The organism is Stutzerimonas stutzeri (genome assembly GCF_002909485.1).
Taxonomy (GTDB): Bacteria; Pseudomonadota; Gammaproteobacteria; order Pseudomonadales; family Pseudomonadaceae; genus Stutzerimonas; species Stutzerimonas stutzeri_AH.
Genome location: NZ_PPXG01000002.1, coordinates 562644 through 619632, shown reverse-complemented (window position 1 = coordinate 619632; position 56989 = coordinate 562644). Strand labels below are relative to the sequence as shown.

Annotated in this window: 47 protein-coding genes, 1 tRNA gene and 9 pseudogenes (1 of these 57 running past the window's edge); 18 read left to right on the top strand and 39 right to left on the bottom strand. The window is 61.3% G+C overall.

Translation table 11 applies throughout. From position 1 onward, the window contains the following. The first annotated feature begins 17 nt into the window (after positions 1 to 17). Genes CXK91_RS06660 through CXK91_RS06645 form a run of 4 tightly spaced genes read left to right on the top strand, consistent with a single transcriptional unit; the run spans position 18 to position 3883 of the window. Positions 18 to 272: a chaperone NapD gene (locus CXK91_RS06660; RefSeq protein WP_103455393.1), complete on the top strand. Its 255-nt coding sequence runs from the start codon at positions 18 to 20 to the stop codon at positions 270 to 272. Continuing rightward, the gene (gene napA / locus CXK91_RS06655) at positions 272 to 2776 is read left to right on the top strand and encodes a nitrate reductase catalytic subunit NapA (protein WP_103455392.1); all 2505 of its coding nucleotides are present in this window, start codon (positions 272 to 274) and stop codon (positions 2774 to 2776) included. The genes CXK91_RS06660 and napA overlap by 1 nt, the downstream gene beginning before the upstream one ends. 11 nt (positions 2777 to 2787) lie before the next feature. Continuing rightward, positions 2788 to 3276 (top strand): nitrate reductase cytochrome c-type subunit, encoded by a 489-nt coding sequence (locus CXK91_RS06650; RefSeq protein WP_103455391.1) that lies wholly within the window; start codon positions 2788 to 2790, stop codon positions 3274 to 3276. Positions 3277 to 3286: 10 nt separating this feature from the next. After that, on the top strand, positions 3287 to 3883 hold the full coding sequence (locus CXK91_RS06645) for a cytochrome c3 family protein (protein WP_103455390.1): 597 nt from the start codon (positions 3287 to 3289) through the stop codon (positions 3881 to 3883). A gap of 125 nt (positions 3884 to 4008) precedes the next feature. On the opposite strand, the gene dcd is transcribed toward CXK91_RS06645, so the two are convergent. Further along, positions 4009 to 4575 carry a dCTP deaminase gene (dcd, locus tag CXK91_RS06640; RefSeq protein ID WP_003282213.1) on the bottom strand — a complete coding sequence of 189 codons (567 nt, stop codon included), beginning with the start codon at positions 4573 to 4575 and terminating at the stop codon, positions 4009 to 4011. Between the two features lie 329 nt (positions 4576 to 4904). On the opposite strand from dcd, the gene CXK91_RS06635 reads away from it, so the two are divergent. Beyond that, entirely contained in the window at positions 4905 to 5114 is a 210-nt protein-coding gene (locus tag CXK91_RS06635; RefSeq protein ID WP_003282211.1) for a cold-shock protein, read from the top strand. 102 nt (positions 5115 to 5216) lie between these two features. Here the strand turns inward: CXK91_RS06635 and apbC are convergent, their stop codons facing one another. Continuing rightward, positions 5217 to 6311 carry an iron-sulfur cluster carrier protein ApbC gene (gene apbC, locus CXK91_RS06630; RefSeq protein ID WP_103455389.1) on the bottom strand — a complete coding sequence of 365 codons (1095 nt, stop codon included), beginning with the start codon at positions 6309 to 6311 and terminating at the stop codon, positions 5217 to 5219. A gap of 180 nt (positions 6312 to 6491) precedes the next feature. Here apbC and metG point away from each other — a divergent pair, with 180 nt between their 5' ends. From metG to CXK91_RS06600, 6 genes are all read left to right on the top strand, one after another. Then, complete coding sequence (metG, locus tag CXK91_RS06625) at positions 6492 to 8537, top strand: methionine--tRNA ligase (protein ID WP_103455388.1); 2046 nt, start codon at positions 6492 to 6494, stop codon at positions 8535 to 8537. A gap of 63 nt (positions 8538 to 8600) precedes the next feature. Then, a complete protein-coding gene (locus CXK91_RS06620) occupies positions 8601 to 8813 on the top strand; it encodes a cysteine-rich CWC family protein (RefSeq protein WP_103455387.1) in 213 nt (70 codons plus the stop codon). Beyond that, positions 8803 to 9495, top strand: a complete 693-nt coding sequence (locus tag CXK91_RS06615) for a pseudouridine synthase (protein ID WP_103455536.1) — start codon at positions 8803 to 8805, stop codon at positions 9493 to 9495. Before CXK91_RS06620 ends, CXK91_RS06615 begins: the two co-directional genes overlap by 11 nt. An 80-nt stretch (positions 9496 to 9575) precedes the next feature. Further along, a tRNA-Gly gene (locus tag CXK91_RS06610) sits at positions 9576 to 9649 on the top strand. Between the two features lie 238 nt (positions 9650 to 9887). Beyond that, complete coding sequence (locus CXK91_RS06605) at positions 9888 to 11741, top strand: tyrosine-type recombinase/integrase (RefSeq protein WP_064481792.1); 1854 nt, start codon at positions 9888 to 9890, stop codon at positions 11739 to 11741. A 300-nt stretch (positions 11742 to 12041) separates the two neighbouring features. Then, on the top strand, positions 12042 to 13472 hold the full coding sequence (locus tag CXK91_RS06600; RefSeq protein WP_009397186.1) for an FAD-binding oxidoreductase: 1431 nt from the start codon (positions 12042 to 12044) through the stop codon (positions 13470 to 13472). Positions 13473 to 13784: 312 nt separating this feature from the next. On the opposite strand, the pseudogene CXK91_RS06595 reads toward CXK91_RS06600, so the two are convergent. The 3 genes and pseudogenes from CXK91_RS06595 to CXK91_RS06585 form a co-directional block, all read right to left on the bottom strand. After that, positions 13785 to 14553 (bottom strand): annotated as a pseudogene (locus tag CXK91_RS06595) (IS110 family transposase); the annotation flags it as partial. A gap of 77 nt (positions 14554 to 14630) precedes the next feature. Continuing rightward, positions 14631 to 15881: pseudogene (locus CXK91_RS06590) on the bottom strand (IS256 family transposase). Positions 15882 to 16048: 167 nt separating this feature from the next. Continuing rightward, complete coding sequence (locus tag CXK91_RS06585) at positions 16049 to 17707, bottom strand: HAMP domain-containing methyl-accepting chemotaxis protein (protein ID WP_011078029.1); 1659 nt, start codon at positions 17705 to 17707, stop codon at positions 16049 to 16051. 225 nt (positions 17708 to 17932) lie between these two features. On the opposite strand from CXK91_RS06585, the gene CXK91_RS06580 reads away from it, so the two are divergent. Both CXK91_RS06580 and CXK91_RS06575 read left to right on the top strand, forming a co-directional pair. After that, a complete protein-coding gene (locus CXK91_RS06580) occupies positions 17933 to 18505 on the top strand; it encodes a recombinase family protein (protein ID WP_051497089.1) in 573 nt (190 codons plus the stop codon). A gap of 3 nt (positions 18506 to 18508) precedes the next feature. Continuing rightward, positions 18509 to 21475, top strand: coding sequence for a Tn3 family transposase (locus CXK91_RS06575; protein WP_064481791.1), 2967 nt, complete (start codon positions 18509 to 18511; stop codon positions 21473 to 21475). 5 nt (positions 21476 to 21480) lie between these two features. Here CXK91_RS06575 and CXK91_RS06570 read toward each other — a convergent pair. From CXK91_RS06570 to CXK91_RS22685, 3 genes and pseudogenes are all read right to left on the bottom strand, one after another. Then, a pseudogene (locus tag CXK91_RS06570) lies at positions 21481 to 21774 on the bottom strand (IS110 family transposase); the annotation flags it as partial. Between the two features lie 135 nt (positions 21775 to 21909). Next, positions 21910 to 22173, bottom strand: a complete 264-nt coding sequence (locus CXK91_RS06565; protein ID WP_181003919.1) for a hypothetical protein — start codon at positions 22171 to 22173, stop codon at positions 21910 to 21912. A gap of 114 nt (positions 22174 to 22287) precedes the next feature. Next, positions 22288 to 22695: a hypothetical protein gene (locus CXK91_RS22685; RefSeq protein ID WP_260990095.1), complete on the bottom strand. Its 408-nt coding sequence runs from the start codon at positions 22693 to 22695 to the stop codon at positions 22288 to 22290. Between CXK91_RS22685 and CXK91_RS23040 the strand changes: the two are divergent. Continuing rightward, positions 22669 to 22746 (top strand): annotated as a pseudogene (locus CXK91_RS23040) (hypothetical protein); the annotation flags it as partial. The gene CXK91_RS22685 and the pseudogene CXK91_RS23040 overlap by 27 nt on opposite strands. Positions 22747 to 22760: 14 nt before the next feature. Next, positions 22761 to 23066, top strand: a complete 306-nt coding sequence (locus tag CXK91_RS22680; protein WP_162830792.1) for an IS66 family transposase — start codon at positions 22761 to 22763, stop codon at positions 23064 to 23066. A gap of 400 nt (positions 23067 to 23466) precedes the next feature. Here the strand turns inward: CXK91_RS22680 and mobH are convergent, their stop codons facing one another. The 3 genes from mobH to CXK91_RS06535 form a co-directional block, all read right to left on the bottom strand. Next, a complete protein-coding gene (mobH, locus tag CXK91_RS06545; RefSeq protein WP_064481790.1) occupies positions 23467 to 25287 on the bottom strand; it encodes a MobH family relaxase in 1821 nt (606 codons plus the stop codon). Between the two features lie 206 nt (positions 25288 to 25493). Next, positions 25494 to 26414 (bottom strand): nucleotidyl transferase AbiEii/AbiGii toxin family protein, encoded by a 921-nt coding sequence (locus tag CXK91_RS06540; protein WP_014819614.1) that lies wholly within the window; start codon positions 26412 to 26414, stop codon positions 25494 to 25496. Beyond that, positions 26407 to 27165, bottom strand: a complete 759-nt coding sequence (locus CXK91_RS06535; protein WP_064481789.1) for a type IV toxin-antitoxin system AbiEi family antitoxin domain-containing protein — start codon at positions 27163 to 27165, stop codon at positions 26407 to 26409. Before CXK91_RS06535 ends, CXK91_RS06540 begins: the two co-directional genes overlap by 8 nt. A 223-nt stretch (positions 27166 to 27388) precedes the next feature. On the opposite strand from CXK91_RS06535, the gene CXK91_RS06530 reads away from it, so the two are divergent. Beyond that, positions 27389 to 27757 carry a DUF3742 family protein gene (locus tag CXK91_RS06530; protein WP_064481788.1) on the top strand — a complete coding sequence of 123 codons (369 nt, stop codon included), beginning with the start codon at positions 27389 to 27391 and terminating at the stop codon, positions 27755 to 27757. A gap of 26 nt (positions 27758 to 27783) precedes the next feature. Here the strand turns inward: CXK91_RS06530 and CXK91_RS06525 are convergent, their stop codons facing one another. The 16 genes and pseudogenes from CXK91_RS06525 to CXK91_RS06450 form a co-directional block, all read right to left on the bottom strand. Further along, positions 27784 to 29304: a conjugal transfer protein TraG N-terminal domain-containing protein gene (locus tag CXK91_RS06525; RefSeq protein WP_064481787.1), complete on the bottom strand. Its 1521-nt coding sequence runs from the start codon at positions 29302 to 29304 to the stop codon at positions 27784 to 27786. Between the two features lie 15 nt (positions 29305 to 29319). Then, positions 29320 to 29673 (bottom strand): hypothetical protein, encoded by a 354-nt coding sequence (locus CXK91_RS06520; protein WP_064481786.1) that lies wholly within the window; start codon positions 29671 to 29673, stop codon positions 29320 to 29322. After that, positions 29670 to 31076, bottom strand: coding sequence for an integrating conjugative element protein (locus CXK91_RS06515; protein WP_064481785.1), 1407 nt, complete (start codon positions 31074 to 31076; stop codon positions 29670 to 29672). The genes CXK91_RS06520 and CXK91_RS06515 overlap by 4 nt, the downstream gene beginning before the upstream one ends. Positions 31077 to 31086: 10 nt before the next feature. Beyond that, entirely contained in the window at positions 31087 to 32031 is a 945-nt protein-coding gene (locus CXK91_RS06510) for a TIGR03756 family integrating conjugative element protein (RefSeq protein ID WP_064481784.1), read from the bottom strand. Then, positions 32028 to 32477 carry a TIGR03757 family integrating conjugative element protein gene (locus CXK91_RS06505; RefSeq protein ID WP_064481783.1) on the bottom strand — a complete coding sequence of 150 codons (450 nt, stop codon included), beginning with the start codon at positions 32475 to 32477 and terminating at the stop codon, positions 32028 to 32030. Before CXK91_RS06505 ends, CXK91_RS06510 begins: the two co-directional genes overlap by 4 nt. 167 nt (positions 32478 to 32644) lie before the next feature. Then, positions 32645 to 33139 carry a RadC family protein gene (radC, locus tag CXK91_RS06500; protein WP_064481782.1) on the bottom strand — a complete coding sequence of 165 codons (495 nt, stop codon included), beginning with the start codon at positions 33137 to 33139 and terminating at the stop codon, positions 32645 to 32647. Between the two features lie 195 nt (positions 33140 to 33334). Continuing rightward, positions 33335 to 34077: pseudogene (locus tag CXK91_RS06495) on the bottom strand (DsbA family protein). 12 nt (positions 34078 to 34089) lie between these two features. Beyond that, complete coding sequence (locus CXK91_RS06490; protein ID WP_064481781.1) at positions 34090 to 36978, bottom strand: conjugative transfer ATPase; 2889 nt, start codon at positions 36976 to 36978, stop codon at positions 34090 to 34092. Next, positions 36978 to 37412: a TIGR03751 family conjugal transfer lipoprotein gene (locus CXK91_RS06485; RefSeq protein ID WP_103455386.1), complete on the bottom strand. Its 435-nt coding sequence runs from the start codon at positions 37410 to 37412 to the stop codon at positions 36978 to 36980. The genes CXK91_RS06490 and CXK91_RS06485 overlap by 1 nt, the downstream gene beginning before the upstream one ends. Further along, on the bottom strand, positions 37393 to 38823 hold the full coding sequence (locus tag CXK91_RS06480) for a TIGR03752 family integrating conjugative element protein (RefSeq protein WP_103455385.1): 1431 nt from the start codon (positions 38821 to 38823) through the stop codon (positions 37393 to 37395). The genes CXK91_RS06485 and CXK91_RS06480 overlap by 20 nt, the downstream gene beginning before the upstream one ends. Beyond that, positions 38820 to 39728, bottom strand: coding sequence for a TIGR03749 family integrating conjugative element protein (locus CXK91_RS06475; RefSeq protein ID WP_064481779.1), 909 nt, complete (start codon positions 39726 to 39728; stop codon positions 38820 to 38822). Before CXK91_RS06475 ends, CXK91_RS06480 begins: the two co-directional genes overlap by 4 nt. Then, the gene (locus tag CXK91_RS06470) at positions 39725 to 40417 is read right to left on the bottom strand and encodes a PFL_4703 family integrating conjugative element protein (protein ID WP_064481778.1); all 693 of its coding nucleotides are present in this window, start codon (positions 40415 to 40417) and stop codon (positions 39725 to 39727) included. The genes CXK91_RS06475 and CXK91_RS06470 overlap by 4 nt, the downstream gene beginning before the upstream one ends. Beyond that, complete coding sequence (locus tag CXK91_RS06465) at positions 40414 to 40824, bottom strand: TIGR03750 family conjugal transfer protein (protein WP_045633950.1); 411 nt, start codon at positions 40822 to 40824, stop codon at positions 40414 to 40416. Before CXK91_RS06465 ends, CXK91_RS06470 begins: the two co-directional genes overlap by 4 nt. 12 nt (positions 40825 to 40836) lie before the next feature. Next, entirely contained in the window at positions 40837 to 41205 is a 369-nt protein-coding gene (locus tag CXK91_RS06460) for a TIGR03745 family integrating conjugative element membrane protein (protein ID WP_045633951.1), read from the bottom strand. A 22-nt stretch (positions 41206 to 41227) separates the two neighbouring features. Further along, positions 41228 to 41467 carry a TIGR03758 family integrating conjugative element protein gene (locus tag CXK91_RS06455; RefSeq protein WP_003294214.1) on the bottom strand — a complete coding sequence of 80 codons (240 nt, stop codon included), beginning with the start codon at positions 41465 to 41467 and terminating at the stop codon, positions 41228 to 41230. Further along, positions 41464 to 41835, bottom strand: a complete 372-nt coding sequence (locus tag CXK91_RS06450) for an RAQPRD family integrative conjugative element protein (RefSeq protein WP_045633952.1) — start codon at positions 41833 to 41835, stop codon at positions 41464 to 41466. The genes CXK91_RS06455 and CXK91_RS06450 overlap by 4 nt, the downstream gene beginning before the upstream one ends. Positions 41836 to 42298: 463 nt before the next feature. On the opposite strand from CXK91_RS06450, the gene CXK91_RS06445 reads away from it, so the two are divergent. Continuing rightward, on the top strand, positions 42299 to 42634 hold the full coding sequence (locus tag CXK91_RS06445) for a transposase (protein ID WP_081262894.1): 336 nt from the start codon (positions 42299 to 42301) through the stop codon (positions 42632 to 42634). A 206-nt stretch (positions 42635 to 42840) separates the two neighbouring features. On the opposite strand, the pseudogene CXK91_RS06440 reads toward CXK91_RS06445, so the two are convergent. From CXK91_RS06440 to CXK91_RS06385, 12 genes and pseudogenes are all read right to left on the bottom strand, one after another. Then, positions 42841 to 42948 (bottom strand): annotated as a pseudogene (locus CXK91_RS06440) (IS5/IS1182 family transposase); the annotation flags it as partial. A 118-nt stretch (positions 42949 to 43066) separates the two neighbouring features. Continuing rightward, a pseudogene (locus CXK91_RS06435) lies at positions 43067 to 44070 on the bottom strand (transposase); the annotation flags it as partial. Positions 44071 to 44291: 221 nt separating this feature from the next. Continuing rightward, a complete protein-coding gene (locus CXK91_RS06430; RefSeq protein WP_011005926.1) occupies positions 44292 to 44645 on the bottom strand; it encodes a hypothetical protein in 354 nt (117 codons plus the stop codon). A gap of 404 nt (positions 44646 to 45049) precedes the next feature. Next, positions 45050 to 46447, bottom strand: coding sequence for an OmpP1/FadL family transporter (locus CXK91_RS06425; protein WP_103455384.1), 1398 nt, complete (start codon positions 46445 to 46447; stop codon positions 45050 to 45052). A 112-nt stretch (positions 46448 to 46559) separates the two neighbouring features. After that, positions 46560 to 47660, bottom strand: coding sequence for an NAD(P)-dependent alcohol dehydrogenase (locus CXK91_RS06420; RefSeq protein ID WP_045633711.1), 1101 nt, complete (start codon positions 47658 to 47660; stop codon positions 46560 to 46562). Positions 47661 to 47855: 195 nt separating this feature from the next. Next, positions 47856 to 48905 carry a 2Fe-2S iron-sulfur cluster-binding protein gene (locus tag CXK91_RS06415; protein ID WP_103455383.1) on the bottom strand — a complete coding sequence of 350 codons (1050 nt, stop codon included), beginning with the start codon at positions 48903 to 48905 and terminating at the stop codon, positions 47856 to 47858. A gap of 154 nt (positions 48906 to 49059) precedes the next feature. Next, complete coding sequence (gene xylM / locus CXK91_RS06410; RefSeq protein WP_004575906.1) at positions 49060 to 50175, bottom strand: xylene monooxygenase subunit XylM; 1116 nt, start codon at positions 50173 to 50175, stop codon at positions 49060 to 49062. A 27-nt stretch (positions 50176 to 50202) separates the two neighbouring features. Then, positions 50203 to 51666, bottom strand: coding sequence for a benzaldehyde dehydrogenase (locus tag CXK91_RS06405; RefSeq protein WP_004575907.1), 1464 nt, complete (start codon positions 51664 to 51666; stop codon positions 50203 to 50205). Between the two features lie 31 nt (positions 51667 to 51697). Continuing rightward, positions 51698 to 52306, bottom strand: a complete 609-nt coding sequence (locus CXK91_RS22885) for a zinc-binding dehydrogenase (RefSeq protein WP_234461509.1) — start codon at positions 52304 to 52306, stop codon at positions 51698 to 51700. A 39-nt stretch (positions 52307 to 52345) separates the two neighbouring features. Further along, positions 52346 to 52744: pseudogene (locus CXK91_RS23035) on the bottom strand (alcohol dehydrogenase catalytic domain-containing protein); the annotation flags it as partial. A gap of 739 nt (positions 52745 to 53483) precedes the next feature. Then, a pseudogene (locus CXK91_RS06395) lies at positions 53484 to 54702 on the bottom strand (ISL3 family transposase). A 129-nt stretch (positions 54703 to 54831) separates the two neighbouring features. Beyond that, positions 54832 to 56532 (bottom strand): sigma-54-dependent Fis family transcriptional regulator, encoded by a 1701-nt coding sequence (locus tag CXK91_RS06385; protein ID WP_004575910.1) that lies wholly within the window; start codon positions 56530 to 56532, stop codon positions 54832 to 54834. 445 nt (positions 56533 to 56977) lie between these two features. On the opposite strand from CXK91_RS06385, the gene xylS reads away from it, so the two are divergent. Then, on the top strand, positions 56978 to 56989 hold the start of the coding sequence (xylS, locus tag CXK91_RS06380; protein ID WP_045633706.1) for a XylDLEGF operon transcriptional activator XylS. The gene runs 954 nt beyond the window's last position; only the first 12 of its 966 coding nucleotides appear in the window; the start codon lies at positions 56978 to 56980; the stop codon falls past the right edge of the window.

Below are 56989 nucleotides of genomic sequence, written 5' to 3'. Positions count from 1 at the left end.
CGGAAACGGAATTACTAATGGAACACCCTCTGCATATCGCCAGCCTGCTGGTGCATTGCCGTCCCGAGTTGCTGACCGCAATCAAGGCCAACCTGCGCCTGCTGCCCGGCCTTGAACTGCATCAAGAAAACGCCAATGGCAAGGTGGTTGTGGTGCTGGAGGCCGAGCATGAGTCTCGGATCCTCTCTGCCATCAATCACATCCAACAATTGCCTGGCGTGCTTAATGCCGCGTTGATCTACCACGAAGAACTCCTCGAAGGAGACGCCTGATGAGCCTTACCCGACGTCAATTTGCCAAGGCCAACGCTGCGGCCATCGCCGCAACCGTGGCCGGCATGCCGATCGCTTCCACCGCGAGCAACCTGGTCACCGAAGCCGATGCCACCAACCTGAAATGGGACAAGGCCCCCTGCCGCTTCTGCGGCACCGGCTGCGGTGTCATGGTGGCCACCCGCGAGGGGCGCGTCGTAGCCACTCATGGTGACGTGAAGGCAGAGGTCAATCGCGGCATCAACTGCGTCAAGGGCTACTTCCTGTCGAAGATCATGTACGGCTCCGATCGCCTAACCCAGCCACTGCTACGTATGAAGGACGGCAAGTTCGACAAGCAGGGTGAGTTCCAGCCGGTCACCTGGGACCAAGCCTTCGACATCATGGAAGAAAAGTACAAGGCTGCCCTGAAACAAGGCGGCCCGGAAGCCATCGGTATGTTCGGCTCCGGCCAGTGGACGATCTGGGAAGGCTATGCAGCGAACAAGCTGATGAAGGCCGGCTTTCGCTCGAACAACATCGATCCCAATGCGCGCCATTGCATGGCATCGGCGGCGTTCGGCTTCATGCGCACCTTCGGCATGGACGAACCCATGGGCTGCTATGAGGACATCGAAGCGGCCGACGCTTTCGTGCTCTGGGGCTCGAACATGGCTGAGATGCACCCAGTGCTCTGGACCCGCGTGACGGATCGCCGCCTCAGCGCGCCGAACGTCAAAGTGGCGGTCATGTCGACCTTCGAGCATCGCAGCTTCGAGCTGGCCGACATCCCGATGATCTTCAATCCGCAGACCGACCTGGTCATCCTTAACTACATCGCCAACCACATCATCCAGAGCGGCGCGGTAAACAAGGACTTCATCGAGAAGCACACCAAGTTCGCTAAAGGCGCGACGAACATCGGCTACGGCCTTCGCCCAACGGACCCGCTGGAACTCAAAGCCGAGAATGCTGCGGTGGCCAACACCTGGACCGACATCAGCTTCGAGGATTACGCCGAGTTCCTGAAAACCTACACGCTGGAATACGCCACGAAGGAATCAGGCGTGCCGGCAGAACGACTGCAGGCGCTGGCCGAGCTCTATGCAGACCCGAAGGTCAAGGTCATGTCGTTCTGGACCATGGGCTTCAACCAGCACACCCGCGGTGTCTGGGCGAACAACATGATTTACAACATCCACCTGCTGACCGGAAAGATCAGCGAGCCGGGCAACAGCCCGTTTTCGCTCACCGGTCAGCCTTCGGCGTGCGGCACCGCGCGCGAGGTCGGTACTTTCTCCCATCGCCTGCCGGCGGACATGGCGGTTGCCAACCCGAAGCATCGCGCCATCGCGGAGAAGATCTGGAAGCTGCCGGAAGGCACCATCCAGGAAAAGCCCGGCTTCCATGCTGTGGAACAGAGCCGCAAACTCAAGGACGGCGTGCTGAAGGTCTACTGGACGCAGGTGACCAACAATATGCAGGCCGGCCCCAACATCATGCAGGAGATCCTGCCGGGGTGGCGCAATCCGGAAACGTTCATCATTGTCTCGGACGTCTACCCCACCGTTTCGGCCCAGGCCGCCGACCTCATCCTGCCCAGCGCCATGTGGGTGGAAAAGGAAGGCGCCTATGGCAATGCCGAGCGCCGTACCCAGTTCTGGCATCAATTGGTCAACGCGCCAGGGGAAGCGCGCTCCGACCTCTGGCAGTTGGTCGAGTTCTCCAAGCGTTTCAACGTCGACGAAGTATGGCCAGCCGAGTTGCTGAGCAAGTCACCGGAACTCAAGGGCAAAACCCTCTACGACGTACTGTTCAAAAACGGCCAGGTCGACAAGTTTCCCAGTGACGAGATCACGGAGGGCTACGCCAATCAGGAAGCCGAAGCCTTTGGGTTCTACCTGCAGAAAGGTCTGTTCGAGGAATACGCCGAATTCGGCCGCGGTCATGGACACGATCTGGCGCCCTTCGACATCTACCACGAAGCTCGCGGTTTGCGTTGGCCGGTGGTCGACGGCAAGGAAACCCAGTGGCGCTACCGTGAAGGCTATGACCCCTACGTCGAAGCCGGCAGCGAGGTGCAGTTTTACGGTTATGGCGACAAGAAGGCGATTATCTTCGCCCTGCCCTACGACGTGCCTGCCGAAGTACCGGATCAGGATTACCCCTTCTGGCTCAGCACCGGCCGGGTGCTCGAGCACTGGCACACCGGCAGCATGACCCAGCGCGTTGACGAGCTGCATCAGGCGGTTCCCGACGCGCTCGTTTACATGCACCCCGAGGACGCCCGCAAGCTAAACGCGCGCCGCGGCAGCGTGGTGAAGGTCATCAGTCGCCGTGGTGAGATGCAGGCACGGGTGGAAACACGGGGACGCAACAAGCCCCCGATGGGCCTGATCTTCGTGCCCTTCTTCGACGCCAACAAGCTGATCAACAAAGTAACCCTCGACGCTACCGACCCGATCTCCAAGCAGACCGATTACAAGAAATGCGCCGTGAAGATCGAAGTGGTCAGCATCGCCTGAGGAGAGCCGCCATGAAATTTCGCCTACTGCCGCTGACCCTGCTCGCGGTGTTCGGATTGGCTATCGCCGCCGAAACCAATTATCCCCTGGATGCGCCTGCCCCGGACGGTCGCCGTCCGGGCGGGACCATCACCCAGGAGTTCACTCCGCCGAAACTCCACGACGAGGAAAACAAGGACATCAGACGCGAGCGCAACTATCCGGAGCAACCGCCGACCATTCCGCACAGCATCCGTGGCTATCACGTCGACAAGAATGCCAACAAATGCCTGAGCTGCCATAGCAGGGCCAACAGCGCACGTGCGCAGGCCCCGATGATCAGCATCACCCACTACACCGATCGCGATCACCAGACCCTGGCCGCTGTCGCACCGCGTCGCTACTTCTGTACGCAGTGCCACGTGCCACAGCACGATGTGAAGCCGCTGGTGGAAAATCGCTTCAAGAACATCGACGAGCTGCTGTATCGGGAAACCTCACCATCCACTAACGGAAACTGAGGGGGCCTGAATGAATTCGATCAAGTCGTTTTTCAAACGCTATTGGGCCGTGCTGCGGCGGCCTAGCGTGCACTACAGCCTTGGTGCGCTAACCCTTGGCGGGTTTATCGCAGGCATCATCTTCTGGGGCGGATTCAACACTGCTCTGGAAGTGACCAACACCGAAGCCTTCTGCATTTCCTGTCACGAGATGGAAGACAACGTGTACATGGAAATCAAGGACACCATTCACTACAGCAACCGTTCCGGCGTGCGGGCAACCTGCCCCGATTGCCACGTGCCACATAAATGGACCGACAAGATCGCGCGCAAGATGCAGGCTTCCAAGGAGGTCTGGGGCACGATTTTCGGCACCATCAACACCCGTGAGAAATTTCTCGACAAGCGCCGAGAGCTGGCGGAACACGAGTGGGCACGGCTCAAGGCCAACGATTCACTCGAGTGCCGCAACTGCCATGATTTCGGCTACATGGATTTCACTCGACAGGGCAAGCGAGCGTCCGAGTTTCATTCCACTGCTCTGGCCAGCGGCGAGGCAACCTGTATCGATTGCCACAAAGGAATCGCGCACAAGCTGCCAGACATGAGGGGCGTACCAGGCTGGTAAATACGGGAGGCGCTCGCCCGGTCCGCCGGGCGAGCGCCATTGCATACGCCACCGAGCAGGCAGCTGCTCCATAAAAAAGCCCCGGCCATTGGCCAGGGCTTTCTCGTCTCAGGCGCTGATGATCTTCAGGCCTTGGGCAGCGTCACACCGCGCTGGCCCTGGTACTTGCCGCCGCGGTCGCGGTAGGACACCTCGCACTCCTCGTCGGACTCAAGGAACAGCATCTGCGCCACCCCCTCGTTGGCGTAGATCTTCGCTGGCAGCGTCGTAGTATTCGAAAACTCCAGCGTAACGTGGCCTTCCCATTCCGGTTCCAGCGGCGTGACGTTGACGATGATGCCGCAGCGCGCATAGGTGCTCTTACCCAAACAGATGGTCAGCACGTTGCGCGGAATGCGGAAATACTCGACGGTACGCGCCAGGGCAAAGGAGTTCGGCGGAATGATGCAAACGTCGCTCTTGATGTCGACGAAGCTCTTCTCGTCGAAGTTCTTCGGATCGACCGTCGCCGAATTGATATTGGTGAACACCTTGAATTCGTCCGCACAGCGCACATCGTACCCGTAGCTGGAGACACCGTAGGAAATCAGCCGGTCGCTACCCTCGTTGCGCACCTGGCGCTCGACAAAGGGCTCGATCATGCCGTGCTCCTGGGCCATGCGGCGAATCCACTTGTCCGATTTGATGCTCATGGCTGGCGTCCTGATTAGGTGAAATGGGCGGGTGAAGACGCGCATCTTACCGAGCCTCGTGCGCGTGTTAAAGCATGGCGGGTAGGTGCAGCGCAGAGCCTGCCACGCCCGGCGGCCACCGCTCGGCAAAGAAATCAAAAATAAAGCTCGCTTTGCTCCAGAAAAAAGGTATTGTTACTGGGCTGCTGCTGCATGTGTCACCGTGAATCGCTACATGTTTAGATTTCGATCCAAATATCGATACGACTCCTATCTCCTTGCACACAGTGATGTTCGGACCTTTTCAGTCCGCACTTTATTTTCAAAAACTTGGTTCAAGGAGACATCAAATGTCCAATCGCCAAACCGGTACCGTTAAGTGGTTCAACGATGAAAAAGGCTTCGGCTTCATCACTCCGCAATCCGGTGACGACCTCTTCGTACACTTCCGCGCCATCCAGGGCGACGGTTTCAAGAGCCTGAAAGAAGGCCAGCAAGTTTCCTTCGTCGCTACCCGCGGCCAGAAGGGCATGCAAGCTGAGGAAGTTCAGGTTATCTAACCTGAGTCTTCTCTGAAAAAGCCCCGCTTCGGCGGGGCTTTTTTATGCCTGCGATTTGCCGCCAAACACAGGCGGTGGCGCGTCGCGCCACCGCCGTCAGGCTCAGTCCTCGGAGATCACGATCTTCGGCATCGACTGCGCGATGATCTGCCCACTCTGGGCAATGCGCGCACCGACGGTACGCGCTATCTCTTGGTAAATCATCGCGATCTGGCTTTCCGGATCGGCAATCACAGTCGGCTTGCCCGCATCCGCCTGGCTACGGATCGCCATCGACAAAGGCAGCGATGCCAGCAGATCAACGTTGTACTGCGCCGCCAGCTTCTCACCGCCACCCTCGCCGAACAGATGCTCCGCATGGCCGCAATTGGAGCAGATATGGATAGCCATGTTCTCCACGACACCCAGCACCGGGATATTCACCTTGCGGAACATCTCAACGCCCTTCTTCGCATCGAGCAGCGCCAGATCCTGCGGCGTGGTCACGATCACCGCACCAGTCACAGGGACCTTCTGCGCCAGGGTCAGCTGAATGTCGCCAGTACCCGGCGGCATGTCCACGACCAGATAATCGAGATCGTTCCAGGCGGTCTGAGTAATCAGTTGCAATAGCGCACCGGAGACCATCGGTCCGCGCCAGACGATTGGAGTCTTGTCATCGGAAAGGAACGCCATGGACATGACCTGCACGCCATGGGCCTCAAGGGGAATGAACGCCTTGCCGTCGCGAATCTCCGGGCGAGTGCCCTCGGCAATGCCAAACATGATGCCCTGGCTCGGGCCATAGATATCTGCATCCAGCACGCCCACCCGCGCACCTTCGCGCGCCAGTGCCAAAGCGAGGTTCGCAGCCGTGGTGGACTTCCCGACACCACCCTTGCCGGATGCCACGGCGATTATATTCTTCACGTTGGCCAGAGCCGGCACCTGATCCTGCGCCTTGTGCGGACGCACGACGCAATCGACCTGGACATCGGCACGACTGACGCCCTCCAGCTGCTCGATCGCCATTGCCAACAGCTGCGCCCAGCCACTGCGAAACAGCGCGGCTGCATAGCCCAATTCCAGCTGCACACTGACCCGATCACCCTGTACCTCGATCGAACGTACGCAACCGGCGCTTACCGGATCCTGATTCAAATGGGGATCGGTGTACTGACGCAGAACGGTTTCCACAGCTTCGCGGGTGACGGACATGGTTACTCCTAGAAAGACCGAGCAAAACAGACAGGCATCTTACCCTGCCCGCTAGTTCCGAGCCCATCGATGACCGAGCGACGCGTAACGGAGCCGCGGGATGGGCAGCGCGGATGAAAAATACGCGCCGGACCTTTATAGTTGCAGACTTTCCTCCGCAATTCCGACTGCAGATTTCCCATGTCCGAAGCTCGCCAGATTCTCGTTACCAGCGCCCTGCCCTACGCCAACGGTTCGATCCACCTCGGCCACATGCTCGAGTACATCCAGACCGACATGTGGGTGCGCTTCCAGAAGCTGCGTGGCAACCAGTGCATCTACGTCTGCGCCGACGACGCTCACGGCTCGGCGATCATGCTGCGCGCGGAAAAGGAAGGCATCACCCCTGAACAGCTGATCGCCAACGTGCAGGCTGAACACAGCGGTGATTTCGCTGATTTCCTGGTGGAGTTCGACAACTTCTACTCCACCCACTCGGAAGAAAACCGCGCGCTGGCCGAGCTGATCTACACCCGCCTGCGCGACGCCGGCCACATCGCCACGCGCTCGGTCACCCAATATTTTGACCCTGAGAAAGGCATGTTCCTCGCCGACCGCTTCATCAAGGGCACCTGCCCAAAGTGCGCCGCCGAAGACCAGTACGGCGATAACTGCGAAAAATGCGGTGCCACCTACGAGCCGACCGAGCTGAAAGACCCGCGCTCGGCAATCTCCGGCGCGACGCCGGTGCTCAAGGACTCCAAGCACTTTTTCTTCAAGCTGCCGGACTTCGAGGCCATGCTCAAGCAATGGACCCGCGGCGGCGCGCTGCAGGAATCGGTAGCCAACAAGATCGCCGAATGGCTCGACGGCGGACTGCAGGAGTGGGACATCTCCCGTGACGCGCCTTATTTCGGCTTCGAGATCCCAGGCGAGCCAGGCAAATACTTCTACGTCTGGCTGGATGCGCCGATCGGCTACATGGCCAGCTTCGAGAACCTCTGCAAACGCCGCCCCGAGCTGAGTTTCGACACCTTCTGGAGTAAGGACTCGACTGCCGAGCTGTACCACTTCATCGGCAAGGACATTATCAACTTCCACACACTGTTCTGGCCGGCCATGCTGGAAGGCGCCGGCTTCCGCAAGCCGACCGCCGTCAACGTGCACGGCTACCTGACGGTGAACGGACAGAAAATGTCCAAGTCGCGCGGCACCTTCATCAAGGCGCGCACGTACCTCGATCACCTGAATCCGGAATACCTGCGCTACTACTACGCGTCCAAGCTGGGCCGCGGTGTGGACGACCTCGATCTGAACCTCGAAGACTTCGTGCAGAAGGTCAATTCCGACCTGGTTGGTAAAGTGGTCAACATCGCTAGTCGCTGTGCCGGTTTCATCCACAAGGGCAACACCGGCGTGATGGTCGACGCCAACCCCGAACCGGAGCTGTGGGCCGCCTTCCAGGCCGCCGCGCCTAGCGTTGCCGAGGCTTACGAAGCGCGCGACTTCGCCCGCGCCATGCGCGAAATCATGGCGCTCGCTGACCGTGCCAACGCCTGGATTGCCGACAAGGCGCCCTGGGCACTGAATAAGGTCGAAGGAAAGCAGGCCGAGGTGCAGGAAATCTGCGCCTTCGGCGTCAACCTGTTCCGCCAGCTGGTGATCTTCCTCAAGCCAGTACTGCCGAACCTTGCCGCCGCTGCTGAGCAGTTCCTCAATGTTGCCCCCCTGAGCTGGAACGACCACCAGGCGCTGCTGGCCAATCATCAGCTCAACGCCTTCACGCCGCTGCTGACCCGCATCGAGCCGGCGAAGATTGAAGCGATGATCGAAGCCTCCAAGGAAGATCTGGCCGCACAGTCCACCGAAGCCGCCCCGCCCGCAGGCAATGGGGAACTGATCAACGCGCCGATCGCCGCGGAAATCAACTTCGATGCGTTCGCCGCGGTCGATCTGCGTATTGCACTGATCGAAAAGGCCGAGTTCGTCGAAGGTGCCGACAAATTGCTGCGCCTGACCCTGGACATCGGCGATGCCAAGCGCAACGTGTTTTCCGGCATCAAGAGTGCCTACCCGGACCCGAGCAAACTGGAAGGTCGTCTGACTCTCTATGTCGCCAACCTGGCGCCGCGCAAGATGAAATTCGGCATGTCCGAAGGCATGGTCCTGGCGGCGGGCCCGGGCGGCAGCGAGATCTACCTGCTGAGCCCCGATAGCGGCGCCAAACCCGGCCAGCGCGTCATGTAAACCGGCTTTCGCGTGCCGGGCTCCCGACCGGCACGCACAAGCCCGACGCTTAACGGAAACGCCATGAGCGAGCCTGTAGAACCTTCACGCTGCCCGCTCTGTGGTCAGCTCAATCAGTGCGGCGAGTGCGACCCTGCCGCATCCCAACCCTGCTGGTGCTTCACGACACCCATTCCAGCGCGGGTAGTTGAACGTATTCCTGCCGGACTCCGGAACCAGGCATGCATCTGCCCACGCTGCGCCCGCGATGAATCCGCTGCCCCAGATGCGCCTTGATCGCTACCTTGCCAACCGCGCGCGCCTAAGCCGCCAGGATGCTCGCCACCTGCTGGCCGAAGGCCGCGTGCAGATAAATGGCGAAGCCAGCCGGATCATGGATCTTGAAATTCGCGTGTTCGATCGCATCGAACTGGACGGAGAGATGCTGCAAGCGGGGAAAGCGGCGCGCTACCTGATGCTGCATAAGCCGGCAGGCTGCGCCAGCGCTACCCAGGACGCGACACACCGAACCGTGCTCGACCTGATCGACGAGCCGGACCAGCAAGACCTGCACATCGCCGGCCGCCTCGATTTCAATACCACCGGCCTTATGTTGCTCACCAACGACGGTCAGTGGTCCCGCCGCCTGACCCAGCCTACCAGCCTGCTGGGCAAGGTCTATCTGGTCGAAACCGAAGACGAGATCGACCCGGCCTGCGTTGACGTTTTTGCCCAAGGCATGTATTTCCGCTTCGAAAACCTCACCACCCTGCCCGCCGAACTCGTACTGCTCGAACCCCGCCGCGCCCGTCTGACCCTGCACGAGGGCCGCTACCACCAGGTCAAGCGCATGTTCGGTCACTTCAACAACAAGGTCACCGCCCTGCATCGCGAAAGCATGGGTCCTCTGACGCTGGACCTAGCACTGGAACCCGGCCGGTATCGATCGCTGACCGAGCAGGAGATCGCTCAGATCTGAACCCTTTTCGCCTGCCCGCCAGAAAAACCCAATGCCGCCCTTCATTTCGCCCAAGCCTTCTGGTAAAAAGGCACCCCTGAGCGGGCGTCGTATAATGGCATTACCTGAGCTTCCCAAGCTCATGACGAGGGTTCGATTCCCTTCGCCCGCTCCACTGCATCATTCTGCGGACTTCCGCAGAAGTCCAAGAGAGTCTGCAAGTCGTTGCCACACAAAGACTTTTTCTCTCTTTGACGTTCTGCTGTGGTCCACTGCGATCCGCCTACAGCCGGGACTTTTAAGTCCACAAACAAGTCCATTTTTGCGGGCGCGGCTGATTCCGGATTGTTGATGGAGGGGCGAGGTCGACGTGACCAGCATCTGGTTCCTGACTCATGTTCAGGAGCAAGAGCATGGCACTCTCAGACCTGGCCGTTCGACAGGCCAAGGCAACTGGCAAGGCATACACCCTCCCTGACCTGGATGGCCTCTCCCTGGCCGTCACCGCTGCCGGTGGCAGGACTTGGCACTTCCGCTACTACTGGGCGGGCAAGCAGAAGCGGATGTCGCTCGGCACCTACCCGGAGGTGACGCTTCGCGAGGCCCGCAGCCTGCGCGACGAAGCGCGCGCCCTGCTGGCCAAAGGCACCAATCCTCGCGTTCACCGCAAGCAGAAGCGCACCGCTGTCCGGCTCGCCGACGAAAACGCCTTCGATGCGGTGTATCGCAAGTGGCTCAAGCATCGCGGGCTCAGCCTCAAGGAAGGCCGGCAGACGACCCTCTCGATACTTCCGCGCATCTTCGACAAGGATGTGCTACCCGCCTTGGGCAAGCGGTCGATCTATGAGATCAAGCGTCCCGACCTCTTGGAGGTGATCGCCAAGATCGAGAAGCGCAGGGCGCTCTCCGTCGCCGAGAAAGTCAGGACGTGGTTCAACCAACTGTTCCGCTACGCGCTGGTGATCGTGCCGGGCCTGGAACAGAACCCCGCCTCCGATCTCGATGTGGTGGCGCTGCCGCTGCCCCCCGTCAACCACAACCCGTTCCTGCGCATGGCCGAACTGCCGAAGCTGTTGCAGCGGCTACGCAGCTATCGCGGCCGGCGGCAGACCCAGCTCGGGCTGCGGCTATTGCTGCTGACCGGCGTGCGAACCGGCGAGCTGCGACAGGCGATGCCGGATCAATTCGATCTGGACCGGGGGCTGTGGATCATTCCGCCCGACGTCGTGAAGCAACTCCAGGTGGATATGCGCAAGAAGCGGCAGCAGCCGAAGGACATCCCGCCCTACATCGTGCCGCTGTCGATTCAGGCCATGGAGATCGTCCGGCACCTGCTCGATGAGTTCAAGCCGGCCCAGCGCTACCTGTTCCGGCACGACAGCGACTTGAAGAAGCGTATCAGCGAGAACACGCTCAATGGTGCGCTCAAACGCATGGGCTATCAGGAACGCCTGACCGGACACGGTATCCGTGGCACGATGTCCACTGCGCTCAACGAGATCGGCTACCCGAAGGTCTGGGTGGATGCACAGCTCTCGCATGTCGATCCCAACAAGGTCAGCGCGACCTACAACCATGCCGCGTACGTGGAGCAGCGTCGACGCATGATGCAGGACTGGGCCGATCGGCTCGACCTGTTCGAGCAGAACCAGGTCGAGGCGGCCAGCATGCCGCTCACCGTGCATCTGGAAGGCGTGCCCGCATTCCCCAGTGAGCAAACCGCAAGCGCGCCCTCTACGCCGGTTGCCGCTTCGCCAAGCCTGCTCGTGACGAAGCCGGGTGACGCCATGCCGTTGGTTTCTGCCGCCGCACATCGGCTGCCGGCAGTGCCGCCCCAGCGATCGGCCGCGCCGCTGGTGCCTTCGGACATTCAGCGCGAGAGGATGGAGCTGTTCGATGTCTTCGAAGCGCCGCACAACCTTCCCGTCGCGGCGTTTGCCAAGATGGCGGGCAAATCCCGCAGGTGGATCAGCTATGAGATCCAGGCGGGCAACTTGCTGGCGTTGAACGTGGGCAACCGCGGCCAGCGCGTGCCGGACTGGCACCTCGACCCGCTCAAGCACGAGCTGATCCAGTCTGTCCTGAAGCTGACCAGGGGTGCGGACCCTTGGCAGATCTACCATGCACTGCTGCAACCGCACTCGGTGCTGCAGGGACATTCGGCACTAGAGGGCGTGACTGCCAGCAATCTCGACAAGCGCGTCATGGCCGTGAGCACAGCGGTGAAGGAAAGCGAATGGACCCCGCTGCGGGTCGGGGTCGTGTAGTCAAACAACGGGCCGGTAAGGGATGGTCTGGATACCCCTGTATTTCCGGTCCGACCTCAGCTCCTGCCGATTTTGAAAGTATTCGAACATCGCAATGATATTTCGGGGTATTGTCTGACATCATAAAAACACAAAAGCATCAGCGTGTTATGGGTTTCACGGATATTTATCGGAAAACTTTTTGACTGTCCGGATACAAAATTTCGGGTTAATAACTCGCTCTTTCCCCAGAATCCGCGGCCGCCCATCATAAAGGCTGGACACGCTGGCCGTTCCATAAACTGGAAGAGGAGTCTCTTCATGAACATCACTGCATCGGAACCGGCGTCCGGGCCCTGGAACCCTAAACGAATTCTGGCCGCGCTGCGCGCCGACGCCAGCATCGGCGAAGTGCTGGCGGGCGCCGACATCGAGGCCCGGTACCTGAACGACTGGAGCGGCGAGGAAGGCGGCAGGCCGCTGGCCTTGGTGCGCCCGCACGACACCGCCGAAATTGCGCGCGTGCTGTCATTATGCCATGCAGGACGCTGCCCGGTGGTGCCGCAGGGCGGGCTGACCGGCCTGGCCGGCGGTGCCACGCCGATAGAAGGCTGCGTGCTCGTTTCACTGGAGCGCATGTCCGGCGTGGTCGAACTGGACCCTGCCTCAGCCACCATGACCGTCCTGGCCGGCACGCCGCTGCAGGTCGTTCAGGAAGCCGCGCAGGCGGCGGGCTTTCTGTTCGCGCTGGACCTGGGCGCGCGCGGCTCCTGCCAGATCGGCGGCAACATCGCCACCAATGCGGGCGGCAACCGCGTGATCCGCTACGGCATGGCGCGCGACCTGGTGCTGGGACTGGAAGCCGTGCTGCCCGACGGAACCGTGCTGTCCATGATGAACAAGATGGTCAAGAACAATGCCGGCCCCGATCTGAAGCATCTGTTCATCGGCACCGAGGGCACGCTGGGCATCATCACGCAGGCCGTGCTCCGCCTGCATCCGGGCGTCTCGGGTGCCAATACCGCGTTGGTAGCCGCGCCCGATTTCGGCTCGGCCATCAAGCTGCTGCGCCATGCGCAGCACCTCCTGGGCGGCCGGGTCAGCGCATTCGAGATGATGTGGCAGGACTACTATGCCGCGGCCACAACCGCCGGCGGCATCGCCGCGCCGCTGCCGGCCACGTATCCGCTATACGTGCTGCTGGACCTGCAGGCGGCCGCACCCGAAGAGGATGCGGCGCGCTTCGAGGCGATGTTGGAACACGCGCTGGCCGAAGGCTGGATCGCCGACGCCGCCGTGGCCCAATCTCACACGCAGACCCAAGCCTTCTGGGAACTGCGCGATGCCATCTCCGAGATGCTGCGCACCTTCGCGCCCACCATCAACTTCGACGTGTCCGCGCCCATCTCGGGCATCGAGGAATGCGTGGCCCGGATGCGCGAGGCGCTGGCGCGCGATTTCCCCGGCGTTCGGGCGATCTACTTCGGCCACGTCGGCGACGGCAACGTGCATATCATGGTGGGTTCGCTGCCGACTGACGACCGCAAGACCGAACAGCGCATCGAGGCTGCATTCTACGCTATCGTGCGCAGCCTGTCGGGATCGGTCTCGGCCGAGCACGGCATTGGGCTGCACAAGCGGCCGTGGTTGCACTACAGCCGCAATCCGGCGGAGCTGTCCTTGATCGCGACGGTGAAGCGCGCGATCGATCCGCACGGGATCATGAATCCGGGGAAGATTCTGGCGTCTTGAGTGAGGGTGGTGGCGGCTGTCGCCGCCTGATGGGTGCTGCAAGAGATTTTTTGAAGAAAAAATTTATGGTCATCCCGTTTCTGCAATACTGACCAGCGATGATTGTATGGCTTGCCTAAATCTATCCAGCGTCTCGTTGGGGCATGCCCCGCGCCACGATGAGAGTCGCGCCCGGTGATCCTGAAAAGCCGGCGGCTTCGAAAGCCGATTTTTATGTCAGGTTGTTCACCAGGTCGGTGGCCGTTCACGTCATCGGTTGTTCAGCATCGCAAAACCTGGAAGGGTGTTCCGTGGTACAGCTGAATGGCCGGGTCAGGCGGCGTAGACGACTGGCCCTGCTTCGAATTCCGAGTGGTTGGCGGCGAACGCCCAGGCGACTCGGGAGAACTTGTTGGCCAGGGCGCGCACCACCATGTTCGCATGGCGTCGCTGCCGTAGCGAGCGGACCCAGTGGGCCAAGGCACCCTGCTGATGCTCCAGGCGCTGCAGGTAGACCCGGGCGCACTGCACTAAAAGCCGCCGCAGATACTTGTCTCCCTCGTTTGCTGATACCCAGCAAATTGGCTCGACCGCCGGTGCTGTGCTGGCGGGGTACCAGCCCCACCGATGCCGCGAAATCACGGCTGCCGCCATACTGCTTGCCATCGCCCATTTCGGCCGATAACAGGCTGGCTGTGATCGGGCCGACACAGGGAATCGTCAGCAAGCGGCTCCCCAGGTCATCTTCCTCAAGCTGGGTGGTCATTTCCTTGTCCGGTGCCTTGATCTGTCCGTCCAGACAGCGTGAATGCTGATGCAGGCGCGTTAGGAGTACGACCAGCCGAGGCGGCAGCTCATGCTCATCCAACGTGCTCGGCAGTCGTCTGACCAGCGATAGTCCCTTGGGCAGGCTGATGCCGAACTCCAGCAGGAAACCGTGGGCCTGGTTGGCCGTCTTGGTACGATCACGCACCAGCGAATCACGCATCCGGTGCAATACCGAGAGCGTTTGCCGGGCCTCGATCTTGGGCGAGACGAAGCGCATGCTGGGCCGCGATGCGGCTTCGCAGATCGCTTCGGCATCAATGAAGTCGTTCTTGTTGGGGAGCCCGCAGAATCCGGAAAATAACGTACGCTAAGGATGAGGGTGTCCCGGATTATGTGTAAACGGGATTTCTATTAATCCTGCATCAATCGATCTTCGAACTGGATACTGAAGCGATTCAGAGCCGCTTTCCAGTCCCGTATCGGCATCGTCCACTTCTTGCTGATGTTGTTCAGCGCCAGATAAAACAGCTTGCTCACGGCCTCGTCAGTTGGGAACGAGGCCCGGGTCTTGATCACCTTGCGCAAACTCATGTTGATCGATTCGATGGCGTTGGTGGTGTAGATCACCTTGCGGATCTCGGCCGGATGGTCGAAGAACGGGATAACCCGTGCCCAGTTACGCCGCCAGGACAGGCCGATTGACTGGTACTGACCACCCCACTTTTCTTCAAACTCCGTCAGCCGTTGCTCGGCCAGTTCGACCGTCGCCGAGGTGTAGACCAGCTTCAGATCGGCGGCCACTTCCTTGCGCGCTTTCCAGGACACGAAGTTCAGGCTGTTGCGCACCATGTGCACGATACACAACTGCACGCAGGCTTTCGGATAGACCGTTTCGATCGCCTCGGGGAAGCCCTTGAGGCCGTCCACGCAGGCGATAAAAATGTCCTGCACGCCACGGTTCTTCAGCTCGGTGACTACCTGCAACCAGAACTTGGCACCCTCGGTTTGGGCGATCCACAGCCCCAGCACTTCCTTGTGCCCGTCCATATTGACCCCGATAGCCAGGTACACCGCCTTGGTCCGCACCGCGCCGGCATCGCGCACTTTGACGTGGATGCAGTCCAGATAAAGGATCGGGTACAGCGGATCGAGTGGACGGCCCTGCCAGAGCTTCACCTCGTCGCTTACCGCGTCCGTGACGGTCGAGATGAGGGTTGGGGAGACCTCGGTGCCGTACATCTCCTCCAGGTGCCCCTGGATCTCTCGTACGCTCAGGCCGCGGGCGTACAGCGAGATGATCTTGTCGTCGAAGCCCGTCCAGCGGGTTTGCTGCTTGGCCACCAGCTGCGGCTCGAACAGCGCCTGGCGGTCACGAGGGATGGCCAGCGGCAGTTCGCCGAAATCGCCCTTGAGGGTTTTGTCGCTGTGACCGTTACGGGCATTACCGCCGGCGTTGAAGATCGATCCACTCTTGCCATGCCCAGGTGCTCGGTCATCTCGGCTTCCAGCGCACGCTCGACCAGCATCTTGGTGAGCTGGCTTGAGCAGGCCGTTTTCGCCAATCAAATCTTCCGGTTTCTTGTAATTGACCAGCAGGCTGTCGGCGAGCTTAACGAGTTCAGGGTCGGGCTTCGCTCGCTTGGTGCGTTTTACTACGGTCATGGGTACTCCTTGAGGCTGGCAGTCTCCTGCCAAATGACCGTTTACACAAAGTTAAAAACACCCTCCTCAGGATGGCCTGAGGAAGTCCTTTCTCGGGAAAAAGAGCCCAGCAGCCGAGCGGGTTACAGCGCATCAATTCCGCGAAGCTGGGGCTTTTCAGAGTTTCCCTAAAGACGGAACATGTGCATCAGACGCTGAAGTTGGCTTGCCAGAGAAGCCAATTGCGTACTGGTGGCAACATTCTGACGTGAGGCTTCGCTAGTTTTTTCGGCAATCTGGCTTACGTTGGTAACGTTACGGCTGATCTCCTCCGCGACAGAGCTTTGCTCCTCAGCTGCAGAAGCAATCATGGCATTCATGTCATTAATGGTCGCCACAGCATTACTGATTTGCTCCAGCATATGGCCTGCACTGGCAACCTGCTGCTTACCAGCTTGTGCTTTGCTGCAACTGCTTTCCATGACAGCAACAGCACGATTTGCGCCGCTCTGCAGCTTTTCAATCATGGCCTGAATTTCGTTGGCTGACTGTTGCGTGCGCGAAGCAAGCGAGCGCACCTCATCCGCGACAACAGCAAAGCCTCGTCCGTGCTCACCAGCATGTGCAGCTTCAATAGCCGCGTTAAGGGCAAGCAGGTTGGTTTGTTCGGTAATGCTTCGAATGACATCCACTACAGAGCTAATACCAGCACTGTCTGCCTCAAGCTCATGAATCACAGTGGCAGCGTGTTCAACTTCACTGGCGAGGCTGTCAATAGAAGCGATTGTTTGATGAACCACGCGCATGCCGCTTTCAGACTGCTGATCGGCCTCCTGTGCCGCCCGTGCCGCACTGGCAGCGTTCCCCGCTACGTCCTGAACAGTAGCGGACATTTCGTTCATCGCAGTAGCTATCAGGTCTGTCTCCAGTTGCTGGCGGCGGATACCGTCACTGGTTTGACTACTTGCCTGGGCCGTCTGCTCAGCTGCAGCTGCCAGTTGCTCCACGGCACCTGCCAACTCTTGAAAGGTGTGGTGAAAACGCGAAGCCATTTCATTGAATGCGCTAGATATTTCGCCCAGCTCATCACGCCCCTGATAGGTAACTCGATAGCCCAAATTGCCATCAGCGAGCTGCTGACCGCCGACTTGAAGCTCCCGAACGCCTTTGGTGATACTTGGCACAGTGGCCAGAGCCGTGACTGTGACCAGAGACAGGGCCACTACCAGCGCCAGTCCTATCATCGCCACAAGACGCTCGAATTGCTTATCCGCGTTTTGAAAGCTTAATTCAGCTGCCGACGCCTCCGACTCAATAAGAGTGCGCAAGCTGGCATAGGTAGTCATAAAAGCAGGATCAAGGCGGGTTAGCAGGATTTGGTTCCCTCCCGCATAGTCGCCTTGGCGCATCGCATTGAGCGTCGGCAGAACACCATTATCCAAGTAATCAGACAATTTGTTCTGCAGCTCAGTGCTAAGGCGCTGCTGTTCTTTGCTCATTGGTATACGCTGGTAGTCAGAAAGGCGCTCACGGATGATGCTTACGCTTTTATCCACTCTATCGAAATGCATACTCGATGGATGATCATGCGCCTTCTCGAAGGCACTTCCGGGCTCATGCTGAAGGGCAAGCAAAAGCTGAGCACGCGCGTTGTGCATGTGGTTATTGATGTCGCCAAGCTTGTCGATCGGTAGCAACATGTTGTTGTACAGCCGATCAATCACTGCATTGCTGGTGCGCATTCCATTAAGACCAGCCATTGGCAAGCCGACAGCCATAGATGCTAGAAGCACGAGCAAGCCGATGAGACGGGTTTTTATTGAGAAACGGGCTAGCCAACCACTCATCGTGTCACCTCATTATTAGATATTTCAATGTGCCTTCATTGTATCGGCTGGTTCATTTGAAATCTTGAGTCAGGCTCCCCCTCAAGGCTTCTCGCCATATGGCCGGGGGAAATATTAGTACTCAAATCAAATACAAGACCTAAAGGCCGTCAGGTTGGGCTATACCCTAACCGGATGTCAGGCAGCCCAGCGCTACGCCGTCAGATAGAGTCCATCATTAATTTTTTGACCTCTGCTTGCCAAAGTCATAGATTTCAGCCTGACAAATTCAGCAGTTACGACCAGAACCCGGAACGCCAACTGGAACAGACCCAGGTGAGCAAGCTGTTCACCGACAAGGCCTCGGGCAAGGATACTCAGCGCCCGCAACTGGAGGCGTTGCTGAGCTTCGTCCGTGAGGGCGACACCGTGGTGGTGCATAGCATGGATCGTCTGGCGCGCAACCTCGATGACCTGCGCCGCCTGGTGCAGAAGCTGACCCAGCGCGGCGTGCGCATCGAGTTCCTGAAGGAGGGCTTGGTGTTCACGGGCGAGGACTCCCCGATGGCCAACCTGATGCTATCTGTGATGGGGGCCTTCGCTGAGTTCGAGCGCGCCTTGATCCGTGAGCGGCAGCGCGAGGGCATCGCCTTGGCCAAGCAGCGCGGCGCGTACCGAGGCCGCAAGAAAGCCCTGTCCGATGAGCAGGCTGCTACCCTGCGGCAGCGAGCGACGGCCGGCGAGCCCAAGGCGCAGCTCGCCCGTGAATTCAACATCAGCCGGGAAACCCTCTACCAGTACCTCCGCACGGACGACTGATACATGCCGCGTCGCTTGATCCTCTCGGCCACGGAGCGGGACACCCTGCTCGCGCTGCCGGAAAGCCAGGATGACCTGATCCGCTACTACACCTTCTACGATTCCGACCTGTCGCTGATCCGCCAGCGGCGCGGCGACGCCAACCGTCTGGGCTTTGCGGTGCAACTCTGCCTGCTGCGCTTCCCCGGCTATGCGTTGGGCACCGACAGCGAGCGGCCCGAGCCGGTGATCCTGTGGGTGGCCAAGCAAGTCCAGACCGATCCGGCGAGTTGGGAGAAGTACGGCGAGCGCGACGTGACCCGTCGCGAGCACGCCCAGGAACTGCGCACCTACCTGCAACTGGCCCCGTTCGGCCTGTCCGACTTCCGCGCCCTGGTGCGCGAGCTGACCGAACTGGCCCAGCAGACCGACAAGGGCTTGCTGCTGGCCGGTCAGGCGCTGGAGAGCCTGCGGCAGAGGCGACGCATCCTGCCGGCGTTGAGCGTGATCGACCGGGCTTGCTCGGAGGCCATTGCGCGGGCCAATCGGCGGGTCTACCGCGCCCTGGTCGATCCACTTACGGACTCGCATCGGGCCAAGCTGGACGAGCTGTTGACGCTCAAGGCCGGCAGCAGCATCACCTGGTTGACCTGGCTGCGACAGGCACCGCTGAAACCCAACTCCCGGCACATGCTTGAACACATCGAGCGGCTGAAGACATTTCAGCTGGTGGACTTGCCCGAAGGCCTGGGCCGGCACATCCATCAGAACCGCCTGCTCAAGCTGGCCCGCGAGGGTGGGCAGATGACACCCAAGGACCTCGGCAAGTTCGAGCCTCAGCGACGCTACGCGACCCTGGCCGCGGTGGTGCTGGAGAGCACCGCGACTGTGATTGATGAGTTGGTCGATCTGCACGACCGTATCCTGGTCAAGCTGTTCAGCAGCGCGAAGCACAAGCATCAGCAGCAGTTCCAGAAACAGGGCAAGGCGATCAACGACAAGGTGCGCCTGTATTCGAAGATCGGCCAGGCGCTGCTGGAGGCCAAGGAAAGCGGCAGCGACCCCTATGCAGCCATCGAAGCGGTGATACCTTGGGACGAGTTCACCGAGAGCGTCAGCGAGGCCGAGCTGCTTGCCCGGCCGGAAGGCTTTGACCATCTGCACCTGGTCGGCGAGAACTTCGCCACTCTGCGCCGTTACACGCCGGCCTTGCTGGAGGTGCTGGAACTGCGCGCTGCGCCGGCTGCGCAAGGCGTGCTGGCAGCCGTGCAGACCCTGCGCGAGATGAACGCCGACAGCCTGCGCAAGGTGGCGGCCGATGCACCAACGGCCTTCATCAAGCCCCGCTGGAAGCCGCTGGTGATCACCCTGGAAGGCAACGACCGGCGCTTCTATGAAATCTGCGCGCTTTCCGAGCTGAAGAACGCCCTGCGCTCCGGCGACATCTGGGTCAAGGGCTCGCGGCAGTTCCGTGACTTCGACGACTTCCTGCTGCCGGCAGAGAAGTTCGCCACGCTCAAGCGGGAACAGGCCCTGCCCCTGACGATCAATCCCAACAGCGACCAGTATCTGGAAGAGCGATTGCAGCTGCTGGACGAGCAGTTGGCCACCGTCATCCGCCTGGCCAAGGACAACGAGATGCCCGAGGCCATCCTCACCGAGTCCGGGCTGAAGATCACCCCGCTGGATTCAGCGGTGCCAGATCGTGCGCAGGCGCTGATCGACCAGACCAGCCAGTTACTGCCGCGCATCAAGATCACCGAACTGCTGATGGACGTTGACGACTGGACGGGCTTCAGCCGCCACTTTACCCACTTGAAGGACGGGGCCGAGGCCAAAGACCGGACGTTGCTGCTGTCCGCGATCCTCGGTGATGCAATCAACCTCGGGCTGACCAAGATGGCCGAGTCGAGCCCCGGCCTGACCTACGCCAAGCTGTCCTGGCTGCAAGCCTGGCACATCCGAGACGAAACCTACTGGGCGGCCCTGGCCGAGCTGGTCAACCACCAGTTCCGTCATACCTTCGCCGCTCACTGGGGCGACGGCACGACCTCTTCGTCCGATGGCCAGCGCTTCCGGGCGGGCGGCCGGGGCGAAAGCACCCGGCACGTCAACCCGAAGTACGGCAGCGAGCCGGGCCGGCTGTTCTACACCCACATCTCCGACCAGTACGCGCCATTCAGCACCCGCGTGGTGAATGTCGGCGTGCGCGATTCCACCTACGTGCTCGATGGCCTGCTGTACCACGAGTCCGACTTGCGGATCGAGGAGCACTACACCGACACGGCCGGCTTCACCCATCACGTCTTCGCCCTAATGCACCTGCTGGGCTTCCGCTTCGCACCACGCATCCGCGACCTCGGCGAAACCAAACTGTATGTGCCGCAGGGCGTGCATGCCTACCCGGCGCGGCGCCCGCTGATAGGAGGCACCCTGAACATCAAGCACGTCCGTGCCCATTGGGATGACATCCTGCGCCTGGCCAGCTCGATCAAGCAGGGCACCGTCACCGCCTCGCTGATGCTGCGCAAGCTCGGCAGCTATCCGCGCCAGAATGGCCTGGCCGTCGCCCTGCGCGAACTGGGCCGGATCGAACGCACGCTGTTCACCCTGGACTGGTTGCAAAGTGTTGAGCTGCGCCGCCGCGTGCATGCCGGCCTGAACAAAGGTGAGGCTCGCAACTTGCTGGCTAGGGCGGTGTTCTTCAACCGCCTTGGGGAAATCAGGGATCGGAGCTTCGAGCAGCAGCGCTACCGGGCCAGCGGCCTCAACCTGGTGACGGCCGCCATCGTGCTGTGGAACACGGTGTACCTGGAGCGCGCCACCCAGGGACTGGTCGAAGCCGGCAAGCCGGTGGACGGCGAGCTGCTGCAATACCTGTCGCCGCTGGGCTGGGAGCACATCAACCTGACCTGCGATTACGGCTGGCGGCAGAGCCGCAGGCTGGAAGACGGGAAGTTCAGGCCGCTACGGTTGCCTGGAAAACCTTAGCGTACGATTTTTTCCGAATTCTGCGGGCTCCCCTTGTTGCCCTTGACGAAAGGACGCACGAACTGCGGCGAGATCAATTTCACTTGATGCCCGAGCGCCGTCAGTTGGCGCGCCATAAAGTGCGCTCCGGCGCAGGCTTCCATCACCACCGTGCAAGCCGGCAGGATGCCAAGCAATCGCATCATTTGCTGGCGTGTCGCTTTCGTGCGAAAGATCTTCCGGCCAGAACCGTCTTTTCCGTGTAGATGAAAGCTTTGCTTGCCCGGATCAATCCCTACCAGTGCAACTGCGCTCGTGATGATGGCCTCCGAAATAAAACACCCTGCGAAAGTGTGCCCTCGGAGGGTGGGGATGACCATCTCATTAACCCGAATCTCGAACGCGCGGAACCCACCAGGCAGCAAAAGCCACCGATCTTCTCGGCATGCAGCCAACTACCCTGGCTGCTGCCCAGCTCCACGCTGATCCTCCGCGCCGTTTCGCAAACTACCGGTATCAGCCTGCATGCGCTTTTCATCCATGTATTCGAGCGTGCTGGACAGGCTGCTCGCGGCGACGGTCTTGCGGCTGCCGCCGCGTATCGACAGTAAGCGCCCCCCCCCCTTTTGCTCGAACACCCCGCCCTGCATCCTGTGCTTTTCCAGTAGGGGATTTATATGGAAACGATGCACGCGCGCCGCGAGTCCTGGGCTCGGCATGTTCAGGCCTGGCAGGACAGCGGGCTGACGCAGTTGCTTATTGCCAGTAGCATGCGCTCAAACCCGAGGCACTGGCCTACTGGATCAGGCGCAGCAAGCGGGCGGCCACGCCGCTTACCCTGGTGCCCGTGGCAGCGGCAGGGGTGTGGCTGCTGCAGGCATGCCAGTGGCTGGCGGTTGGCGTTGCCGGCGGACGTCGATGCAAGCTGGTTGGCCGGATTGCTGCGGGGGATGGCCTGACGCGAATGCCGGCCCAGGTTTGGCTGGTGGCCGACCGATCAACATGCGCTTGGGGATCGACGGGCTTTGGTGCACCTTCAGCAGGCCCTCGGGCGACCACCCTGCGATGGCACGACCTATGCCTTTCGCAATCGGCACGGCTCGCGGCTCAAGCTGTTGCAGTAGGACGGCACCGGTGTGTGGTTGGGTCAGCGCCGTCTGCATCAAGGCCGTTTTCGCTAGTTCCATGCCGCCGAATGCAGCGCCGCGCTGGTCAAGATCGGCGAAGACATCAGCGAGCAGCTCGACCTGATCCTGGCCAGGTCCTTCGTCCACCGGCACAGTCGCCCGCAATAAGCCTGCCGCCCGTGCGAAAGCATCAGCGCCGCGCCGGTTCCGCCGGCAGTGGCGTGGCCTTGCAGCCCCTGGTGGATCGGCTGCGCGCCTTATTGCTCCAACGCCAGGTGCTGCATGCCGATGAAACACCCTCTGCAGCAACTCGATCCCGGCGAGGGGAAAACCAAACGCCCCTATCTCTGGGCCTACTCTGGGCCTACCGCAGCAACGACCTGGAGCCCAGTGACAGCCGAGGCCTTGCGGCGCATCGCCGATCTCTATGCCCTCGATTGGCGCGCCCGCGCACTCGACGCGGCCGTCCGGCAGCTACTGCGTGAACAGAAATCCCTGCCCAAACTGCAGGCCCTACACGACCGGCTGCAGCTACCGCGCCGCCGCCATCCAGAGCCTTGCTGGCCACCACCAGACTGAACGGGCTCGAGTCCGGCGCCTGGCTCAAGGACACCCCGGGAAAAACTGCCAATCTGCCCACCAGCCGGATCGAGGAGCTGTTGCTCCTCGGCGTCTCAACCTGAGTAACGATGGGACGGCTGGACGCTCACCTTTTTTCATAAGACAAGCCAAAAACGGGCACCTACCCACAGCATGGGTTCGTGGAGGCGGGCTTAACCGTGACCGGTTGCTGAATGGGGGCGATGCCGCTCAGCATGCGCTTAATGCAGCTCACGACCTGCTCAACCTAGATTGCTAATTCCCGGCTTGGATAGGGGGCAGGTTTTACAGAGGGTTCGCGCTTGGTAAGAAGTCCTCATGCAGGAGCCGCAGGTATGGGTTGTCTGGCGGCGTCTCCTGGAACAGCGCATCCGGGCTGACGAGCAGGTAGCCGTGCAGCCGGCGCGACTTGCGCGGCCCCGTGACTTCGCAGGTCCAGATGTTCAGCCCGCTCGGCTGCTTGCGGTGCTGTCCCAGCTTCTCGAAGCGCTTCTGTACCCACTGCCACCCCTCCAGCTTCTCCTGCTTGGCCAGCGCGACGACTTGAAGGTACTCCTGCGCGTAGCGCTGGAACACGCCGGGGCTGACGAGGTAGCTCGTACCGGCGACGGTATGCACCAGGGCCCTGGCGTCGTTGATGATGAGCTTGCGCGTCTGGATGCTCTGACGCAGCCAAGCCATGAAGTGCGCCCCGGAGGGCTCCGTGCGATCCTTGGAAGGCGCGAGGCTCATCTGCGGCGGGGGCACGGTCGAAGGGGCCGGCTCGGGCTCGGCAACAGTGGAGCTCGGGATCTCCGGTTCCGTGGGTGGAGCGGCGTCGCCCAGCAGGTCGAGCAGCGCGGCCACGCCGGTGTCCATGGCTGCGGATGGGATCGGCGCCGCGCTCGCGGGTGCAGCTTCGGTGCCTTCCACGCGCGGCCCATCGGCCACCCCCGGCGCCTGCGGCTCCGCCTGTTCCTCTTCGACCTGCACACGGCCTGCGAACGGCGCCGGCCGGTCGGCGGCATCCCAGATCATCGCCGGCGAGAGTTTCAGGAAGGTGAAGGCGTGCGACCAGCCGGCGTCGCTGGTGACGGTAGCCTTCCAGATCGCCTTGCCATCCGGCGTCGGTTGCACGACGCCGTGATCCTGCAGCACGTTGAACACCGCCGTATTGCTCGCCGGGATGCCGTCGATGCCCTGCGACAGCAGATATGCGCGCAGCTTGTCGGAGACGGTCTTGCTCACCAGCCACAAGGCGTCTTGGGTCAGCCAACCGTCCGCCGGGCCGGCCTGGTTCAACTTGAACTCCTCCTTGAGCAGGTAGCGCAAGCCGTCGAGCAATTTGCGTTGCAGCGCATGCTTGGGCGCCGCCAGCGCCTTGCTGGGATCGCCGCCGAGTTCTTGGGCGACCGATGCCTGGTCGGCCTGCACGACCAGCTCGCCGAGCGTGCCGGCGTGCTCGTACTGGCCGGCCAGTACGTACAGCAGCGCGGCCCAGAGGTCGGAATAGCCGCTGAGCCAGTCGAAGATGTCTCGATCGAGAAGGCGCGCGTAGAGCAGCCCGGTGGCGGCGCTGTGCAGGCGGTACTCACGCTCCTTTCGGTAACGGAAGCGATAGGGCTTTCGCAGTGGGCCGTGCCAGGGATGCCAGGCACTGCCGTCGGCATGCTCGACGTGCAGATCGACCGCGATCTTGCCGATGTCGTGCAGCAGGGCCGCGTAGGCCGTGCCTGCGGTCCAGGCTTCGGCCTGGGCCGCCTGTGCCTCCGGCGTGACGCCCGCAGGCAGCAGGTATGACTGCCGCAATTTCAGCGCATAGGCGACGATCTCCAGGCCGTGGTCCAGCATGCCGCCCGGATAGGCGTGGTGGTGGCTCTCGGAGGCCGGAAACTGCTGGACCAGCTCGGCGTAGCGCTCCAGTGGGGCGAGGTAGAGCGTGGCGAACTGTCGGCGCGAGAGCGATGTGCGCTGCCAGATGTGTTCCAGCAGTTTCTGCCGACGCGGCGTCGCCAGCAGCGATGCGGCCGACTCGGGCCGCATCGACCCTTTCGGAGTTTCGATGGCGGATGTGGGCGGTGTGCCGGCGGTGGGTGGCACCCGTTTGCGCTGGAACAGCGAGAGCATGACGCCCCCCCCCGGATGACGGGCTGATCTGGGGCGCCTTTGGCCTTTTCGGGTAGGGCCTTTCCCCTTGGCCCCGTTCCCTTGCCCCTTCCCAGCCCTTTGGCCTTTGTCGGAAGCCTTTGGGTATAGGGCCGCTGCTTCGCGGATGCCACGATGAATGCGGCATGGGGCAGGCCCGACAAGCGGGGAATACTTCTGTCGCCGCGTCAGATCTGGCCCAGGCCGGCATCGAGCGCAGCGGCTTGCGCGGCGAAGTCCTTGGGGCGCTTCTTGCGAAAGGTCTCCAGGTTGTTGAGCTTCCAGCGCAGTGCCGGCAGTTGCGCGGCGTGCTGGCATTGCACCAGCGACCAGTCCGGTTCTGCGCGTACCAGGCCGCTCAGGAACCGCCTGTGCGCCTTCGTCAGCCGTTGCTGCAACTCGCGTCGCAACTGCGCGCGAGCCTCCAGCAGCGTGTCCAAGGGGCAGTCCACTTCGGCCATACCGACAAAGGCCCGTTCGTACTCGCCGGCGATGTCCTTGTCGTTGCCGAACAACACTTCGTGGGGCGGCCGGTTGTGGCCCGCCAGATAGATCACGAAGCACTCGACCATGCCATCGCTGATGTCGCCCGACTCAAAGAGCTGCCACACGTCGAACAGGTCGCGCGGATGCTGCCGGTCCAGCGCGGCCACCAGCTTGCCGGCGTACAGCTCGTCCGGTGCCAGGATCGGCACGTCCAACTCGATGCCGAACAGATCGCTGGTCTTGGCGCTCAGCGGCCGCCGCTCGACGGGCAGCACGCTGCCTCGGAACACGACGTTGACCTCGATCTTCACCTGGCTGGCATCGTTCTCGACGATCAGCTTGGTGTCCCCCAGGTCCTTGGCGCGAACCAGGCGTGTTTGCACGCCCAGCGGTGCAAGGCGCGCGGCGATGGCGGCCAGCTCCTGGTTGATGGCTTGCAGCGCTTCGTCGCGCGGCGTCTGCCACGGAAGGTACACCACGTCGATGTCCACCGAAAGGCGCGGCATGTCCCGCACGAAGAGGTTGATGGCCGTGCCGCCTTTCATGGCGAAGATGTCGTTGGCGAACACGTCGGGCGCGACGGCCAGCAGCAGGCGAACGGTGTCCGCGTAGGTCTTATCCATGAGGTCTCAGGCTCAGCAAGGTGCCGTCATCGAGCCGGCTCATCCAGCGCGTGTTGCTGCCGGTGCGAACCGGGTACTGCTCCAGCAGGGCATCGACATCCACGAGGCTGGTCTCGCGCGCCCAGGTCAGGAACAGGCGCACGGCCTTCACGCTGGCGCAGCAGGACAGCAGTTGCCCGAGCAAGTCCTTGCGGGGGGAACGCAGTCCATCGAAGAGGTTGCGGGCCTCTTCGAGGCTCTGCTTGACGCCGGCTTCGTACAGCAGCTCCAGCACGGCACGTTCGGGGGCTGCCACCCGCAGATCCTCGGGCAGGCCAGGCGGCGTGGTCAGGGTCTTGCCGGCCAGCGCCGTGTCCGGCCAGTCGAACAGGCGGGCGTGGACGTAGCGGGCCGGAAAGCGCGAAGTGAACCAGACCGGCAACGCAAAGCGACCGTCGCCCCACAGCACCAGCGCCTCCCGGCTGCCCAGGTTGTGCCGCACACCCTGCAGGGCCAGGGCGCTCTTGCCGCCGACGTGCAGGCCGGGCACGCGCTGTTGCAGGAACTTCAGCGCACCGTAGACCCCGAATTCATCGTTCGGGAAGGCATAGACGCCATGGGCCAAGCGCACGAGCCACCCGCCGTCGGCATAGTGGGCGGCGAGCTGGGACGACACCCCGAACTGGCTCAGGGTGGCAAGGTCGAACGGCGCCCCGCGGGGGAGTCCCGCCTGCAGTCGCTTGATTACCTGGTGCCGAGAATTTCCATCCATGCTATAAAAATAGCACGGAATCCAATCAGCTCCTAGATCTATCGCAAGAACGTGCATGGAAAGTAGCACGAGGTTTGATTTATATTGCAGAATCTAATCGACCTGCGACTCAGGCCGACCCGGCTCTGCCAGCCGCAACCCGCCCTCCTGGTCGCGGTCTATGCTGGAGGGCAAGCCCCAACCGGCCGCTCCATGAGGTGAGGCACCACTGAAGCCGAGGCACATGAACATGACCACCAACACGCACAACGGGCGCTGGAGCCACCGGCTGGGCCGGGGGGCTGGCCGTGCCTGGCGTGGATATCTGCGCCGCGAGCAGCGTGTCGCCGGCCGGCTGGTGACGCGCGGGGTGCCCGCAGGCGCGACGACGGTGGTGCTCTGGATCGTCAAGCTGGCCGTGCTTGGCATGCTGCTCTACACCGTATCCTGGCTCGTCCTGCTGCTGGCCTTTGCGGTGGTCGCCACATGGTTCGCGCGAAATGCCGATGCGGATGACGAGAAGCAGCCGGAACTTAGAGACGGACACTCGGGCGTCGGCCTGTACGACAAAGATGACTGGCGGATCGACATGGGCGATCCCGACGAGCCGTAGCCGCCGCATCAGCGAGAGAGTGCTCCTTACTTCGCTGCACCTTTCGATACGGCCGTCATCGCAAGACGAGAGCCGCTACCTCCAGCCGACTTTGCATCGGACGTGCCAGTGATGAGACCGCCCAGGAAATTTCCAGCGCGAACTCCCGCCCATCCGAGTGCCATCACCCAGAACGTCGGTAACACGATGAACATCATCGCCATCACGAAATTCAACAGCATATCGCCGAAAGTGTTATTCAACCCCATCAGCGGGTTGAAGTTGCTGTGCGGCGAATGCCAGCCGTAGAGCGCGTCCAGGATCGTGCTGTCGATCCAGCGCGCGAGCTGGAACCAGAAGTCCACGAAGAACAGCGCGAACTGGACGCAGCTCACCGTCACCACCGTCTTCAGGTCGTAGGTGCCGATCAGCAGCACCAGCGGGATGCAGATGACGAGCGCCATCTTGAGCATGGTCAGCACCATCGGCAGCGCCTGGCGCACCACGTCCATCGCGGGGAAGAAGCCCAGCGAGCCCACGGTCAGCCCCAGGTCGCTCGCGCCGCGCGTGACGATGTTCGGCAGCGTCCTGTCGATCTGACCGCCGTAATCGGTGTAGACGGCGCCCTGGTTCATCTTCTGCTGCCGCGGTGAGACCACGGCGCGAATCACCGAGTCATTGACCTCGCTCTGCGACAGGAAGCCCACCCAGCGCCCGATGCGAGTCAGCAGGTCCGGGTCGACCTGTGCCAGCAGCCGGCTGCGCAGTCCCTGGCCGCCATCGGCCCACCACTGCCGGCAGGATGGATAGCCGCCGCCGCTGTCCACCTGTGCCAGACCCGCATCGCGGGTCGCGTCGTAGGGCCAGGCCGTGCGTGGGGTCTTGGCGCGATAGGTGTCATAGAAGCCGGGCGTGTCGAGGAAATAACTCGACCCGATCCAGGTGACGTCGTTCATCTGCTCGTCGGAGAGCGTCGGCCGGTTCATGAACAGCTTGGCGCGCGACGGCCCGTAGCAGTCGTGCGTGAAGTCGGCGACCTCCTGTGCCAGCACCGGATCGTCGATGCGCGTGGCATCCACATCCATGCGGATCTGACGCAGGTCCGTGCCGCAGGGAATCGCCGCCACCGCGGCCCCGGTGACCGCCTTCGAGATGGCATGCATGAAGAACCACCACACCGGCACCAGCGCGCTCTGGTCGTTGAGCGCCGTGTAGACGTTGGCCCAGCCCGTGTCGTTGGGCAGCGGGACGTTGACCTGGCATTGCGCGGAGCGCGTGGTGTCGAACTTGATCGTGGCAAGATCCACTGGGATGAACGGGATGCCGGCGAACAGGATGACCACGATCGCCACCCACACCCGGCTCTCGATGCGAATCGACGACAGCACGCCCTTGTTGCCTTCGTCCGCACCTTCGCTGCGGGCCTTGAGCCATTCCTGGATCACGATGGCCACGAACGGCAGCCCGAACACGCCGCTGGCCACGAGAATGCTCCAGATGCCGTTGTTGACCACCCAGGCCACCAGGGTCAGGTAATACTCCAGGTAGTCCGTGGTGTAGAGCGTCATGCCCGCCTCCCGGTCTCAGCCGTGCCGCAACGGTTGGCTGGCTTCCAGAGCTACCACGGCGATCACGGCCGCGATCTCCGTGCGCAGCAGGCGCTGATGCGTCTCGCGGGACGGCTCCCGCCGCAGCAGGCGCCGACGCAGCCACCACCAGCCATAGGCCGTCGCCCCATAGAGGCACAGCCGCCACACGAAGAAGTGGCCGGCGTGCGCCTGCAGCCAGTGCTGCCAGCCCTCGATGCCGCCGACCACGTGGATGCCAGCGATGTTCACTGCCGCCGCGGCGGCGACCACCAGCAAGGTCCACAGCAGCGCGATCCCGATACGACGTTTGAACAGCCACGGTAGCCGCAACCAGGTCGGCCGGCTCATGGCGTGCCGCTCCGCGGTTTCTGGACTTCCCGCAGCCGATCGCGCGTGGTGTCGCCCTCGAAGACACCGCGTGAGCCGACGGCGCGGATGCTGTGGCGCTGGATGATCGCCATCGCCGAGTTGCCGGCCAGCGTGCGGCGCAGCTCCAGCTCAGTCTTGAGGTTGTTGATCTCCTGCTCCAGCGCGCTGTTCTCCTGGTCGACCGCCCGCACGGCCAGCTCGTTGGCGGCGACGTTCGGCTCCTTCTTGCCGGTCAGCAACGTGCGTTGCAGCAGCAGGGCCTTCTCCAGCACGCTGGACAGCGCCGCCTCCGACGCCAGGCGCTTGCCCAGCAGGTCATGGTCGGGTTCGTCACGCAGGGCCTCGATCACGCCGCGGGTGATCGGCAGCGAGCTGCTGCCGGCTGCGTCGAGATTGGCCAGTGTCGTCGGCCGGGCGCCCGTCACCAGCTCCTGCAGCACTTGCAGCTTGGTCTCGTACTCTTCCTGGATCATTGGTGTCAGCCCGACGCCAGGCGTGGTCTGGGTCTTCGTGCAGCTCTCGCAGGTGCGCTGCTCACGCTCGCCCAGCACGCGGTTCGCAAAGGCCGCGGCCGCTTGGGGCGACGACCAGGTCTGGCAGGTCAGGCGGTTGCCGCAGGCGTTGCGCGCGATCAATGAGGTATCGGTGGCGCTGCGCCCGTTGAGCAGGTTGTAGCCCGCTCGCGTCACGTCGCCGACCACCTTGATCGAACTCTGGCTGGAGCCGCCCGCGTTGCTGCCACCGACCCAGGGCACGCCGTTGTTCCCTTTGTTGGACTCGGCCTGCTCGATGGCGGAGACGGCATCGGTGCTGCTGACCGCATCCCGCAGCGCCATCCCCTCGGCGAGCTGGTCCCAGCCGGCCTGGCCGCCGGCCATGTCCGCCATGCGATTGGCGATGGCCCGGCAGGTCATCTTCGAGCGGTCGAAATCCAGGCGCGCCTGCAGGATGCCGTTGGTGAGCAGGTTGTAGAGCCCGGGATCGGCGCGCTGGATGATCAGCGCCGGCAGCGAGGCCACGGCGCTGGTGGCGTTCTGGATAACGTTGCTCATGATCGTCTGGAAGCCGTTGCTGATGCCGTTGAGCTGGTTCTGCAGGGTCGTGGTGATGCTCATGTCGCCGCAGATCAGGTTGCTGTTCCAGCCGACCCCCACGCCGATGCTCTGCATGTTGCCGGCACCCCCCATCGACACGGCCCGGCCGCCGCCGATGCTGTAGAGCACGTCGTCGCCGATCACGCTGCCGCCGACGTTCACGCCATTGGGATCGATGCGCGTCTGCGCCCAGGCGACGCCGACGGCCAGCGTGATGACCGCCACGAGCAGCGTGGCCCGCAGATGCGGCTTCGCGCGGCGCAGGAAGTCAGGGAGGGAGGCGTTCATCGTGGGTTCCTCACATGAAATCGACGCTGCCGAGGAAGACCTGGCCACGGCGCTGGCAGCAGGAGTACGGCCGCCACAAGGCCCAGGCGTAGTCGCCTTGCTGGGCCTGCACGCGGGTGCGGCTGTGCGGGAAGACCACGCAACTGTTCGAGCGCGTGGGCGTCAGCTCCTGCCACTTGCCCGTCGAGGCGTCGGTCTCCATCAGCGCGCCGGCCGGCCAGTAGCCGTCGCGGGCGTTGGCCAGCAGCGGCTGGTACACATGAATCTGGTTGCGGCGGGTGACGATGTCGCCCGCGCGCTGCGCGACCACGGCGCCGCTCTTGTAGTCGTCGGTCTGGTGCAGGAAGCCACCGCGCGGATACACGTTGCCCCAGAGGTTCAGGCCGGTGCGCGTACCGATTTCGCGCCGGCCGGGGATGAGCGCTTCGGGGTAGAACGCTTCCGGGATGTTGTAGCGCCAGGCGATCGTGTCGAGCGTACTCAGCAGATACGGCATGAAGGCCGTGCCAGCGCCTTCGCAGGTGTAGCCGGAGGCGCTGGCGAACTGGCTGAACACCATCCCGGCCGGATGGCCGATGACATCGGCGTTCTTGAACTTGGCGAGGTTGTTCTCGTTGTCGTGATTGGTCGTGCCGTCACCGCCAGCCTTGGCGGTCGGGTTGCGCATGCTCATCGCCCTGACTTCCAGCCACGGGTTTTCGCCGGTGTTCGAGTAGCTCGACACCACCGCATCGGGGACATAGTGGCGCACCTTGACGGAGGTGCGCACCGAGCAGCCGAAGGGCGTGCAGTACAGCCAGTAGCAGATTCCGACCACCCGGTATTCGAGGCAGTCGGGGGACAGGGCCGAGGAGACGATTGTGGCGGTGTCCAGGGCGAACGTCGACGTGGCCGCGCTCAGCAGCAACGAGGCGGCGGTGGTGCGCAGGCGTCGGGATGCCAGCAGGAGGCTCATGGCTGCGTGCTCCGGTAGGCGTTGATGCGCGCGACGGCGCGGGGCACGTCGGGCTCGCCGTAGACCACGTAGCGTCGATCGACCACCACGGCGGGAATCTTGGCGATGACCAGCCCCCAGGCATCTGCGACACCTTGGTAGGCATGGCCGATGCGGCGTTGTAGCGCATCGCCGCCATCGCGCAGTCGCTGGCGCACCACGGCTGCGGCCTGTTGCGGGTCGGCCTGCAGGTGCGCGGCGAGTTCGACCTCGATGCGCGTGGCCTGGTCCAGCTCGATGATCCGCACGCCGGCCGGGGCCTGCACCGGATGACGGCTGTCGGTGACGACGAGCACATCGGCGGCCGCTGCGATGGGACCGAGCAGCGCGGCGCACAGTCCAGCGGCCAGCCGGGCGGCCAGGGGGCGCCGCGAGGCGGCAGGAAGGTTGAGGGAATGAGCCGGCATGTCGCGCCTCCGCGGAGTCGATGCAGACTCGTAGTCGAGCGCAACGCAGATCAGGGGACGACAAAGAAACCGAAACCGGTCAGTCCCGATTCTCTGCGGGCCGGCGAAAAGAAACGGGAGCCAAGGGCTCCCGCGGTGATGAAAGGAATGCGCGTGGGGTGGTGGTGCTACAACAAGCCGGCTTCGGCGAACGAGTACGGGCTGCCCTTGCCGACGATGAAGTGGTCCAGCACTCGGACATCGACGGTGGCCAGGGCGCTCTTCAGCCGCTCGGTGATCGCACGATCAGCGGCCGAGGGCTCGGTGGTCCCCGAGGGGTGCTGATGCGCCAGGATCAGCGCCGAAGCGTTGAGCGCCAGCGCACGCTGGACAACCCCCCTCGGATACACCGAAGTCTGGTCGACCGTGCCCTTGAACAGCGGCTCAAAGGCGAGCACCTGGTGCTGGTTGTCGAGAAACACGATGGCGAAGATTTCGTTCGGCTCCGCGACCACTTTCAGGCGCAGGTAGTCGCGCACGGCGGCGGGACTGCCCAGCGCCGGACCGGCCTTGAACACGCGGTTCTCCAGCAGGGTGATGGCCTGCCGGATGATCCAGTCTTCGTGCTGGGCGGCGAGCAGGGTGAGCGACTCCGGGCGGGAGTCGGCGATGACAAGAGACATGGCGAACCTCCAATGGATGAGATCGGAGGGCGCCTGCCCCTGGAGGGCAAACCCTCCTGGGGGCGATGGGGATGGAACAGGTGACGAGCGGGCATCCACCACCGCGGATGCAGTGGCTGTTCGCGTCAAGGGATGCGATGCGAACGGGTTTCGATCAACGCGCACGAGCCGCGCCGTAGCCTCGAAGATCGATGGCTACCTGGGCATGTCACCGGCGACGCCGGTGGGCATGTCTGGGGAATGGGCGGGTTCGGCTGCGGTCGTGCTGCCGGCGGCGAGCAGGTCGATGGCAGACAGCAAGGCATCGCCTTCGACGGGACCGTGCAGCAGGAGGGTCTTGCCGGACTCGCGGTCGCGCAGTTGCAGGGCCGGCGTGGCCGCGATGCCCCGCTGTGCGGCTTCCGCCGCCTGGGCATGGATTACGGCATCGGGGCGCTCGCTGTCGAGACAAGCCTGCATGGCTGGCGTGAGGTCGGGATAGCGCAGGCCCTCCGGCAGGCCCTGGCCGTCGCCGCGGGTGTTCGCGTAGAGCCAGGCCACCGCCTGCCAGAACGTGGCATGTCCGCCGATCTCGCCCGCGCACTCGGCCAGGCGTGCCCCGGCAGTCGCGGCCGGCTCGTGCATGGACAGCGGCAGGTGGTGTGCCACCGCCAGTTCACCTCGGGATGGGCGTCTATCCAGCGCTTGAGCGTGGGGAAGTAGGCCCGACAGTACGGGCACTCCAGGTCGGCGTACCCGACCACCGTGAAGCGCGCATCGGCACGGCCATACAGCCAGGGCGGGCCAGCCGGCTTCGGTGGCTCGGGCACGGTCGTGATCGGATGCATGAACTCCGGGGCCGCGTCGGGCGTGCGCAGGAGCAACCACCCGGCGGCGCCCACCGCCGCGACCAGCAGCGCGATCAGGGTATGGCGTCGAGTGAACGAAGGCACGCGCATGCTGTTCCTCCTTCAGGCCAATGCATCCAGCGCCAGCGGCTCGATGCCCCGCGCACGGTCGACCTTCTCGGCCACGCGGAAGGCGGCATCCAGCTCGCTGATGCCGTGCTGCTGCATCAACTGGAAGCGTTCGGCCTTCTCCTCGGGTTCGGTCATCGCCATCGCCAGGTAGAGGCTGGGCGGCACGGCGCGGAACAGAACTTCCATCGACTTGGACAGGATCACGCCTTCGGAGAACTTGCCGGCTTCCTTGCGGGCCGAGAGCATCAGCGCCTTCTGCGAAGCGTTGAGTTCTCGGAAGCGCGCGACCTTCTCGACTTCATCGGGCGGCATCGACAGGCAGATCCACCACTCGATCATGTTGAGCATGGGCTCGGCCGCTTTCGGCAGGTCGTCCAGGTTCTGCGTGGCGAGCCAGAACCAGGCGCCGAGCTTGCGCCACATCTTGGTGATCTTGACCACATAGGGCGCGAGCAGCGGGTTCTTCGTGATGATGTGGCCTTCGTCCGTCACGTTGATGATCGGGCGGCCCAGGAACTGGTCGCGCTCGGCGATGTTGTTGACGGTGTTGATGAGCGAGATGTAGGCAATCGAGAGTTGGGCGTTGTAGCCCTCGCGCGCGAAGGTGGCCAGGTCCACGATGGTGATGTCGACTTCCGGCCACGGCGTGCCGGACCGGTCGAACATCTCGCCGTCCACGCCCTGGCAGAACATGTCCATGGCGTCGGCCATCTCCAGCAGCCGTGCGCGCCGCATCTCCGGCAGCGTGGCATCGCCGGCGCGCTCGCGCAGCGCGTCGCGCACGTCGCGCGTGAGCACCGTGCGTCCGTCCGCCATACAATGCCGGGCCGCATCGAGAATGCACTGGCGGATCAGGCTGCGGTCGGCGCGCGTCATGCGCGCTTCTTCCTTGTCCTCGCCGCCGGTGATCATCAGCCGTGCAGTGATCTCCAGCTCGCCGAGCACGTCGCGCTGCTCGTCGCCTTCCACGGCCATGCCGGCATCGGTCTGGTCTTCGTCGAGCGCATCGGCGTCCAGCGTCTGCACCTGGCTCGGCGTATCGACCAGCCGCCAGGCGTCGGCGAACGGCGCCAGACTGACGCCCCCGCCGGGCGCGAGCTTCACCCGGTGCACGGTGAGGCCCAGCCGTGCCGCGAAGTCGCCGAACAGGCCGAAGCTGTTGCCCGCCTCGACGATGAACAGGCGCGGCCGGTAGATCGCCGTCAGCTGGTTCAGGATGTTGTTGAGCGTCGCGCTCTTGCCCGAACCCGTCGGGCCGAACAGGAACAGATGCGCGTTCATCTGCCGGTCGAGGCGGTTCAAGGGATCGAAGGTGATCGGGCCGCCGCCGCGGTTGAAGAACGTGATGCCCGGATGCCCCGTGCCCTGGCTGCGGCCCCAGACCGGCGCCAGGTTCGCCGCATGTTGCGCGAACATGAGCTGGGTGTACCACTGGCGCTTGTCGGCAGCCGGATCGAACACGCACGGCAGCCAGCGCAGATAGCTGTTCAGCGGCGCCACCTCGTCTTCCTCGCGCACCGGCTGCAGGCCCGCGTTGAGCATCACGTTGACGAGTTGCAGGCCGCGCGCGTCGAGCTGGGCCAGGTCGCGGCCGCGCAGGTAGAACGCCAGTGCGCCGCGGTAGAGCTTGTGCGCGCTACCGATCAGGCCGCGCGCCTGCTGCACGTCCTGCCGGGTCTGCTCCGAGGCCAGGGTCTCGCCAACGGCCTTCCTGGCGAGGTGGTTCAGGTGCGCCTCCAGCACGTCCTGGGGCGTGGCGACCAGCGTCAGGCACATCACCGTGTCCTCGGGCATCTGGTCGAGCAGCGCGTTCATGGCGTCGCCGCCTTTGCGCGTCTCGCCCGTCAGATGGCCCGTCACGGGTGGCGTGCGCAGGCGATCCATCACGATCACCCGATGCGGCATGCTGTCGAAGAACCAAAGGCCGTTGGGCACGTCCGAGCGTGGCTTGCCGAAGAACAGGCGCTGCGCGAAGTCGGTGCCGCTGGCGAGTTCGATCTCGCCCTCTTCCCGCTCTTCCGGGTAGCGGGTCAGCGCATAGAAGCGCTCGCGGTCTTCGGCGCTCGGGCCGAGCAGGGTCGGATGCGGGTTGAACCAGCGCAGCAGCCAGGCGTGGATGTCCGTCGCGCCGAGACGCCGGGCTTTCACGCCGGCATTCGCCAGCACGCCGACCAGGCGGTCGCAGGTCGTGGTCAGCGCCTGCTCGGGCGACTGGCCGCGCTGTGGGGTCGGGGCCGCGGACGTGCGGCGATAGACCACCATGCGCACGCGCCGGACCTGGCCGCGCCACGGCAGGCGCGTCACCGTGGTGTCCTCGAACAAGCCGCCCGGCTTGGCGATGGCCTGCAGGTGATGGGCGAAGAAGCGCAGGTAGAAGTCGCTGAACGCGCTTCCCTGCGCACGCGGCTGCAGATAGTTCGCCAGGGAGCGCAGATAGTTGTTCCAGTCGGCCTCGTCCTGGGCGTAGAGCTGCACCACCCAGGGGTTGTCGTCCAGCTCGTCGAAGGAGTCCTGCAGGGCGCTCTCCAGCGCATCGCGCGCCTGCCATAGCCAGGCCATCTCGCGGCCCTCGGTGCCGACCGGCGCCAGCTCGAAGAAGGCCGCCACCGACTGGCCGTCTTCCAGCAACATGCACTTGCTGCCGGGCAGGTACTCGACCCAGGGCAGCAAGTCCGCGAACGACGGCGCGACGCCATAGAGCGCATCGTGGTCGGCCTGGGTGGCCGGCCTGCGCCGGCCCCGGCCGAGCGCGCTGCCCGGCTCGGCGACACCCTGTGCCGCCAGCGCCGTTACGTGCCGTGCCCAGGCATCATCGGCCGCATCCACGGCGTCAGCAGGCGAAGCGTCGGGCTTGCGTGACCACGGCAGCGACCAGGCCATCAGTAGTCCTCCACGCGCTCGCCCGGCATCGCGTACTGCACGCGCTGGTAGAGCGGGAACACCGTGCTGTAGCCGGGCACCGGCACCGGGTCGGTGCCCGCCAGGTGCGGGAACACGTACATCACCAGGTCGGGGTTCGGCAGGCGGTGGAACTGGCGGTGAATCTCGTTCTGCGCGGTACGGGTGTAGCGCGCCTGCACGCCGGGCGCCGCCTGCACAGCGGCCTCGGTCAGCGGCCGGCGCAGGCCCTGGCGCGCATCGAGCAGTTGCCGCGCGGCCTGGCCGCCGCCCGCGCTGCCGCCGGTCTCCTGATGCCAGATGTCGAGCATGGTGTTGTGGCCGTGGGGCAGGAGCTTCTCCTTGCTGGTGGCGCAGCCGCCGAGCAGGGTGGCCGCCAGCAGCACGGCGGCCGCCTCAATCCAGATCCGAGGCATGGGTTTCTCCGGTGCGGTGGTGGACCCGACGCCCCTTGGCGTCGTAGTCGATGTCGAGCGGCTGCTCCAGATGCACGGCCACCTTGGCGCCGGGCTGCACGTAAACGGCCGCGAAGGCCTGGCCGTAGAGCTTGTTGACCCAATCGGCCATGTCGCGCACGCCGCCCGCGAGGATGCGGCCCATCGCTTCGTTGCCGCTGATGCCGACGGTGCCCAGCGAGCCGTTGTTGTTGGCGACCACGGCCACGCTGCCGTTGTCGGACTTGATGAGCGAGGCCGCGCCGGCGCCCGCCGCGGTGATGAGCGCCTGGCTGCCCAGGTACTGCTGGGCGTTGCTGCGCCGCTCGCCGCTGACGCAGGGGATGCCGTAGGGGTCGCTGATCCAGCCCAGGCCCCCTTGGATGCTGGCGCCGTTGTGACCCGAGTTGCCGCCGCTGCTGCCGCCCTTGCTGCTGTCCTCCGGCACCGTGCGGATGGTGCCGTCGTGGAACACGAACGTGACCGAGCGGATTTGCCCGCGCACGCACGAGAGCGTCCAGTCGCCCGAGGCCGTGCCGCTGACCACAGCGCCGGCCACGTCGGGGATGTCGATGCCGTTGGCCGTGAGGTTGTCCGGGCCGATCAGCACCTTGAACGGATAGGGATCGTTGACGGTTCCATCGATCGGCACGCGCCCGATCAGCGCCGTCATGGCAATCGACCCCATGAGCGTCGAGTTCGACGGCACGGTGTAGACAGCCTTCGTGGATGCGCCCACCGCGCGGCTGCCGACGTCGGCGACGGATTCCGCTGCGGCCGACAGGCTTTTCTGGGCCGGCCCGAAGCTCAGGGGAAAGCTCGGCTCCTTGCTGCCGTTCCTGGCGTCGACCTTGGTGTCGTCGGGCTCGACCCACTGCGTGCCACCGACGCCGCGGTTGAAGCGCTGGCCGTCACCCTCTTCGAGCCCTAGTCCGACGGGCAGGTCGGACGGGCCACCGCCGGCAAGGCCGTCCAGTTGCCGCTGCAGATCCTGCAGCAGACCCTGGGTCTGCTGCCGGTCGCTGGCCACCTGGGCGCGCTCCTGCTCCAGGCGGTGGCGTTCGCCTTCCAGCGCGCTCTGGATGCGCTGGTCGATCGCGCCTTCCCGCGCCCGCAGGCGCTCGTTCTCGGCCTTGTGCTGCCTGTTGTCGCCGAGCGCGCTCTGCAGCTCGGTGCGCAGCTGCTTTACCTGCGCGACCAGGGTGGCGACGGTATCGCGTGGCGTGTCGCCGGCGATGCCCAGGGCCTTCATCTCCTCGGGCGTGAGCGTACCGGCCGCGCCCTTGGGGGCGGGCTGGCCGCCGGGGGCGCCGGAGAACAGTTTGATGCCGACGACCACCAGCAGCAGCGCCATCGGGATCAGCAGCCACTTGAGCAGCGGATTACTCTTCAATCGCGCGCTCCTCCGGTCGAGCCGGCCGCGGCGGCCGGCGGCAGGTTCACGGTGGCGTCGATCGGGCTCAGCGCCGGCAGCAGCGACTCGGCCAGGCCGTGGCCGCGCGTTACCAGGTAGAGCACCGTGGTGTCGGACGGGGTGCCGGCCGGCCCCAGGTTCGGATGCTGGAAGGTCGCCGCCACGAAGTGCCCCTGCAGCGCGCGCGGGTCGAGGTCGAGCCAGCGCGCGGCGGTGTTGGTGAGCCGCACGGCCGTCACCCACTGGTCTTCCAGGCGCCACGCGGCCAGTGCCCGCGCGTGCACCGGCAGCGTCGGCAGCAAGGTATCCAGCGCGAGGTCGCGGCGCAGGTTCACGCGCCCGATGCCGGACACCGGCTCGACGGTGCGCAGCGGCGCGTACAGGTTCTGTGCGGCATGGCGCGTCAGCACGACCGGTAGCGGCGTTTCGCGCCGGGGAACGGATTCGTCTACGGGCGCATCGGCCTGCTCGTCCGCGCCGCCTGCCGCACCGCCGCCGTAGCGCTTGGGGGGGGCCTCTGCTGCCACGATGCGCACCGGCTCCAGCGGCGCCTGGCCGTCCTGCGCCGGCTCGGCGGCGATGTCGAGCAGGATCAGCGCGCCGGATTCCACGTCCTGCAGTTGCAGCCGTATGGGCGGAATCGGCTCGCTCGCCCGCAGGTAGATCGCGCCGCCCGCACTCTGCACGCGCAGCTGGTCGCCGACGCCGGCCGGCACGCCGACGCGCACATTGCGGTCGATGAAGACCACGCGCTCCTGGCCGACCACCAGCGGCACCGGCAGGGGCAGGCGCTCCCAGCGCAGGATTTCCACGGCCTGGCTGGCCGGCATGAAACCGAGGATCAGCAGGACGCCGGCCAGGGCCGACAAGGCAACGGACTTCATGGGGAGCCTCTCTGCAGGCTGCCGGAGGCGTTGGCGGGCGCGCCCGTCTGGGTCGGCGTCGGCGGCGGTTCGATGCGCTGGGGTGCGCCGGCGTAGCAGTCCAGCGCCAGGCCAAAGGGGTTGCGCTCGGGATCGATGTCCAGCCGGACGACCTTGATGGGGTAGCGCACCAGGGCGCGCTTGACCTGCTCGGAGCCGTAGTATTCGTCCGCGCTCACGTCCAGCGTGACGATCCAATCGCGGCCGGAAACCACCTTGACGCGCGTGGCCGGATCATCGCCGTAGCCGCGGCCGGGAATCTCGTAGATGCCGCGCACGCGCCGACGCAGCTCGCCACTGGCGCGCCGGTATTCGTAGTCCTGCTGCAGGAAGGCCCGGCAGCTCGGTGTCAGGTAGGCCGACAGCGCGCGCAGGTTGCGTGGATAGTCTTCTTCGCCGTTCGTGGGCCAGCGCTGCACCTGCTGCCAGATGTAGAACGAGAAGGCATACACGCTCTCGGGCGGCACGTCCCACCACTTGCGCGTGCTGCCCGAGCGCAGGTCCGGCGGCACATGGATGGTCAGACTCTTCGGCGCACTCCACCAACCGAAGCCGAGCAGCAGCGCCACCGCGAACAGCGCGCCGGCGCCCAAGCGCAGCGTCTTCACGTGCGCCTGCAGATGCGCAACCTCGTTCTTGAAACGACTCATGGCGCACCTCGATCGGCATTGCGCCGGGTCGTCCAGTAGCCCGAGCGGGTGACGAGGCGCTGGCCGCCCAGGAGCGCTGCCAGCGCCGGATTCCGCAAGGCCAGCCGCCACTGGAGCTGCCGGTACAGCCAGGTGTCGGGCCGACCGCGCTTCTGCGCGCGCAGGAAGCCGCCGCCGACGAAAACGCCCAGCGCGATGCCGGCGACGATCAGCGTGGGCACCATGGCGATGCTGTGCGTGAGCCAGGCCAGCGGCAGGCCGAGCGCGAACCCGGCTGCGGCAGACAGGCCGGCGCAGATCCACAACTCATCGGCGGTCAGCCCGCGCACGACCACCGGCTGGCGGTTCAGCCGGTGCGGCAGGAAGGTCACCAGCGTGTCGCGCGGGGTCTCCGAAGGATCGGCCATCGCTTGCCGCCCTTACAGCACGCCGGTGGCTTTGGTGAGCAGCCAGATGCCGACCACCAGCAGGATCGCGCCCACGGCGACCGTCAGGCCGAACTGGCCCCAGGTGGCGCGGCCGGTGTGGATCTCCGAGTAGCGTGTGTAGGCGTGATAGCAGACACCGATGAACATCGAGGCGACCACGAGCAGCGCGATCAGCAGCACGATGTCGTAGCCGTAGTTCTGCAAGGTCTGCAGGATGCCGCTGCCTTGGCCGCGCGATGGGTCTTCCATGGTCGGCAGGCCCTGCGCGAAGGCCGACAGCGGTAGGCCCGCGAGCGCCAGCGGCAGCAGCGGTGCGGCGATGCGGGACGGGATGCGATGGGATGTCGTTGGAGTGTTCATGGCGTATGGCCCTTCGTGACGGTCAGGAGAGGAGGAAGAACGTCAGCACCAGGTACATCGCCACGAAGCGCACGACGACGGCGAGGAACTGACGTTCAGTGATGCGGTGCTCGGCCCAGCCGACGTAGGCGGTGCGCATGGCCCACACGCCCCACAGCAGCAACACGGCGAACACGAAGCCCAGCACCACGGCAGCGACGGCCGAAGGCGCAAAGCCGCCGTTGGCCTGGAAGGCGGCGACCTGATCGGCAGAGGGCGTCATGGCGACGGCTCCTCGTCGTCGGCGCGGTCACGGCGAACGTAATCGCCGGCCAGCGGGACGGGATCGCGCGGCTGGGCGCGCTGGGGCACGAGGTAGTCCTGCACGCCGGTACGCACGCGCGTCAGGTCGGCACGCAGCCGGGCGTAGTCGAAGTGGTAGCGGGCGCGCGCCTGCGGCGTGGTACTGGCGGCGTGCTCGGCCAGGCGGTCGATCAGGTCGAGTTGGCGGGCGAGCGCGGCCAGTTGCTCGTGTTCAGCGGCAGCATCGCCGGCCGATGCGGGCGATGCGCCGGCCAGCGCGATGATCAGCGCCAAGGCCAAGGCCGGCACACGGCGGCAAGGGGGCAGCGGGTTGCCAAGGGGTATCATCACGCCGTTCCGCAGTCGTCTGGATGGTGGGATGCTGCGGTGGTCGGCTGGAATCTGCCGCAAACAATCGGAACGGGCTGCGAACCGGATTCACGTGATCTACTTCGTAGAGTACCAAGCTAGCGCTTGCCGTGTCCGGCGTGCCCTGCGCCGGAGCAGCCAATCCACGACCGGGGCGAGCGCCGTTGGCAGCACCTGCACTTCTTCCAGTTTCGCGTCTCATCGATGCCCACCGCCGTGGGTGGGGTGCACGCGGTGAACTTCAGCGCGGCGCGGCGGCCGTGTGTGGACGAGACTAACGCCCGTCGCGGCCAGCGCTCTACGTGACGTTGTTCCATAATACCGATGCGCGGCGCTTGCTGTTCGCCACGCCGGGCCGGGATGCCCAGACCTTTGCGACGTTCGCAGCCGATCTGCGTGCGTATGGTGGCGAGCCCGACGCGATCACCGACATTGGTATCGACTGCCCAGGGCCTTCCAGGCGGGCGCGGCCAAGCAGCATCCGCAGGCGCGCCTCGCCTTCGATCCATTTCATGTGGTGGCGCTGGCCAGTCGGGCGCTCGACCAGGTTCGGCGTGCGGAAGTGAAGCTCGCGCCGGAGCTAAAAGGCAGTCGTTGGGCGTTGCTCAAGCGCGCGGCGCACTGGTATCGCAAACAGATCGACAGCATGCATTGGCTGCAGCGCAGCGGCCTGAAGACAGCGCGTGCCTTGCGCCTGAAAGAGGCATTGCGCCAACGCTATCAAGCACGCCCCGCACCGGATGACGCCGCTAGCCTGCTCGACCGCTGGATCTCGTAGGCACGTCGCTGCCGGCAGCGGACGAATGGCTTCGCCTTCGCTCCTGATGCCCCTCTCGTGAACTCAAGTCCGACAGGCTACTAGGCAGCGGTGCTAAGGATCCTCTGAAGTAGCCATGCATTTCTGGCTGACTTCAGCCTCCGCTGATTTTAAAAGCGGCAAATCAATCAGCCGCCGCGAGCAACTCGCGGTAGCCATTCCCCTCACTACAGGTGCACCTCTCCTGCGTTCGTCAGTAAATGCGGGCGTGCCATCCACCGATTCGACAGCGCGAATAGTGTCACCAGTTGCGCCGTGTTATTCGCCAGACCCCTCCTGCCGTCTCGATGGCATACACAACTTAAACTTTTCTGCAGCGCTCTTGGTGGGCGCCACAGCTCCGGCGTAGAGGCTGAGCAGCAGGCTCACCTCGTTGCGGGCCATCGCGTCCTAGACAGTGGAGGCGCCGCGATCAGTCGATGAGAGGTGTGCGTCGAGCGCCGACTTGACCTTGCCCATGTACGCCTCGGCGCTGCCTCGCTTGCGGAGAGCGCCAGGATCTTCTCCGATGGCCAGTCGAACTTGCCGAGGTTGGTGACCAGGAAGAAGGCATGCACCAACAGGTCATCGGGGCGTTCCTGCACCACCAGCACCAGCACCAGCACCACCAGCACCACGCGCCGTGGCGTCGGCCAGGAACCAGCCTGGTACTCAAGGTCGTGGCACCACTCCCGAGGCTGCTCGGGTTGACGGCCCGGTGGCCGCTTCAGGTGCGGTGCCGCCAGCTTCTGCAGGCCGATGTGGCTGCGCAGCAGGCCACCCACCATGTCGCCCGTTTCGGCCAGCGAGGCCACCAGCGGTGAGTAAATCCGTGCGCTGTAAAGCCCATGAAACGCCGAGCCACCCTAGTGGCCGTGGACATCGATCGGCACGCCGTCGATGTCCAGCGTCAGCTGCTCGGGGCGTTGGCCATGCTTCAGCGAGGTCAGACGCCAGACCACCAACAGCAGCAGGTCTTCATGCACAGCATCGATGTTGTCATTTCGCCCCATGCAGGTCAGCAGCCGCGACAGCGTGGCTTGAGACAGCCGACCCTGAGCTAGGGGCTTCATGCCACGCGCACCGCTGCAGGCCAACTGCCAGAGCGGGTCACGGCGCAGCGTGCCGGTATCGCTGAGATCGATCCAGCCCATCGCGCGCTGCAGCACCAGAGTGCGAAGCTGGCTGGCCAGCGAATGACGGATGCGCAGCGGGTTGCGGAGGTCGATCAGATTGTCCTCCAGCGCCTCGATCACGCCGCTGTTCGAGGGTTTCACGCAACAACAGAGCACCGCTGTCGCTGGTGGTGCGCTGGCCGCTCAGCTCGACACGAACAGCGCCGTTTCAGGAGTGCGTCCAGGCGGAAGGCTTTCACCCATAGCGGATGGCTCTCTTGGTTCATGTTCTTGGCGGAACACACTGAATTTCCGAGAGAATACCATCCGCTATCTTCGTTTTCAGGTCGGCCTCATGAATAAGCCGGGTTAATTCATGAGGTGCGCTTACTGGTCCCCCACCTGAGTCGGCTCTTTATACCCCCAAAAAAACTGATGCGCCCACGTCCACACTATCGGAACTGTCGTGCAGCTATAATCCGCGCCACCAAACAGACGGTGCAGGTGCAAGGCACCCTCGCGCCTTAATAGGCGGCCATAAATAGCACGACAACGCCCGCCAACGCCAAGCCGCCGTGCCCGATGATCGCCCACCAAGGCTTGGCGTTACGGAACAGCACCCCAAAAAACAACGCCCCTCCCAGAAAGGCTGCTACCAGCAGGCCCAGCGCCCAGAAAGCGGCCTGCGGAATCGAAGCATCGGGCCCGCCGCTAAACAACGCATAGACCAGCGTCACGAGTCCCGCGAAGGCGAGCCCACCGTGCGCCAACCTCAACCACGAAGGGTAACGCACCTTTATAGCCGTCAGCAGGGCTAAAAGTAACCCGCCCGAAGCAGCCGCTACCATCCACCAGAATATCCACTTCACAAGCTCCATCAGTTGCTCCTCAATTTGGTGTCTTTATAGAATGACGGCCGCCACTCGCCGCCCCCAATAATGTGGCATTGCTAGAATATAGCAACGAAGAAAACCAGCGGTCTTCCAGTAAGCTCATTCCATCGATAGCACATTGACTTACTTGCTCGCTCAAAGACGGTCAAGAAGTATCGCTAACGAATACGCAAGTGCAACTTTCAGTCCGCCTCCTTGCTAATATTATGATCTTAAGCCAGCATCAAGACTTATCGCCACCAACCTGACCTGCAATGCACATCTCAGTAGCCACTCATGCCTACCAGGCTAGTTAACCAGATAGCTATTGAACCCGAAGATTGAGCCAACAAAGATAGCGGCTCAAATTGATCAGTTCGAACTTCAGAGGCTTACGATAAGCGTTTTAATCAGAATGAATAATTATAGGCCAGGACGAAATTATCTTGCGCCATGGACGATTTCACGGGCGATGAGGTGTTGTAAGCCGACCGGTTGGTCATACTTTCCTTGAAGGCGTGCGAGTAGGCAGCATCGAATCTGCCTGATTTGGATAACTGATAACTAAATCCTAAAGAGGCATGATCCTGTAGCACTGCTGGAATCAGCGCCAGCAGCCCTTCGTCATTGAATGGCTGCGTGGCATGACGGTATCCTGCTCGCAGGGTTAAACGCGGGGTTGCCGCATACGACGTGCCAATCGCCATGATCGTTTGATCCTTGGCATCCTGCGGCAGCTTTAAGTCAACATCGCCCATCCCACTGGCGAACCCCAATTTAATGTCCTTCAAAGCATCCTTCCAGAAAACGCGAGAAACATCAAAAGCGATCAACCATTTATCCGTGACCTGATGGCTGATACCCACATCAAGCTTGGCTGGCGTATTGAAGTCCAAAAACCGAACCTCGCCTTCGATAGGCACATTACCGGCAATACCGTCCACCGCTGTAACAGTCCCCTTCCCTTTCAAGTCGTTCATGTGACTTTTGAACATGTAGGAGACACCCACATTCGTTGTGGGGGCCACCTTGTACAATAACCCTAATCTGCCCGAATACCCCCACCCATCAACGCCACTCGAAATCTCTTTGTTTTTGCTAACGCTCAAATGGACACCCCGTGGGTCGGGCAAGGTTCCAATCACCCCCATTAAGGAGCCGGACGCTCGCCCATCCCCCGCTAGACTACCTAGCTGGTTCATTCCAAGTAAATAATCAAGATTCAAGCCAGTCCACTTGGCATCAAGTGAACCGCCAATGGTCAGGCGATCGTTAACTTTAAAGCTCGCAGCAAAAGGTATATCAAGGATAAACAAACGGCTCGCATTTTCAAGACCGGTATCCGCCCCGGCAGCATAACCCTTTCCACCAACATCACCGCGCGACAAAAAACTGTCATCCCCATATTCCACCCCTACACCGGCTTGTGCAAACACGCCCGCACCGAAGGTCCAGTTGGAAACCTTGTGGATATAAGCAAACTGGGGGGCAACATAGGGTCCTCTGTTGTTCGAATGGTCACTCGACGACACATGCTCCCCGGTCTCCGGGTTAGTGGCGCTAATGTCTGTAGTGAAAAGATCGAATCCGAGCAACAGTTCGCCGGCAGAATCAGATAAATCCATGGTCGCTGGGTTGACCATCATCGACGCGGGCCCGACATAATGCGCAACAGCCGTTCCACCCATGCTCCTAGAAATTGCTCCAAAGCCCTCCAAGAACAAACCATCCGTCGCTATCGCATGGCTTGATGCGATACCCAAGATCACACCACTAATTACCTTATTGGGTAAATTTTTTATTTTCATATGCTTCACCGTTTATTAACGTTTTTATATGGGGAAAACAACATCGAACAACACATTCTCTACGCAACGTTGGAAAAGTTCCGCACGGGCCGCGCATTTCTACCAGCACGCGTCAACCAATCCGGAGTACCGGCTTAAGCGTCACGCCTTTTTCCGAATCTTCGGCGGCTCGATTGATTTCATCAAAAGGATAAAACTTAATCAGCTTGTCAAACGGAAACTTCCCCTGACGATAAAGCTCCACCAGCCTGGGAATGAAAATATCCGAGATCGACTGACCCTCAACGATTCCACGAAGCTTACGATTGAATAGCAGGAAGTTAATGTCAACGGGAACTGTGGCCCCCATAGGTGGCGCACCTACAATACCGATCTCACCGCCTATAGCAGAGCTGTGGATCGCCTGCGTAAGCACGGCGGGCAAACCGCTAGTCTCCAATACATACGGAACACCGTCAGCGAATATCTCTTTGATCGCCACAATGGGATCGTTAGCGGCCGGGTTAATAATGTGCGTCGCCCCAAGTTCACTGGCTAGTTCCAGCCGGTTTTCCTTAACGTCGACAGCGATGATGGTGGTACAACCTGCTACAACGGCAGCCATCACGGCCGAAAGACCAACTGCCCCAGCACCAAAAATTGCGATAGCAGAACCCGCTGGCGGATTAAGCGCATTCAGAACAGACCCTGCGCCAGTTTGAATGCCACAACCAAGAGGCCCAAGCAACTCAAGCGGTACGTCTTTTGTAACCTTCACAGTGTTGCGTTCATAAGATAGCGCATATGTCGCAAAGGAGGACTGCCCAAAAAAGCTTGCTCCCACCTCTGCCCCTTGGTGATCGTGGATGGTGCACTCCCCGGTTACCGAGCGCCCCATAAAGTTAGGGCCAAATGAGTTTGCACAACTAGTAGGGTCTCCGGAAAGACAAGCATCACAGCTCCCGCAGGTATAAAATGTCAAAACAACATGATCGCCCGGCTTAACCTTTTTGACCGCGGACCCAACACGCTCAACCACACCAGCCCCTTCATGCCCAAATACCATCGGTAGTGGAACCGGATAATGCTGATCGCGACAAACCAGATCCGTATGACACAGCCCGGTTGCAACCAATCTAACGAGAACCTGATCTTCAGCTGGCTCATTAAGAGCTACATGCTCAAGTAAGAACGGGCCATTTTTTTGGCGAACTATTGCCGCTTTGATTTCCATTTCCATCTCCTTCTTTATTCCAGACTAAAGCTATAAACCGATATTTACCAACTTTTGGACAACAACCTATTTATCTCACCGCCATCAATTTTTTGCCGAAAGACGATTCCAATCATAAATTTACCGATTAGCTCGAATACCCGTAAGCTCGACTATGCATCGAACCACAGTTAAACTTGTAAACTTCTGCTACTGCTAGCAAGGAGGTCTATTATAAAAACGGTCCGCAAACACTAATTCCCGCGCAACACCAAGTCGAACGAGCTCGGTCTCGGCAGCGTCCACCATAGGGGGCGGCCCGCAAAGGTATCCTTCATAAGGCTGCCCCGTGAGGTACTCCTTAAAATACTCGGTTACCATGCCACGTTTCCCTTTCCATGACGACGTAGAAGACTCTTCGGACAAAACTGGAATAAGCTCGAAGCGCCCAGCCCAATCGAGTTGCAGCGCTTCTATTTCGTCGAGGCAATATAGGTCACGTTGTTGACGAGCTCCAAAGAACAACAACACATCACGCTCTCGCTGGGCCTGGGTCATGCTCTGCAAAACACATTTAATTGGAGCAAGCCCCGTTCCGCCGGCTACGCAGACCATCGTGGCATTGCTCTCATGGAGCCCGAACTGTCCATAAGGCGCTCGCAGGGTTAGTGTCGCTCCCGTACGATCGCCACCAAATAGCCAACCACTGAAAACTCCACCTGGGACAAGGCGAACATGGAAGCTCAGGGAGCCGTCAGGTTGGGGCGGAGCGGAAAAGGAATAACTCCTTACAGCAGAGCATTCTGCACATTCTACATCTGCATACTGGCCGGGGTAGAAGGCTATCTGCTTATCGGGCACTACTTCCATCTCGATTATATCGTGCGCCAGCCGTTTCTGCTTACTAATCAAGGCACTCGTTTCTATTGGAACTAACGCCTGCCCGAGCACTGTGTCTAGCTCTATCTCGAGATCTTCTTTTGGTATGCATTGACAACCCAAACGATAGCCGGACTGATACAGATCGCCACTCAGACCCATAGCAGAAGAGGTCAACTCATTCACCCTGCCAGATATCAGTTTATATTTACATGTCCCACAAGATCCGACTTTGCAATCATGCGGAAAGGCAATTCCTTGATGCAGAGCGCTTTCCAGAATGGTTTGCCCGCGTGGCACCTTAAACTGAAACCCCTGCCCTCTAACTGAAACGGTAGATTCCCGAGGCGGCACAAATAAACCAGAGATTTTCTTAAAAAAACTCATTCATAAACCCATCGCTCAGTTAGACGCCCGTTAATTATAAAAAACGGAAAATTTGTCCGATTTGGAACGTTTTTTTTCAAAAAGAGACCGTAGATTTCGTTCGCTCTTCGCTTATCTACGGTCTCAGTCGAAACGATTTAGACTGCCTGTATTATCAAATGCTAGCTAGCCCGCCCCGCCCCAGTTCACTTTCACACCACAGTGGCCATCCCGCTTTTTTATTAGCAGCCATAGCCAGTTCGCGCTCACCTGGAGTTGCGTACCGCTGGTCCCAATCTTTCAACTTTGGTTTTGCAATGAGAGCGAACCAAAGAGGCGGAATAAGCCCTAGAAGGAAACACACAAAGAGCGAAGGCATCTGCGGGGCTTCTTTTTCCGGACGCAACTCATAGAACCGTGTATAGCCGTCAATATGATGATTGATATGGTTAGTAATTTCGCAACCCAGCGGGCGCACAATTGTTCCCATATGATTCCACGCGTGGTGCAGGAGGATAGGCTTATCTAGATCGCGTACTAAACCATAGTGTTGAAAGTAATTAAAACCCTCGACTATCCCTTTCGCAATAATCATCGAAGCAATCGTAACCAACCCTAATGCTGGCCCGCCCAGATAAGCAACCAGGCCAGGCAGAGCGAGCAGGAGTGCGACATATTGATATGTTTTGTTGGACAAATTCCACGGTGACTGTCCTTTTCTACGTAAAGTTTCAGCCTCAATCTTTATCGCATCTTTGACGGAACCAACTGTCGCACTGATCACGAAACTGTAAATTGTCTGACCACGGTACGGAGTATCGCTATCGAGAGGCGTATCTAAGTAAAGGTGATGCGTGTTGACATGGGCAATGTCTCGGTTCGGATCACCATAAAACATAGCCAATAGCTGCGCCATTTTCCGAGGCAACCAGTGGCGACGATGCATCAACTCATGCGAAACCGGAAGAGTTGGCACACCACTAAGCCAAGCCAAAGAAAGAATGCACCCTGCCACTTGTAACGGCTCACTAAGTTCGATACGCCCGTTTTCAACTCCAAAGACAAGGAGCCCATATAGACCGATCATTAATGGTAACTGCAAATACTGGGTAAGGTCTGCGAAAAAGGGACTTACCTTTCTGGCCGAAAAATCCTTCGGTAAAATGACATCAAGCACCATCAGTACAGGGAATGTTGCCGCCCCAAGCCAAACCCAATAGCCACCATAGTAAAATCCGATCAGCCCGCAAGCAGTAACAACAGGAATCAGGTAATAACGAAGCGTGTCCATATATCCTCCTACTTTATTATTGTCGACTCAGAATGGGTAATTAGCTGGCTTCTCAACCATACTAATCCATTGAGATTGAGTAAATTCTTCAATACTTGCAGGTCCGCCAAACCGGCCTCCGCTACCCGAGGCACCCATTCCTCCGAAGGGAACATGCGGCTCACAGTTAATTGGCTGGTCATTAATATGGACCATACCGGTATTTAGACGCTTTGCGATGTCTAGACCAGTCGCCAACGCCCTAGTATGGATAGATGCGGCCAAGCCATACTCCGAACAGTTTGCTAATTCAATCGCCTCTTCAATACTGTCAAATACAGTGATCGGAGCCACCGGGCCGAAAATTTCAGATTTGAAAACCTCCATCTCCGGCTTCACGTCCATGATTACGGTAGCTTGGTAGTAGCGATCTTGATATGTACCTCCCGCCAAAACCTTAGCACCGGCGCTTTGTGCAGATTCGACGAGCGCGTGGACGCGAACTACCTGTTTATCATTGATAAGTGGGCCGAGATGCACTCGATCCGAGTTTGGATCCCCCACCACTAAGTTCTTCGCACGTAGCGCCAGTTTCTCTGCATATTGCTGGGCAACGTCCCTATGTACTAAATGACGTCCGGCGGCCATGCACACTTGGCCCTGATGCAAGAACGTACCCCAAGCAGCGCAGCTGACAGCCCCATCTAAATCGGCGTCAGGCAACACGATGTGGACATTGTTACCACCCAGTTCAAGCGCAACCTTTTTCAGCATTCTCCCGCATTTCTCTCCGATCAACCGGCCCACCTGTGTGGACCCGGTAAAAGAAATCATGTTAATTCCGGAGTTCGCAACCATTGACTCTCCTACGTCCGCTCCACCAGGAAGAACGTGAAGAACACCGTCCGGCATGCCAGCGTCGGAAAAGATCTCGGCAATGAGCGCCCCCCCGGTGACAGCAGTCTGAAGGTCGGGCTTTAAGATCACCGCATTACCCAACGCTAAGGCTGGTGCTACCGAACGCATTGCTAAAAACAACGGGAAATTCCAAGGTGCAATTACACCGACCACGCCAACTGGAACGCGCTGACAAAGATTCATGCGCCCTGGAACTGCCGATGGAAACAACGTACCGTTAGACAAATAAGCTAAACCCGCAGCTTGATGCATTTGCTCATACGCAATTCCGGCCTCCCATAAGCCCTTCGGACGAATTGCGCCGCATTCCCGCACGTTCCAATCGGCGAACTCATGTTCGCGCTCCTTTAGTTTTTCGGCAGCCTTGCGGACAATGGCGGCTCTTTCACTAAATGGTATTGCGGCCCATTCCTTTTGCGCTCTCTTAGCTGCGTTCACAGCAGCATCGACATCTTCGCCGTTAGCAACGCCCGTAATGCCAAGAATATCTCCATTGGACGGGTCGACAACATTGGCAACACCTCCCCGCGCCTCCACCCAATTAGAACTAAACACCTTCCCGTACCAGATAGGCTGCTCTTTTGTTTCCCGCATAATTATGCCTCCTTAACTTCAAAATTATAAATTAGATACATGTGCCATTGGGCTCAAACAGGATTTTCAAGGACTGACCATTTAAGGCCATTTCGAACGCATCCTCTGCCGCCGATAGTGGCAATCGATGCGATACGAGCGAAGACAAATCAACACGCCCTGTAACCAGTAAGCTAGTTGAACGCTCCCATGTTTCAAACAGACGCCTGCCATGCAGGCCACGTACAATAAGGCCTTTAAAAAGCCACTCCTCTAGGTTGAGCAAAATATCATGTGACGGGACGCCCATCAGTCGCAACTCACCACCATGGGTGATGGATTGAATAAGCTCCTTTAACGCCGCTGCTTGCCCGGAATAGTCAATTGCAACATCTACTCCCCTCTCACCGAGCAGCGAACGCACAGTCTTATAAACGCTCTCTTCAGTTGCATTAATGCATTCATCCGCCCCCATTTTGGCTGCTGCAGTGAGGCGCAGAGGATGAATGTCAGTTGCAATGACCTTGCTTGCTCCCAGTGCTTTGGCGGCTGCAATGTTCATAAGTCCGATCGGACCGCAACCAGAAACAAGAACATTCAATCCCGAAACCCCAGAACCTTCCAGACTTGCATGCACCGCAAGCCCGAACGGCTCCATCATTGCCGCCTGGAGCGGAGGAATTCCGCACGGCACCGGCCAACACACGCTCTCCGGAACCACGACGAAAGACGCGAAGCCTCCATCAAAGTCGACCCCCGGATACCGCGTATTAGGACAAACATGCGCCCAACCGCGTCGACACGTGTAGCACGTTCCACAAGGGAGATGACTCTCCAGACTGACGCGCATCCCAGGCCTTAGACCTTTAACGTCAGATCCGACCTGTTCAATCACCCCGCTAACTTCATGACCCAAGATAGTGGGGAGTTTCATTCTTTTGGCGAACTCGCCCCATTTATAGATCAACAAGTCAGTACCACAGATACCGGCCGCTTCAACTTTCACCAGCACGTCAGTACTGTGGGCCTCTTTAGGGGCGGCCACATCATCGACAGATAGCCCTCCTGGCCCTGCTTTAGTTTTCCTTATCGCGAGCATTGAATCACCTATGTAGACGTCAAATGTTATAGGTAGCGAGGACGGCGATATCAAATCACTTAATGCATCACATGCAGCCAAGTTCTCGGCAACAAACGCACAGCTTCCGAGATCGACACGACTAGTTAGTAATGTCGCTGCAGCTGTGACTGCGGTAGATGACTAAGGCTCGAGCGAATGCGCGACAGGCTGGATATATCGTTGCAGACCTGGGCATATAGTCGGTTGAGGTTAGCGATGAGATTGAAGATTGATGCAGCCGCACCGTGGGACTGGCATCTATAACCCTATTACGAGAGATGAAGCCGATAACTGCGACGCAAATGGTGCGCAAAGTCGCACGCACGCCAATGACCTTGGGCTCACAAAAATTGGTGGTCGGGCTAGCCTGCTTGGGCTCGCCCTCAGAAAGCTCTAGGCCAGCGTCACAGACTCCAAGCGTAACGGCTACGGCTGGCCCGCTTTGAGGATATACATGGCGAAAGCAACCAATCTGAGCAGAGTTGAGAAAATACAACATTGAAGGGTCACCACTATTTTTATTTTAAGTCTCGTATAGCTAGCAACCGCCATGCCATTGCTTATACCGATCCGCTTATCGCATCTAGATCATTGATTTGCTTCGTAAAAAAAAAGGGGGGGGTATGAGAGAAATCTCCAGCACGCTGGCTGTATTTGAGCAAATCATCAATCGCGCATAATCACCTGTCGATTTGATCAAGACAGCGATAAAAAAGGTTCATCGCGCTTTCCCGGGGAAGGCGGCCTTGATTTTCAGTAAGAAGTAGTCCGAGTCCCGGAAACCATAGGCCATGCGCTTGATCACCTTGATACGGTTGTTCAGGCCCTCCAGCAGGCTGGTATGCATGGGAAAACGAGCGCTGGCGAGGATGCCGCGTATATAGCGCCTGAGGTTTTTGGCGAAGCGCTGTAGCGGTGCCAAGCCACTGTCACGGGCATGCCGTAGCCAGGCCCGCCAGCGTTGCCAGCCTTCCCATACGCTCGGGGCGTACCAGACTTCCTTCAGTGCGTCCTTGAGCAGATAGACCGTCGCCAACGGCTGGTTGGCGACGAGCAATTCCTGCAACTGCACGGCTTGGCCGTCCTTGAGGTTCGCAGCGTTGCGCAGCAGCAGCCAGCGGCTGCGCTTGACCACCTTGCGCGCTGGTTTGTTATCGCGCAGGAGGTTGGCCTGGTCGACGCGGATACGGTCGATCACCTCACGACCGTAGCGCGCCACCACATGGAACAGGTCGTACACCACTTCGGCTTGAGGGCAGTGCCGCTTCACTTCCAGGTCGAAAGCGGTGTTCATGTCCATGGCGACCGCCTCGATGTACTGGCAATGCTCACCGGGCCACTCGAAGAATGGGCGAATCGCCTGGCGACTGGTGCCGTGGCCGACCCACAGCACGCGTGTTCGCTCCGCATCCATGATCACCGTGGCGTAGCGATGGCGCTTGTCCAGGGCGAACTCGTCCATCCCCAGGCGCCGGACGTCGCCCGGCTCGATGGCGCCTGCCTCCGCTTCCAGGCGGCGTTTGTCGAGGGCCTTGAGGGTGTGCCAATGCACGCCGGTGAATTTGCTGACGTGGCTCATGGGCAGTATCCGCAACAAGCCCTCGAGCCAGGTTTGCAAACGTCGAGTCAGGCGGGAAGCCGGCTCCAGCCAATGGATCCGTTCGGTCACCCGCCCACAACAACGCAGGCAGTCGACGCGACGCACGGGCAATTGAATAATTGAATTGGAGCAGCACCCGCTGATCCAGCAGGTCGCTGTCACGCACGTGGCGTAGACGCCGTTCGTGAATCAACGGACAGGGCTCTAGACAGCGCCCACACCGGGGCACTCGCGTGGCCTGGGGTTCGAGCCCGATCAGCAGGGTATTTTCAGCTACGGGGCGAGAGGCGACAACGTCGTAGCCTGGCCAGAAAGCGGCAAGATCAATAGGATGCACGGCGACAGCAAGGTGTGGGGGTTGGGATGTTGAGCGACTGCCAATTTACCCACTCCCCTGCCTGTCAACTCGCTCTTTCCCCAGAATCCGCGAAGGACCTTAGAAAGGCCCAAACCTGGCGCAAGGCAGCTATCGGCCCGTTGCTTTCACAGATAGGCTGGGGTCAAGCTTCTTAAGTCGATAGGCCATTGCCGGGCGGGTCAATCCCAGCAACCGCGCCGCCTGTGAGATATTCTGCCCACAACGGTCCATGGCCGTGCGCATTAAACCCGCCTCGAGATCCTCGAGACTGACGCCCTGGTCGATAATTTGCCTAAACCAACTGTCACCGGACTCCTCCTCCAACCGGCCCTCGCTTGATAGCCTGTCGCCTTCGGTAGCCATCGCCAACCCGGGGAACAGCGACTCGACATTGATGCTTTCGTTGCTCTCGGTGAGAATCACCCCGCGCTCAAGGGCGTTCTCCAGCTCGCGGATATTGCCTGGCCATTGGTAGTGGAGGCAGGCCTCCATCGCTCGATCAGACAGGCCAAGAGTCTTCTTGCCGTATTCCTTATGGTGCCTTCTGAGAAAATGCTCGACCAGCAGCGGGATGTCTTCCACGCGCTCGCGCAACGGCGGGATCTGCACGGGAAAAACATTCAGCCGAAAGAACAGGTCTGCGCGAAAGCGCCCCATCTTGACCGCCTCTTCCAGGTTCTCGTTTGTTGCGGTGATTAACCTCACGTCGACCTTTCGCGTGCGGTCGCCGCCGACCCGCTCTAGCTCTCCTTCCTGCAATACCCGTAGCAGGGTGGCCTGAGCCCTCGGCGTCAATTCGATCACCTCATCAAGAAAGATGGTGCCGCCGTTGGCCCGTTCAAAACGTCCAGCGCGTGCATTGACCGCGCCCGTATAGGCGCCCTTATCGACACCAAACAGTTCCGACTCGATCAGATCCGGCGGAATTGCCGCACAGTTCACCGCGACGAAGGGTTGCTCTGCGCGCTCACTGCGCAAATGCACGCTGCGCGCGATTACCTCCTTGCCCACCCCAGTCTCACCCAGTAGCAGAACCGAAACCTTGCCGCGTGCAGCCTTGTCGATGGTCTCACAGATGCGCTTGTAGGCTGGCGAATGGCCAATGCCGTAATACTGCCCATCGTACTGCTTCAGGCGGTTGCGCAGGTTGGCAACCTGGGTCTGCAGCTCGTAGCGCTCGTCTACGATCGGGTCGCTTTTGAAGTAGGCTTCGAAACTGCTGACATCGCCCCACTCTTCTGCGGTCTTGCCTACGATAAGGCATTTATCGTCACCGCACCCGCGACAGCTAGTTTCCTGGAAAATGATTCTGCGGCCCATGAATGCCGAACCATAGCCGCTAGCATAGCCTAGCACCGTCCAGCAGACGGGCTCATTCATCAGGCCCAGCTCAGTTCGGCAGATATCCACTTCAAAGGAATCAATCCACTCGGCCTCCACGTTGAAACGTCCGTCCCGGATGGCGATATCCATCGTCAGCAAGCGTACTTTGACCATCCCCTTGAGCGCGTACAATTGAGGCCCAGCCAGGAACACCTCCTCCTCGCGCATGGCCGGCCGCAGCTTGCGTGCCAGCTCGGCATCCATCAGGCCGGACTGATAGCCCAACCGCAGGAAGAAACCCTTGGCCCGCTCGATGCCGATCAAGCTGATAATTTCGCGGCGGAAGCTGGCCAGCGTAGATAGCTGCATTAGCAGCATGCGCTGCTCTCCCAGCCAGATCTTGCCTTCGGCGGCAACGAAACGGATCTGGCTGATAAGGTCTTGCATATCCTCATGCTGCATCTTGGGTTTGTATATAAGCGACATTGTTTTTCTCTTGTTTTTATCGGGATGATCCACCCCGCAGCACATCAGTGGCTCACTGCGGTCATGACTACCTTGCAACGTCAAGGCCTGTGCTTGCCGGCTCAGCATTCCATCTGCCACTTTAGCATTTGCTTAGGTGGTCCTGAAAAATTAACCAATTGATTAACTGAAATCCACCTCAACGCAGATCCCCTTTATCCGCCAATTCGTCGCCGCATGCCCCGACAGCACGAACTTCTGGTGTTCTCGCTTCTTAAAAAGAACGTCTTCGTTCTGCTTGGCATTATTTTTGCTTGGAAAAGTGGTCACTGATTGCAAAAAGGATGGCGCAACGTGGCAATGGGGGTAACCCGTATACGCATCACGTCGAGATGCATTTTCATCGACCTGGCGCCTTTCTACATCACACCAAGCAGCCCACATTAAAATAAGAGAACCGTGAGCTATGGATTTTTGC

Bases quoted from the DNA above. Each gene is read 5' to 3' on its own strand.
- CXK91_RS06660 (WP_103455393.1), top strand. From the start codon at position 18: ATGGAACACCCTCTGCATATCGCCAGCCTGCTGGTGCATTGCCGTCCC.
- napA (WP_103455392.1), top strand. From the start codon at position 272: ATGAGCCTTACCCGACGTCAATTTGCCAAGGCCAACGCTGCGGCCATC.
- CXK91_RS06650 (WP_103455391.1), top strand. From the start codon at position 2,788: ATGAAATTTCGCCTACTGCCGCTGACCCTGCTCGCGGTGTTCGGATTG.
- CXK91_RS06645 (WP_103455390.1), top strand. From the start codon at position 3,287: ATGAATTCGATCAAGTCGTTTTTCAAACGCTATTGGGCCGTGCTGCGG.
- dcd (WP_003282213.1), bottom strand. From the start codon at position 4,575: ATGAGCATCAAATCGGACAAGTGGATTCGCCGCATGGCCCAGGAGCAC.
- CXK91_RS06635 (WP_003282211.1), top strand. From the start codon at position 4,905: ATGTCCAATCGCCAAACCGGTACCGTTAAGTGGTTCAACGATGAAAAA.
- apbC (WP_103455389.1), bottom strand. From the start codon at position 6,311: ATGTCCGTCACCCGCGAAGCTGTGGAAACCGTTCTGCGTCAGTACACC.
- metG (WP_103455388.1), top strand. From the start codon at position 6,492: ATGTCCGAAGCTCGCCAGATTCTCGTTACCAGCGCCCTGCCCTACGCC.
- CXK91_RS06620 (WP_103455387.1), top strand. From the start codon at position 8,601: ATGAGCGAGCCTGTAGAACCTTCACGCTGCCCGCTCTGTGGTCAGCTC.
- CXK91_RS06615 (WP_103455536.1), top strand. From the start codon at position 8,803: ATGCGCCTTGATCGCTACCTTGCCAACCGCGCGCGCCTAAGCCGCCAG.
- CXK91_RS06605 (WP_064481792.1), top strand. From the start codon at position 9,888: ATGGCACTCTCAGACCTGGCCGTTCGACAGGCCAAGGCAACTGGCAAG.
- CXK91_RS06600 (WP_009397186.1), top strand. From the start codon at position 12,042: ATGAACATCACTGCATCGGAACCGGCGTCCGGGCCCTGGAACCCTAAA.
- CXK91_RS06585 (WP_011078029.1), bottom strand. From the start codon at position 17,707: ATGAGTGGTTGGCTAGCCCGTTTCTCAATAAAAACCCGTCTCATCGGC.
- CXK91_RS06575 (WP_064481791.1), top strand. From the start codon at position 18,509: ATGCCGCGTCGCTTGATCCTCTCGGCCACGGAGCGGGACACCCTGCTC.
- CXK91_RS06565 (WP_181003919.1), bottom strand. From the start codon at position 22,173: ATGCCGAGCCCAGGACTCGCGGCGCGCGTGCATCGTTTCCATATAAAT.
- mobH (WP_064481790.1), bottom strand. From the start codon at position 25,287: ATGCTCTCGCTGTTCCAGCGCAAACGGGTGCCACCCACCGCCGGCACA.
- CXK91_RS06540 (WP_014819614.1), bottom strand. From the start codon at position 26,414: ATGGATAAGACCTACGCGGACACCGTTCGCCTGCTGCTGGCCGTCGCG.
- CXK91_RS06535 (WP_064481789.1), bottom strand. From the start codon at position 27,165: ATGGATGGAAATTCTCGGCACCAGGTAATCAAGCGACTGCAGGCGGGA.
- CXK91_RS06530 (WP_064481788.1), top strand. From the start codon at position 27,389: ATGAACATGACCACCAACACGCACAACGGGCGCTGGAGCCACCGGCTG.
- CXK91_RS06525 (WP_064481787.1), bottom strand. From the start codon at position 29,304: ATGACGCTCTACACCACGGACTACCTGGAGTATTACCTGACCCTGGTG.
- CXK91_RS06520 (WP_064481786.1), bottom strand. From the start codon at position 29,673: ATGAGCCGGCCGACCTGGTTGCGGCTACCGTGGCTGTTCAAACGTCGT.
- CXK91_RS06515 (WP_064481785.1), bottom strand. From the start codon at position 31,076: ATGAACGCCTCCCTCCCTGACTTCCTGCGCCGCGCGAAGCCGCATCTG.
- CXK91_RS06510 (WP_064481784.1), bottom strand. From the start codon at position 32,031: ATGAGCCTCCTGCTGGCATCCCGACGCCTGCGCACCACCGCCGCCTCG.
- CXK91_RS06505 (WP_064481783.1), bottom strand. From the start codon at position 32,477: ATGCCGGCTCATTCCCTCAACCTTCCTGCCGCCTCGCGGCGCCCCCTG.
- radC (WP_064481782.1), bottom strand. From the start codon at position 33,139: ATGTCTCTTGTCATCGCCGACTCCCGCCCGGAGTCGCTCACCCTGCTC.
- CXK91_RS06490 (WP_064481781.1), bottom strand. From the start codon at position 36,978: ATGGCCTGGTCGCTGCCGTGGTCACGCAAGCCCGACGCTTCGCCTGCT.
- CXK91_RS06485 (WP_103455386.1), bottom strand. From the start codon at position 37,412: ATGCCTCGGATCTGGATTGAGGCGGCCGCCGTGCTGCTGGCGGCCACC.
- CXK91_RS06475 (WP_064481779.1), bottom strand. From the start codon at position 39,728: ATGAAGTCCGTTGCCTTGTCGGCCCTGGCCGGCGTCCTGCTGATCCTC.
- CXK91_RS06470 (WP_064481778.1), bottom strand. From the start codon at position 40,417: ATGAGTCGTTTCAAGAACGAGGTTGCGCATCTGCAGGCGCACGTGAAG.
- CXK91_RS06465 (WP_045633950.1), bottom strand. From the start codon at position 40,824: ATGGCCGATCCTTCGGAGACCCCGCGCGACACGCTGGTGACCTTCCTG.
- CXK91_RS06460 (WP_045633951.1), bottom strand. From the start codon at position 41,205: ATGAACACTCCAACGACATCCCATCGCATCCCGTCCCGCATCGCCGCA.
- CXK91_RS06455 (WP_003294214.1), bottom strand. From the start codon at position 41,467: ATGACGCCCTCTGCCGATCAGGTCGCCGCCTTCCAGGCCAACGGCGGC.
- CXK91_RS06450 (WP_045633952.1), bottom strand. From the start codon at position 41,835: ATGATACCCCTTGGCAACCCGCTGCCCCCTTGCCGCCGTGTGCCGGCC.
- CXK91_RS06430 (WP_011005926.1), bottom strand. From the start codon at position 44,645: ATGGAGCTTGTGAAGTGGATATTCTGGTGGATGGTAGCGGCTGCTTCG.
- CXK91_RS06425 (WP_103455384.1), bottom strand. From the start codon at position 46,447: ATGAAAATAAAAAATTTACCCAATAAGGTAATTAGTGGTGTGATCTTG.
- CXK91_RS06420 (WP_045633711.1), bottom strand. From the start codon at position 47,660: ATGGAAATCAAAGCGGCAATAGTTCGCCAAAAAAATGGCCCGTTCTTA.
- CXK91_RS06415 (WP_103455383.1), bottom strand. From the start codon at position 48,905: ATGAGTTTTTTTAAGAAAATCTCTGGTTTATTTGTGCCGCCTCGGGAA.
- xylM (WP_004575906.1), bottom strand. From the start codon at position 50,175: ATGGACACGCTTCGTTATTACCTGATTCCTGTTGTTACTGCTTGCGGG.
- CXK91_RS06405 (WP_004575907.1), bottom strand. From the start codon at position 51,666: ATGCGGGAAACAAAAGAGCAGCCTATCTGGTACGGGAAGGTGTTTAGT.
- CXK91_RS22885 (WP_234461509.1), bottom strand. From the start codon at position 52,306: ATGATGGAGCCGTTCGGGCTTGCGGTGCATGCAAGTCTGGAAGGTTCT.
- CXK91_RS06385 (WP_004575910.1), bottom strand. From the start codon at position 56,532: ATGTCGCTTATATACAAACCCAAGATGCAGCATGAGGATATGCAAGAC.